Origin of the sequence: Beijerinckia mobilis, from assembly GCF_000745425.1 — a bacterium.
GTDB classification, from domain to species: domain Bacteria; phylum Pseudomonadota; class Alphaproteobacteria; order Rhizobiales; family Beijerinckiaceae; genus Beijerinckia; species Beijerinckia mobilis.
This window is the reverse complement of sequence record NZ_JQJH01000013.1, coordinates 1-57671: the sequence shown is the minus strand read 5'-3', so window position 1 is coordinate 57671 and position 57671 is coordinate 1. Positions and strand designations below refer to the sequence as shown.

48 protein-coding genes and 1 pseudogene (1 of these 49 running past the window's edge) are annotated in these 57671 nt (G+C 57.2%); 20 read left to right on the top strand and 29 right to left on the bottom strand.

What is annotated here, in order from left to right; all coding sequences use genetic code 11:
• Positions 1-818 carry the 3' portion of an N-acetylmuramoyl-L-alanine amidase gene (locus DL88_RS11535; protein WP_084705139.1) on the top strand. The gene continues 94 nt to the left of window position 1, outside the view, so only the last 818 of its 912 coding nucleotides appear in the window; the start codon falls outside the window, past its left edge; the stop codon is at positions 816-818.
• A gap of 51 nt (positions 819-869) precedes the next feature.
• On the opposite strand, the gene DL88_RS11530 is transcribed toward DL88_RS11535, so the two are convergent.
• From DL88_RS11530 to DL88_RS11495, 8 genes are all read right to left on the bottom strand, one after another.
• The gene (locus DL88_RS11530) at positions 870-2564 is read right to left on the bottom strand and encodes an FMN-binding glutamate synthase family protein (protein ID WP_084705138.1); all 1695 of its coding nucleotides are present in this window, start codon (positions 2562-2564) and stop codon (positions 870-872) included.
• A 483-nt stretch (positions 2565-3047) separates the two neighbouring features.
• A complete protein-coding gene (locus DL88_RS11525) occupies positions 3048-3563 on the bottom strand; it encodes an NADH-quinone oxidoreductase subunit B family protein (protein WP_034996168.1) in 516 nt (171 codons plus the stop codon).
• A 74-nt stretch (positions 3564-3637) separates the two neighbouring features.
• Positions 3638-5209, bottom strand: coding sequence for a hydrogenase large subunit (locus DL88_RS11520; RefSeq protein ID WP_034996166.1), 1572 nt, complete (start codon positions 5207-5209; stop codon positions 3638-3640).
• A gap of 9 nt (positions 5210-5218) precedes the next feature.
• Entirely contained in the window at positions 5219-6664 is a 1446-nt protein-coding gene (locus DL88_RS11515) for a hydrogenase 4 subunit F (protein ID WP_034996162.1), read from the bottom strand.
• Positions 6661-7323 (bottom strand): hydrogenase-4 component E, encoded by a 663-nt coding sequence (locus tag DL88_RS11510; protein WP_034996160.1) that lies wholly within the window; start codon positions 7321-7323, stop codon positions 6661-6663. Before DL88_RS11510 ends, DL88_RS11515 begins: the two co-directional genes overlap by 4 nt.
• Positions 7324-8280 carry a respiratory chain complex I subunit 1 family protein gene (locus tag DL88_RS11505; protein WP_034996157.1) on the bottom strand — a complete coding sequence of 319 codons (957 nt, stop codon included), beginning with the start codon at positions 8278-8280 and terminating at the stop codon, positions 7324-7326. It lies immediately after the preceding gene.
• The gene (gene hyfB / locus DL88_RS11500; protein WP_034996155.1) at positions 8271-10385 is read right to left on the bottom strand and encodes a hydrogenase 4 subunit B; all 2115 of its coding nucleotides are present in this window, start codon (positions 10383-10385) and stop codon (positions 8271-8273) included. The genes DL88_RS11505 and hyfB overlap by 10 nt, the downstream gene beginning before the upstream one ends.
• A 5-nt stretch (positions 10386-10390) precedes the next feature.
• Complete coding sequence (locus DL88_RS11495; RefSeq protein ID WP_034996153.1) at positions 10391-10708, bottom strand: helix-turn-helix domain-containing protein; 318 nt, start codon at positions 10706-10708, stop codon at positions 10391-10393.
• Positions 10709-10956: 248 nt separating this feature from the next.
• Between DL88_RS11495 and DL88_RS11490 the strand changes: the two genes are divergently transcribed.
• Entirely contained in the window at positions 10957-11526 is a 570-nt protein-coding gene (locus tag DL88_RS11490) for a TspO/MBR family protein (RefSeq protein ID WP_245270791.1), read from the top strand.
• Positions 11527-11811: 285 nt separating this feature from the next.
• Here the strand turns inward: DL88_RS11490 and DL88_RS11485 are convergent, their stop codons facing one another.
• The 5 genes from DL88_RS11485 to DL88_RS11465 all read right to left on the bottom strand — a co-directional run bounded on the left by DL88_RS11485 (position 11812) and on the right by DL88_RS11465 (position 17479).
• Positions 11812-12150, bottom strand: coding sequence for a c-type cytochrome (locus DL88_RS11485; protein WP_210165305.1), 339 nt, complete (start codon positions 12148-12150; stop codon positions 11812-11814).
• 13 nt (positions 12151-12163) lie between these two features.
• Positions 12164-13384, bottom strand: a complete 1221-nt coding sequence (locus DL88_RS11480; protein WP_034996151.1) for a hypothetical protein — start codon at positions 13382-13384, stop codon at positions 12164-12166.
• A gap of 2 nt (positions 13385-13386) precedes the next feature.
• Positions 13387-14862: a cytochrome c gene (locus tag DL88_RS11475; RefSeq protein WP_245270788.1), complete on the bottom strand. Its 1476-nt coding sequence runs from the start codon at positions 14860-14862 to the stop codon at positions 13387-13389.
• A gap of 127 nt (positions 14863-14989) precedes the next feature.
• Positions 14990-15334 (bottom strand): hypothetical protein, encoded by a 345-nt coding sequence (locus DL88_RS21155; protein WP_503127436.1) that lies wholly within the window; start codon positions 15332-15334, stop codon positions 14990-14992.
• Between the two features lie 921 nt (positions 15335-16255).
• Complete coding sequence (locus DL88_RS11465) at positions 16256-17479, bottom strand: site-specific integrase (RefSeq protein WP_034996290.1); 1224 nt, start codon at positions 17477-17479, stop codon at positions 16256-16258.
• A gap of 105 nt (positions 17480-17584) precedes the next feature.
• Between DL88_RS11465 and DL88_RS19920 the strand changes: the two genes are divergently transcribed.
• Together DL88_RS19920 and DL88_RS11460 are read left to right on the top strand one after the other, a co-directional pair.
• Positions 17585-17773: a type II toxin-antitoxin system HicA family toxin gene (locus DL88_RS19920; RefSeq protein ID WP_084705137.1), complete on the top strand. Its 189-nt coding sequence runs from the start codon at positions 17585-17587 to the stop codon at positions 17771-17773.
• A gap of 4 nt (positions 17774-17777) precedes the next feature.
• A complete protein-coding gene (locus DL88_RS11460) occupies positions 17778-18176 on the top strand; it encodes a type II toxin-antitoxin system HicB family antitoxin (protein ID WP_034996145.1) in 399 nt (132 codons plus the stop codon).
• 147 nt (positions 18177-18323) lie between these two features.
• Here the strand turns inward: DL88_RS11460 and DL88_RS20335 are convergent, their stop codons facing one another.
• Positions 18324-18911: a hypothetical protein gene (locus tag DL88_RS20335; protein WP_156971063.1), complete on the bottom strand. Its 588-nt coding sequence runs from the start codon at positions 18909-18911 to the stop codon at positions 18324-18326.
• 582 nt (positions 18912-19493) lie between these two features.
• On the opposite strand from DL88_RS20335, the gene DL88_RS11450 reads away from it, so the two are divergent.
• From DL88_RS11450 to DL88_RS20330, 4 genes are all read left to right on the top strand, one after another.
• Positions 19494-20177, top strand: a complete 684-nt coding sequence (locus DL88_RS11450; RefSeq protein ID WP_034996140.1) for a hypothetical protein — start codon at positions 19494-19496, stop codon at positions 20175-20177.
• A gap of 88 nt (positions 20178-20265) precedes the next feature.
• Complete coding sequence (locus DL88_RS11445) at positions 20266-20814, top strand: AAA family ATPase (protein ID WP_084705136.1); 549 nt, start codon at positions 20266-20268, stop codon at positions 20812-20814.
• Between the two features lie 294 nt (positions 20815-21108).
• Entirely contained in the window at positions 21109-22455 is a 1347-nt protein-coding gene (locus DL88_RS11440; RefSeq protein ID WP_034996138.1) for an autotransporter outer membrane beta-barrel domain-containing protein, read from the top strand.
• 97 nt (positions 22456-22552) lie between these two features.
• Positions 22553-22693, top strand: coding sequence for a hypothetical protein (locus tag DL88_RS20330; protein ID WP_156971062.1), 141 nt, complete (start codon positions 22553-22555; stop codon positions 22691-22693).
• A 103-nt stretch (positions 22694-22796) separates the two neighbouring features.
• Here the strand turns inward: DL88_RS20330 and DL88_RS11435 are convergent, their stop codons facing one another.
• Complete coding sequence (locus DL88_RS11435) at positions 22797-23744, bottom strand: IS110 family RNA-guided transposase (protein ID WP_034996135.1); 948 nt, start codon at positions 23742-23744, stop codon at positions 22797-22799.
• 176 nt (positions 23745-23920) lie between these two features.
• Between DL88_RS11435 and DL88_RS11430 the strand changes: the two are divergent.
• Positions 23921-24214: pseudogene (locus DL88_RS11430) on the top strand (IS481 family transposase); the annotation flags it as partial.
• A gap of 58 nt (positions 24215-24272) precedes the next feature.
• Here the strand turns inward: DL88_RS11430 and DL88_RS11425 are convergent.
• The 12 genes from DL88_RS11425 to DL88_RS11365 all read right to left on the bottom strand — a co-directional run bounded on the left by DL88_RS11425 (position 24273) and on the right by DL88_RS11365 (position 43206).
• Positions 24273-24980 (bottom strand): IS6 family transposase, encoded by a 708-nt coding sequence (locus DL88_RS11425; protein WP_034996134.1) that lies wholly within the window; start codon positions 24978-24980, stop codon positions 24273-24275.
• 133 nt (positions 24981-25113) lie between these two features.
• Positions 25114-27225 (bottom strand): tetratricopeptide repeat protein, encoded by a 2112-nt coding sequence (locus tag DL88_RS11420; protein ID WP_051955907.1) that lies wholly within the window; start codon positions 27223-27225, stop codon positions 25114-25116.
• Positions 27226-27388: 163 nt separating this feature from the next.
• Positions 27389-29173 carry an NHL repeat-containing protein gene (locus tag DL88_RS11415; protein ID WP_210165304.1) on the bottom strand — a complete coding sequence of 595 codons (1785 nt, stop codon included), beginning with the start codon at positions 29171-29173 and terminating at the stop codon, positions 27389-27391.
• A gap of 134 nt (positions 29174-29307) precedes the next feature.
• Positions 29308-31056, bottom strand: a complete 1749-nt coding sequence (locus DL88_RS11410; protein ID WP_051955905.1) for a serine/threonine-protein kinase — start codon at positions 31054-31056, stop codon at positions 29308-29310.
• A gap of 217 nt (positions 31057-31273) precedes the next feature.
• Positions 31274-32074 carry a PP2C family protein-serine/threonine phosphatase gene (locus tag DL88_RS11405; protein ID WP_051955904.1) on the bottom strand — a complete coding sequence of 267 codons (801 nt, stop codon included), beginning with the start codon at positions 32072-32074 and terminating at the stop codon, positions 31274-31276.
• A gap of 5 nt (positions 32075-32079) precedes the next feature.
• Positions 32080-32718, bottom strand: coding sequence for a type VI secretion system-associated protein TagF (gene tagF, locus DL88_RS11400; protein ID WP_034996132.1), 639 nt, complete (start codon positions 32716-32718; stop codon positions 32080-32082).
• Positions 32719-32724: 6 nt separating this feature from the next.
• Positions 32725-36276, bottom strand: a complete 3552-nt coding sequence (tssM, locus tag DL88_RS11395; protein ID WP_034996129.1) for a type VI secretion system membrane subunit TssM — start codon at positions 36274-36276, stop codon at positions 32725-32727.
• A gap of 40 nt (positions 36277-36316) precedes the next feature.
• A complete protein-coding gene (icmH, locus tag DL88_RS11390; RefSeq protein WP_034996126.1) occupies positions 36317-37810 on the bottom strand; it encodes a type IVB secretion system protein IcmH/DotU in 1494 nt (497 codons plus the stop codon).
• The gene (gene tssK, locus DL88_RS11385) at positions 37807-39147 is read right to left on the bottom strand and encodes a type VI secretion system baseplate subunit TssK (RefSeq protein WP_034996125.1); all 1341 of its coding nucleotides are present in this window, start codon (positions 39145-39147) and stop codon (positions 37807-37809) included. Before tssK ends, icmH begins: the two co-directional genes overlap by 4 nt.
• A 29-nt stretch (positions 39148-39176) precedes the next feature.
• The gene (tagH, locus tag DL88_RS19915; protein WP_084705134.1) at positions 39177-40547 is read right to left on the bottom strand and encodes a type VI secretion system-associated FHA domain protein TagH; all 1371 of its coding nucleotides are present in this window, start codon (positions 40545-40547) and stop codon (positions 39177-39179) included.
• Between the two features lie 246 nt (positions 40548-40793).
• The gene (locus tag DL88_RS19415) at positions 40794-41360 is read right to left on the bottom strand and encodes a DUF6931 family protein (RefSeq protein ID WP_051955903.1); all 567 of its coding nucleotides are present in this window, start codon (positions 41358-41360) and stop codon (positions 40794-40796) included.
• Positions 41361-41370: 10 nt separating this feature from the next.
• The gene (locus tag DL88_RS11365) at positions 41371-43206 is read right to left on the bottom strand and encodes a type VI secretion system Vgr family protein (protein WP_051955902.1); all 1836 of its coding nucleotides are present in this window, start codon (positions 43204-43206) and stop codon (positions 41371-41373) included.
• Between the two features lie 308 nt (positions 43207-43514).
• On the opposite strand from DL88_RS11365, the gene DL88_RS11360 reads away from it, so the two are divergent.
• From DL88_RS11360 to DL88_RS11315, 10 genes are all read left to right on the top strand, one after another.
• Positions 43515-45071, top strand: a complete 1557-nt coding sequence (locus tag DL88_RS11360) for a type VI secretion system protein TssA (protein ID WP_034996122.1) — start codon at positions 43515-43517, stop codon at positions 45069-45071.
• 111 nt (positions 45072-45182) lie between these two features.
• Positions 45183-45710, top strand: coding sequence for a type VI secretion system contractile sheath small subunit (gene tssB, locus DL88_RS11355; RefSeq protein ID WP_084705133.1), 528 nt, complete (start codon positions 45183-45185; stop codon positions 45708-45710).
• 74 nt (positions 45711-45784) lie between these two features.
• On the top strand, positions 45785-47260 hold the full coding sequence (tssC, locus tag DL88_RS11350; protein WP_051955917.1) for a type VI secretion system contractile sheath large subunit: 1476 nt from the start codon (positions 45785-45787) through the stop codon (positions 47258-47260).
• A gap of 70 nt (positions 47261-47330) precedes the next feature.
• Positions 47331-47810: an Hcp family type VI secretion system effector gene (locus DL88_RS11345; protein ID WP_034996116.1), complete on the top strand. Its 480-nt coding sequence runs from the start codon at positions 47331-47333 to the stop codon at positions 47808-47810.
• Positions 47811-47885: 75 nt separating this feature from the next.
• Complete coding sequence (locus DL88_RS11340; protein ID WP_156971059.1) at positions 47886-48458, top strand: type VI secretion system baseplate subunit TssE; 573 nt, start codon at positions 47886-47888, stop codon at positions 48456-48458.
• Between the two features lie 2 nt (positions 48459-48460).
• Positions 48461-50428, top strand: coding sequence for a type VI secretion system baseplate subunit TssF (gene tssF / locus DL88_RS11335; protein ID WP_034996113.1), 1968 nt, complete (start codon positions 48461-48463; stop codon positions 50426-50428).
• Entirely contained in the window at positions 50425-51633 is a 1209-nt protein-coding gene (gene tssG, locus DL88_RS11330) for a type VI secretion system baseplate subunit TssG (protein WP_051955901.1), read from the top strand. Before tssF ends, tssG begins: the two co-directional genes overlap by 4 nt.
• Positions 51630-54263, top strand: a complete 2634-nt coding sequence (gene tssH / locus DL88_RS11325) for a type VI secretion system ATPase TssH (protein WP_034996103.1) — start codon at positions 51630-51632, stop codon at positions 54261-54263. Before tssG ends, tssH begins: the two co-directional genes overlap by 4 nt.
• A gap of 390 nt (positions 54264-54653) precedes the next feature.
• Positions 54654-55439, top strand: a complete 786-nt coding sequence (locus DL88_RS11320) for a lysozyme family protein (RefSeq protein ID WP_156971058.1) — start codon at positions 54654-54656, stop codon at positions 55437-55439.
• 165 nt (positions 55440-55604) lie between these two features.
• The gene (locus tag DL88_RS11315) at positions 55605-56309 is read left to right on the top strand and encodes a hypothetical protein (RefSeq protein WP_156971057.1); all 705 of its coding nucleotides are present in this window, start codon (positions 55605-55607) and stop codon (positions 56307-56309) included.
• A gap of 103 nt (positions 56310-56412) precedes the next feature.
• Here DL88_RS11315 and DL88_RS11310 read toward each other — a convergent pair whose 3' ends face one another.
• Complete coding sequence (locus DL88_RS11310; protein WP_034996095.1) at positions 56413-56778, bottom strand: hypothetical protein; 366 nt, start codon at positions 56776-56778, stop codon at positions 56413-56415.
• A complete protein-coding gene (locus tag DL88_RS11305; protein ID WP_156971056.1) occupies positions 56771-57139 on the bottom strand; it encodes a hypothetical protein in 369 nt (122 codons plus the stop codon). Before DL88_RS11305 ends, DL88_RS11310 begins: the two co-directional genes overlap by 8 nt.
• A gap of 223 nt (positions 57140-57362) precedes the next feature.
• On the opposite strand from DL88_RS11305, the gene DL88_RS11300 reads away from it, so the two are divergent.
• Positions 57363-57671, top strand: a 309-nt coding sequence (locus tag DL88_RS11300) for an IS5/IS1182 family transposase (RefSeq protein WP_034996090.1), incomplete at its 3' end; no start/stop codon positions are given.

Here is a 57671-nt window from a genome sequence, read left to right as displayed (position 1 = left end):
ACCACGGCGATCGCAAAGGCCGGCAGCCCGACGCGATCATCCTGCATCACACCGCCATGGCGAGTGGCGAAGCAGCACTGGAGCGCCTTTGTGATCCGGCTTCAGAGGTTTCCGCCCATTATCTCATCTGGGAGGATGGGCGGATCACCCAATTGGTCCCGGAACACCGCCGCGCATGGCATGCCGGCCGCTCCTATTGGGGTGGCGAGCGCGACATGAACTCCGTTTCGATCGGCATTGAACTCGTGCATCCAGGGCCGGAGGCCGGTGATCCGCCCTACCCCGAGGCGCAGATTGCGGCGACGATCGCGCTGTGTCTCGATATTATGAACCGGCGGTCAATCTCCCCGATCCGCGTGCTCGCCCACAGCGATATCGCGCCGGACCGCAAGGACGATCCAAGCGCGCATTTTCCCTGGGCTCGATTGGCGGATGCTGGTATCGGCCTCTATGTGCCGCCCGTGCCCGTCACCGATGGCCCCCGTTATGAGAGCGGCGAGCACGGCCAGCATATCGAAACGCTGCAATCCCTTTTCGCGATTTTCGGCTTCGGCCTCACCATCACCAATCTCTATGGTGTCAAGACGGAGGCGGTCGTACGGGCTTTTCAGCGCCATTTTCGTCCGGCACTCGTCGATGGCGTTGCAGATGGTTCAACGATCGAAACCTTGAAAGCCTTGCTCGCCGCAAGGTCCGGAGCCAGCATGCGCTCTCAGGCTGAAGTCCCGACGCCGGATTCCACTACCCCATCTCCTGAGGCCGTTGTTGCAGATATCCCCGATCAGACGCAGGTGCAAAGAGGCCGCTGGCTCAATTGATGAGACCAATAGCAGCCTGACGGCAACCGCCTTTGCCGCTCGCTTCGCCGCTTATGGTGTGATCATTAAATCATCAGGGGAATTGCGGAGAAACGGCACGGCATCGGCCGTCTCGTCTTTGACGACGGTATCATCCAGGAACACCGGCAAGGGCGACGGCACGGGTCGGAAACTTCCGGCAACCGCCTGATTCCAAAGCTCGAGATAGACCGGATCCGCCCGATTGGTCATCAACGAATCCGGGGCGAGCCTTGGATAGAGATCGGCAAAGCTGATGATGTCGTTCTTCGAGCCCCGCAGCAAAATATGCCGGGCCGTAATCTCGGAAGGATGTTCAAGGCCGGCAGCCCCCGTGAGTTCGGCCAGCACTTTCAACGTGGCTTCATGGAAGCGGCTGACACGCTCAGCCTTGATATCAACGTCCAGCGCTCTTTGACGAACCGGATCCTGCGTCGCAATCCCGCTCGGACAGCGGCCGGTATGACAGGCCAACCCTTGTATGCACCCGAGCGAGAACATGAAACCACGCGCGATATTGCACCAGTCGGCGCCCAATGCGAGCACGCGGGCCATATCAAACCCGGTGATGATCCGGCCGCTTGCGCCCAGTTTGATCTTGTCCCGCAGTCCGGCGCCGATGAGGCAATTATGCGCGAAGGTAAGGCCATCGCGCAAAGGCATGCCGAGATGATCGATGAACTCCAGCGGCGCCGCACCCGTGCCACCCTCGGCGCCATCGATGACGATGAAATCCACGAGAATGTCGGTGTCGATCATGGCCTTGCAAATCGCCATGAATTCCTGCCGGTGGCCGATACAGAGTTTGAAGCCAACCGGCTTGCCTCCGCTCAACTCTCTGAGCCTTGCTAGAAACTGCAGGAGTTCGATGGGCGTCGAGAAAGCTGAGTGACTTGCGGGAGAAATGCAATCCTTGCCTGCCTCGACACCGCGCGTGGCCGCAATTTCCTCATTGACCTTGGTGCCGGGCAAAATGCCTCCATGGCCGGGCTTTGCTCCTTGCGAGAGCTTGACCTCGATCATTTTGACCTGCGGATTTGATGCGTTCTGAATGAAACGCTCTTCCGAGAACTGGCCATCCGGCGTCCGGCAGCCAAAATAGCCCGAACCGATCTCCCAGATCAGATCGCCGCCATGTTCCCGATGATAGCGGCTGATACTGCCTTCGCCTGTATCATGGGCAAAGCCCCCCATCTTCGCGCCCTTGTTCAAAGCACGTATGGCATTGGCGCTGAGAGAGCCGAAACTCATGGCGGAAATATTGATCAGGGATATGGAGTAAGGCTGCGCGCATTGCGGACCGCCGACCATGACCCGAAAATCGTGATGCTTGACCTTTGCAGGCGAGATCGAATGGCTCAGCCATTCGAACTCGGATTCATAGACATTCTGCAGCGTGCCGAAAGGCCGTGTTTCCAACTGATGTTTGGACCGCTGATAGACGACAGCACGTTTCGAGCGATTGAACGGCAATCCATCCGTATCGCTTTCGAGGAAATATTGGCGGATTTCCGGGCGTATGCCCTCCAGCAGAAAACGAATATGGGCAAGGATGGGATAATTGCGGCGCAGACTGTGATGCCGTTGAATGAGATCGACAAGGCCTATGACAGACAAGGCAAGCGCGAGCGGAAACGCCACGACAACCAGGGTTTTTCCCGTTGGCAGCAAGAGGCCAAGTAACAAGGTGCTGATGAGACAGAAGATTAAAGGCACATAGCGCAGCATGGGCTTCTTCCGGTTGCGGGAAATAAAGCTGGTATCCTTGCCTTTGAGGCAGTCCGATCATCTCGCGGCGGGCACGGCCTCGACCTGTGAGCCTTTTCAAGTGAGGCATTGAAAAGCTCGTATTGTTAAAAGAGGCCGTTCCAAAACTTCTGAACCGGCTAGAAAATAGTTATCGGCGAATGGGAGACAATAATACGACAAAGGCCGACTTTGCCATGTCTTCGACTCCGATGACGGCCAATTGTATTGAAAAGATTTATATAATCATTCCCTGAGAACGGATGCCATAATGCGCATCCACTCTCATATAAAAGTGACAGGAACCGAAAAGCCGGCTCCGTGCAACGATTCACTTACGAAACGCGCTAACAATTCCGTGTGTGCCATAAACCGGGCATACCAGAGCCTATAACCCGCCGTACGTGTTTATTTCCATTCTTTCTTTCGGCATGTCGCACGCTTTCAGCGGCCCGCCCTGCCCCATCAAACCGCAGGTCTCTCCATGAGTGCGAGAAGTCCTTTCAACAAGTCGATGGGTGTCGGCGGGCAGCCGGGAATGACGAGATCGACATTCAACACCGCCGCTACACCGCCTTTCTCACAAGCATAGCTGTCGGCAAAAACGCCGTCACCAAGCGCGCAGGTTCCCGCAGCAACGACCCATTTCGGATTAGGCGTGGCGTCGTAGGTCCGCACAAGCGCCTCACGCATATTGAGCGTGACTGGCCCCGTGACAAGCAGCACATCGGCATGACGTGGCGAGGCGACGAAACGCAGGCCGAACCGTTCGAGATCATAGAAAGCATTGCCGAGCGCGTGAATCTCAAGTTCGCAGCCATTGCAGGAACCGGCATCGACCTCGCGGATCGAAAGACTATGGCCGAGCCGCGCCTGAGCGGTCCGATCGAGATCCCTGGCGAGAGCAGCAAGCTCCGCCTGCGTCGGAGCGGCTTCGGTGAGCGGAGATCGGGTCAGACCCTGAAAAAGCAGCTTGCGCATGAAAGGGCGCCTACAAATGCGGGATGAAACAGGATGATCCGGCCAGGAGGGATGCACGATTTGGTATAAATCGCCTACATATCAGGCCCCGAATAGGAACAGTTGAAAGATTTGTTACAGAGCGGAAAATCGGCGACGATATTGCCCTCGATCGCCACTTCGAGCAAAGGCCATTGGAACCAGGAGGGATCGCGCAAATGACAACGCTCGATGCGGCCGCCGGCATCGATCCTGACAGAAACGAGGATATCGCCCCGGAACCCTTCGACAAGAGCGAGACCTTCACGCGTCTCGCCGATATCGGTGACACTGACTTGCAACCGATCGTCTCTCGCCAGATTGTCTCTCGGCAGATTGTCAAGACTTTGCTCGATGAGCGAGAGGCTTTGTTCCGCCTCACGGATACGCACCCAGATCCGCGCATTGACATCACCCTCGAAGAAAGTCGGCACCTCGAAAGCAAGCGTGTCATAGGGCGGATAGGCAAGATGACGGCGCGTGTCGAAGGAGCGTCCGCTCGCGCGTCCAATATATCCGCCGGCACCGAACCGGCAGGCGAGCGCCGGCGCAACGATGCCGGTGCCGGACGTACGATCCTGCAGGGAAGCGGTTTTATCATAGAGGTCGGCGAGCGCCGGAAAGACGGCACGGATGGATGCGAGCAGCTCGCGGATGCGGGTGGCTCCCGCCGGCGTGAGATCCACCGTCACGCCACCGGGAAGGATACGATCCATCATCAGGCGATGACCGAAAACCTCATGCGCCGCGCGCAGCACGCGTTCCCGTAGGACACCGCATTGAGCGAGCATCATCGCAAAGGCGGCATCGTTGCAGATGGCGCCGATATCGCCGAGATGATTGGCGAGCCGTTCGAGTTCCGCCATCAAAGCGCGGAGATAAACGGCGCGGGGCGGCACAGAAAGATCGAGCGCCGCCTCCACAGCCTGCGCAAAAGCGAGAGAATAAGCGACAGTACTGTCGCCTGACACGCGTCCCGCGAGGCACGCAGCCGTTTCGAGCGAAGCGCCAGCCATCAGGGATTCAATCCCTTTATGCGTATAGCCGAGCCGCTCCTCGAGCCGTACGACGGTTTCGCCCGAGGCATTGAAACGGAAATGGCCGGGCTCGATGATCCCCGCATGGACCGGACCGACCGGAATCTGATGCAGGCCCTCTCCCTCGGCGGGGAGAAAGGGGTAAGCAACAGGCGCGGGCTTAAGCCTCTCCCCGGGAGTGGAGGACAAAGGATGCTCCAGCCGCCAACGGCCATGGTCTAGCCAGGGCCGCTCGTCCGGCAGGCCGCGCGGGATGAGCGCGAAGAGATCACGAATGGCGCGCTCCAGACGGATGGCTGGCGCGTGAACGGCTCCCACTGAGGGAAACGAGCCCAGCGGACAGGCCAGTGTCAGGACGAGCGTTTCGCAACGCGTGCTTGAAAATTTACCTGGATCTTCATCAGGGCCGTCTTCCAGCAAGGCCATATGCACTGCCTGCCCGTCTCCCCAAAGACCGAGCAGCGTCAATTTCCCTTCGGCAAGCACCGCCGCCGCGGCACGCCAGGCCTCTTCCTCGACGAGGATACGCGGGCACGGCCGGTGCGCGGCCATTTGTTTTCCCTGTCGGCTCAGTTCGGCAAAGACTGCCATTGCTTTCCCCTATCCCAGGAAACCGGCGACTTGCTGGAACCGGGCAACCAGCGCGGGCGGCAGGTAGAGTCCGGCCATCAGCACCGGGACGAGATGGGCGGCGAGCGGAACGATGGGGACCACGGCGGGCGCCTCGCCGCCTTGCGCTTCACCGAAGGCAAGGTGATGCAGATGCATGGCCAGCGCGGCAAAGGCGATGAGCAGGCCGATGGAGAATACAAGCGCCAGCCAGGGGCTTTGCGCGAATGTAGAGGTCACGACCAGAAATTCGCTCATAAAGGCGCCGAAGGGCGGCAGGCCGGCAATGGCGATGACGCCGATAACCAGAGACCAGCCAAGCATGGGCTGGCTGACTGTAAGCCCACCGAGCCCGGTGAGTTTCTGCGTGCCCTTGGCCTGGACGATAGGCCCGACGGTGAAGAAAATCGCCGATTTCGTCAGGCTATGCATCGTCATATGCAAGAGGCCGGCGAAATTGGCGACCGGCCCGCCCATGCCGAAGGCGAAGACGATGATCCCCATATGTTCGATGGATGAATAGGCAAACAGCCGTTTGATATCGCCTCGGCGATAGAGCATGAAACCAGCGAAGAGCAGCGAGGCAAGGCCCATCACCACCATCAGCGGGCCAGGCCGGAGCGCCGCCGGATTGGCGCCGACGAGCAGTTTAAAGCGCAGCACCGCATAAAGCGCGACATTGAGAAGAAGGCCGGAGAGAACCGCCGAAATCGGGGTTGGCCCCTCGGCATGCGCATCCGGCAACCAGGCATGGAGCGGCACGAGTCCGACCTTGGTGCCATAGCCAAGCAGAAGAAAGACGAAAGCGATATCGAGCAGCGCCGGATCAAAAGCCGCGGCGCGGCGGATCAGCAGTGTCCAGACCATGCCATCAAGCCCTTCACCGACGACTGGCTGAGCGGCGACATAGATGAGGATTGTCCCGAACAGCGCCAGCGCGATCCCGACGCCGCCGAGGATGAAATATTTCCAGGCCGCTTCGATCGCTTGATGCGTGCGGTAAAGACCCACCATCATGACCGTCGCCAGCGTCGCCATTTCGATCGCGACCCACATGAGGCCAGTATTGTTGGCGATGAGGGCGAGATTCATCGCAAACAGCAATGTCTGATACATGGCATGGTAGAAACGCAAACGCAGCGGCGAAAACCGGCCGTCCGCGATCTCATGGGTGATATAGCCGGCGCTGAACAGGCTCGTCGTGAAACCGACGAAGGAATTGAGAATGATGAAGATGACAGAAAGATCATCGACGAAGAGATAGGGTCCCGGCGCGGGGGTAACGACCAGCAGCGAGAGTGCCACGAGAAAGGTGAGGAAGGACGAAACGGAATTCAGCCGCGCCGACAGCCGGTAGTCCGGCACGCAAGCGAGAATGAATGCACTCACGGCCGGAAGAAGGAGAAGAAGAGCGGTGGCGTCGATGGCCGCATTCACGAGCGCTCTCCCCGGAAAGTGTCGAGCACGCGGCTGTCGACGGTGTCGAACCGCTCGCGGATCTGGAACAGGAAAATACCGATGACGATAAAGGCGATGAGCACCGAAAAGGCGATGCTGATCTCGACCACGAGCGGCATACCTTGCGCGCCCGTACCAGCCAGGATGAGTCCATTTTCCATCGACATGAAACCGACCACCTGACTCACGGCATTGCGCCGCGTCACCATCATCAAAAGGCCGAGCAGGACGACAGAAAGGGACAGCGCGAGATCCTCACGCGCGAGCGGCGCCGCCGCGGGCGTCGCGCGCAGGATCACGACCATCGATAAAGCGACAAGACCGATCCCGGCCAGCATGGTCAGGCCGATACCGCCAATGGTCTCCACCTCGCGGTGAATGCCGAGCCGCGCGACAATGCGATGGAGCGCCCCGGGAATGACAATGGCTTTCAGGACGAGAGCGATCGCCGCAGTGACATAAAGATGCGGTGCTCCCTGCGCGTAGGCCTGCCAGGCAACAGACAGAAAAAGCACGAATGCCTGCAGCGCGAAGACATTGAGCAGAGCGTAAAGACGATCCTGATAAAGGAGCATGAAACTCGTGAGCACCAGGCCACCGGCCAGGAGATGCGCGATATCGAAGGAAAGCCCGTGCATCTAGAGGCTCCGCGAAACGAACAAAAGCAATGTGCCAAGCAGACCAAGCATGAGCGCCGCGCCGAGAAATTGCGGCACGCGAAACACCCGCATTTTGGCAATACTCGTCTCAAAGAGAGCAAGCAGAAATCCGCCCAGGACGAGCTTGAGAAGATAGACAGCAATACCGATGAACCGCTCTGCCACGCCGCTGCCCGCTGGCGACAAGCCCCAGGGGATGAAGACGCAGACGATCAGCGACAAGGTGAGAAGAAGCTTCAGCGATGCGGCGAGCTCGATCAGGGCAAGGTGGCGGCCCGAATATTCGAGCACCATCGCCTCATGCACCATGGTGAGTTCGAGATGCGTCGCCGGATTGTCGATTGGTATGCGTCCATTCTCGGCAAGAGCCACCATGAGCAAAGCGACGAGGGCGAGGCCCAGGGAGACACGCAAGCCGATCTGCGGCGAGAGCATGAAACCTGCAAGATTTGACAATTGCGTCGAGCCGGCAAGCAGCGCCAGGGTAAAGACGATCATAAGCATCGCCGGTTCGGCAAGCGTCGCAACCATCATCTCGCGGCTCGCGCCGATGCCGCCGAAACTGGTGCCTGCATCGAGCCCGGCGAGAGCCAGAAAGAAACGGGCGCTGCCGAGAAGCGCCGTAATGGCGATGAGATCAGCGGACCAGCTGAACAGGAGCCCTGTGGCGAAAGTCGGCACGAGGGAGGCAGCGACCCAGGTCGCGGCGAAGATGAGATAGGGAATGGCGCAGAAGAGCCACGAGGCATTATCCGCGAGCACCACCTCCTTGCGCAGGAGCCGCAGGAGATCGCGATACGGCTGGATGAGAGAAGGCCCGCGGCGGCGCAGGAGATGCGCCTTGACCTTGCGCACGAAGCCGGTGAGAAGCGGCGCAAGGCAGAGGACCAGCAGCATTTCCGTGCCCTGCACGGCGAGATCGGCGATCAGGACCATAGCGCCGGCACCATCAACAGGCCGATGAGGGCGAGAAAGACGAAGCCGAGATAATGGCGAATGGTGAGCGCCTGGGTGCGGTCGAACACGCTTGCCGCGAGGAGGACCATGCGCGTGACGGGCTCATAAATCCCCTCCCAGATGAAATCATGCCGCGTGACGCTTATTTTTGCCGCAGCGAGATCACCCGGGGCCGGCATCTCGACCCGTTCGCGCGCGCCAAAGACAAGCCCGCCGAAAACCCGCCGGATCGGCTGCGCGAAACTCGCCGCGCTATATTGCGTCACAGGACTCGGATCGGGGAAACCGCAATCCCAGACCGGCGCACGGCGTGTGACGTGTGAGCCGAAACGGCGGATAGCCCAAGCCGCGAGCCCCGCCGACAGAGCGCTGAAAAGGAAGACCAGCAGGCCGTTATAGGAACTCCGGCTTTCCGCCACGGGAACGATCGACAGCCATTGCAAGGAGGTCTGCGGCGGCATTCGGGCGCCAATCAGCGCCGCGACAGCCGGCGCCATACCGTCGATAAAGACACCGGGCAGGATACCGGCGAGGAGACAGAGACCGACACCGCCCGTCATGGCGCCCAGCGACCAGCGATCAACCTCCCGCGCTTCAGAGGCAACTGCCGAGCGCGGCCGACCAAGGAAGACGATGCCGAAAACCCGTACGAAACAGGCAGCAGCCAGAGCAGCGGCAAGAGCGAGCAAGGCACCGACGGTCGGCACGAGCAGTTTCATGCCCCATTGCGGCAGCTGGGGACTGAGCAGGATTGACTGGAAGATCAGCCATTCCGAAGCGAAACCGTTCAACGGCGGCAGCGCCGAAATGGCCAAGCAGGCGGCGAGAAACAGGGGGGCCGTGACCGGCAGGCGGTGAATGAGACCGCCCAAAAGATCCAACCGCCGCAGCCCCGTCGCGGTGAGCACGGCGCCCGCGCCGAAAAAGAGCACGCTTTTGAAGAGTGCGTGATTGAAAATATGAAAGAGGCCGGCAGTCAGGGCCAGCGCCGCCGCGACGGGCAGTGCATTGGCCTTGAAGGCCAATGCGAGGCCGAGACCAACGAAAATGACGCCGATATTCTCGATGGTACTATAGGCGAGTATGCCTTTGAGATCGGTTTCTTCCATGGCGTAAAGGATACCGAGTACCGCGGTTGCCGCACCCAGAGCCATCACCGGCATCCCCCACCACCAGTCCGGTGGCCCGAGAAGATCGAAAACGAGGCGGATGAAGGCATAGATCGCCACTTTTGTCATGACGCCGCTCATCAAAGCGGAGACATGGCTCGGCGCGGCCGGATGGGCAAGCGGCAGCCAGACATGCAGCGGCACCAGCCCCGCCTTGGACCCTGTTCCCAGAAGGGCGAGACCAAGAACGGCGCCAGCCAGGGGCGTGGACACTGGATGCGCGCGGATCGCGCTGAAGGAGTAATCGCCCACTGTTCCAGCAAGCAGGCCAAAGGTGAGAAAGAGCATCAGAGTGCCGAGAACCGCCATCACGAGATAGACGAAACCGGCGCGCGCATTTCCAGGCTGGCGATGATGCGCCATGACCAGTGCCCAGGACGCAAGCGACATCAATTCCCAAGCGAAGAGAAAGGTGAAGGCGTCATGCGCCATCACGACAAGATTCATTCCCGCGAGGAAAGCCGGAAAGAACGGCAGCACACGCGCTGGCTCATGCTCATGACGGCCATAGCCGATGCCATAGAGGCTGGCGCCAAAGCCGCCGAGATTGACCACGATCAGAAAGAAAGCCGCTAAAGAATCAATCCGGAAATGGGCACCAACGAAGGGCAGACCGAGCGGCAACACCACCTCGCCGCCCCCTGCCCCGCTGAGAAGACTAGCCAAAGCAGCGGCGAGGATCAGCAACGAAACAAAGGCGCAAAGACCATAGATGAAAGGAGTACCGTTGTGTTGCGGCTGCGCTCCGTTTGCCAGAGAGGACACATCTGGTGAGGACACAATCGGCAAGGGATCACGCAACCGACAGAGCACACACGCCGCCACGGCCATGAAGGCCATGGCGAGGAAACCAACCACGCACCAAAGAGTGATGACGGTCGCCGTTGCCGATAGCGCACCCACCGCGGAAGGCATCGCCCCTACCCCTCCCTGTCGCCCGGAAAGCCCGGCCTGCCGTCTTTGCCGGTGCCGTTTGTCTCCGGGGACGCAACCGTTTCCCGCAGTCTCACGCCACGCCCGCCGATCGGGCTCGCGGCTCCGTCGCCGATAAGCTCGATCCCCACCGACTCAAGGCCATTCACCAGCTTCATCAGGGAATCGACCGTGCCACGGATAACACCCTCACTGGCCTCCATTCTCTGGATCGTCGGCAGCGAGAGACCGGATAACTCGGCCATTTTTCGCTGGTCGATGCCAAGCAGCGCCCGCGCCGCGCGCAATTGGCCGGAGGTGATCATCGAGGTGTCACTGCCTCATATTTTAAAACTGCTTTTTTATTATTATCCAATTCAAAGTGATATTTCAATCATTATAAATGATATTTAAAACATCATTTCTCGCATTGAAAAGGGTTCCCGGCGAAGGACCTCCCGGGGGGGAAGGAAGATCGGCCTCGGCGCCCGAACCTCGGCCGCAACACCGCGTTTCCGCAATCGTGCGGACGTTTCCGCGCGCTCCCGGCGAAACCAAAGGCAGATACAAAGCCTTGGATCGAGATGCGCAAGCCGTCATCCTGCCTCGCGCGGCAGAGACGAACTCCAACGGCGGTGAAGAGATGACAATCCACCCCTTGTTCCAACGAAACGGCGCGTTCTGGCGCACGCTCTGTCTCGCGGCCGGGCCAATTCTCGCGGCCTATCTTTTGGGCTCACTGGCAACTTTCGCCAATCTCACACCCTGGTATCACATGCTCGCCAAGCCGGATTTCAATCCGCCGGACTGGATCTTCGGACCCGTGTGGACAATGCTCTACATCCTCATGGGCATCGCCGCCTGGCGGCTCCTGCGCAAGCCGGATTCAGAAGCACGTGCGAGAGCGCTCGGGTTCTATTTCGCCCAGCTCGCGCTCAATATCCTGTGGTCGTGGATGTTCTTCGCCATGCGTAGCCCCATGGCCGGGCTCATCAATATCATTCCGCAATGGTTTCTGCTTGCGGCGACGGCGCTCTGCTTCTGGCGGATCGACCGCGCCGCTGGCGCCATGCTCGTCCCCATCATTCTCTGGGTCGGCTTCGCCTCGATCCTCAATTTCGAAATCTGGCGGCTCAATCCTTAAAGCGCAGGCCAATAACACAACCATAATTTCCTGCAAAAAACCGCAGGATTGAACCGGATCGGGTACGCCCGTCCACAAGGTGTACGGATCAAAAACTATCTGTGATCCATGATGTTCGGCAGAAACAAACAAACTGCAGTCGCAGGGCCAAAGAGCGATCAATGAAGCGCATCATTCTTTGGTCTCACCGGTTTCATCATCGGCTTCACGCAAAAGGGCGGGATCGAGATCCCGCCCTGAAGATTATGCTTTGTCTGCGGCAGACATTTCACTGCAGGAGAATGATTACGGCTTTCCCGGAGGCAAGGAGCTGAAGAAAGCCGCAATGTTGATGATGTCGCTATCCGACAGGGGCTTCGCCATTGCCGTCATTGTCTCATCCGTCCGCGTATCAGCGGCCCGGTAGGCAGTCAAAGCCTTGACGAGATAATCCCTGTCCTGACCCGCAAGATGCGGAATGGCAGGTGCCGCAGCCGTGAAACCGTCGGCTCCGTGGCAGGACATGCAAACTTCAGCTTTTTGCTTGCCTTTTGCTATATCCACCGTCTGCGCCGAAGCCCCGGTAACGAGGCCAGACAAGGCGAGCATGACGGCGCCGGAAAGTGTCATATGAAAGCTGTTCATGGAGAAGGTCTTTTCAGATGAGAGCATTACGGATGTAGATCGTGGTGCCATAGGCGAGGAACACGGCGATCCACAAAGCGACGATGGCGACGGCGCCAGTGCCGAGCTTGGCGACGAAACCCTTGGCCTCATAACGGCCGGCGACTCTGCCGGACTGGTAAAGAAGCGTCAGATAGAAGCCGCCAACCAAACCGCCAACGCCGATGAATGTCGAAAAGAACAGGAATGTCGAAGGCCAATCGACATTTACCTTGTAATCGGAAACGACATAACCGAACGGCTTGAGATAGGTGACACGCACCACCTCGCGCCAGATCGCCACCATCGTCAGAATGCCCATGCCGCCTGCGACGAGCTTGTAGCCGCTAAGACTGCTCTTCTCGTCACGCAGAATATTCGCCATGAGCAAGAGTGCCATGACCATGAGCCATCCAAACGGCTGCCAGACGAGATGTGTATCCGCCGGATGATCGAACTGCCACCAGATCAACAGGCCTGTTGCAATAAGGAACCCCCAAAAGCCGATTTTTCTTCCGAGATTGCGGGCAAATTGGAGATAATCCTTGGACTTGTCCTCACGAACGGAAAAATAGTCGCTATAGGCGATGAGAAAGACGCCGACAGCGGGAATCGAAAGACTGATGATGAAGAGATAGCGCGGCCATTCGATCGCATGCAGAGCACCGCCGTTCATGTCGATGACACCGCCCGGCGCATACCAGTCCATCCAGCGTTGCGGCAGAATGGCCTGATAGGAGAGCACATGCATGATGAGCCCATCCATGAGAAACAGCACCAATCCCACAATGGCATAAAGGCCGATATAACGCTTCGCGCCTTCATGATTGCCCCAATAGAATGCGAACCACAGGCAATAAGCGACGATGAGCGAGGCGATGAAGCCGATCGCCCAGCGCGCCGACAGCACATTGGAGGCATACCATTGGGGATCATAGATCACCTGGGTGAACAGCAAGGGCGCGACGCCGAGCACGATCAGCAGGGAGACGCTGACTTTGGCAACCTTGGTCATTGCCATGGACAGGCGCTGCCAATCCTCACTGCCGGGGTGGCCATAGAAGGCATAGATCGACAATGCCGCGGTTCCCAACGCGAGGGTCACGAAAGCAATGTGAAAGACCCAGGTCAGGACCATCAGGAGTTGAAACAGGGCCGGTACGGCAGGAATGCCTGCCGGGTCCCGCAAGACGTGGAGGACAGAACTCATTTCCATGGTCAATTGCTCCTGACTGACGGCTGATCATTGGAGGAGACTTTCGACCGGCCCGCTGGCTGCCCTGCCGTCTCGTTGATATTGGCGATATAGCTTGCAATCGCGTCGATCTCGTCCTCCGGCAGATCGATGCGGGGCATGAAGGGGACGGATCCCTGTTTCAGCGGCCCCGCAAGGAATGCCGCGATCATCTGCTTATCCGTCGAATGGAAGAATTTATCCGGCAGCGAGCGCAGCGGTGCGCCGGGCTCCAGGGCATGGCAATTGGCGCAGGCGATTTTCGTCAAAACCGCGCCGACCTCCAGTTTGTTTTCCGCCGTGATGGTGCGCAGCCGTTCCGGAATGAAGGGATGCAGCTTCAGATATCCCTTCTCGGCGATCCGATCGACCTCGCCGGTGATCCCCTTGCCGGGAACATCCCGCGCGATCACCTGATTGCCATAGATATATTGGCCGGCGACATAGGGCTTGCGCATGCTTTCACGCATCCGCTCTTCCGGCCACACACCGATCAAGGCGATGACAAGGAATGCGGGCACGGCGATCCAGGTTTTCACCGCCTGCGGCTTGAACCAGGCGAAGATCAGATAGGCGGCCGATCCCACAGCGACCGCGATCATGCCTGCCGCATATTGCGGAAGCAGGTGATATTTCAGCATGATCCGCGCATTGGAAGGAACCGTCTGCAGATAATAGAAGAACATCGCGGTTGCGAAAACGCCGCCGCCAAGGCCGATAGGCGTAATCAGGCGAACGACCTCTTTCTTCAGTTCCTTGTCTTGCACACCGGCGGCGACCATCAGACCAACCACGGCAGCCATCACGAACATCGAGCCGGTACGAACGCCGAGATGGGCGAAGAAATTCAGGTTGTAGAAGGCATCATTGGTGGAACCCGTCTGATACCAGCTCTCGTTACCTGGCCACATCATGAAGGACAGAATGCCAACGATGATCAGCATCGTCGACCAGGAGGCGAGCGCGAAGGACCATGTCAATTTGAGATGGGATTTCGCGTCGATCTTGCCGATGAGATAGACGAGCGCATATGCGCCGATCACCTCGACCGTAAAATAGACCCACTCCGCGGCCCAGACCCAGACGAAATTATGGATCAGACCACTGACACCGCGCGGGCTGGTGACCGTGATGGCGTACCAGATGCCGGGGCCGGTGATGGAGCCGATAATATAGGAGAAGACGAGGAGAAAGACGCCATAGCGTTTGATGAAGTCAAGAAGCTGCGGCTGATTATCCCGATAGGCTTTGGTCTCGAGAAACGCGAAGAGGAATGCGGCGCCAACCGAGGTGTGTGATGCAAGCACATGTATCACACCAATTATGCCCATGACCCACGCCGTGCCGATATAGGGCACGTAGAAGGTCGGGTACATCCCGATGATGTCCATAATGATTGTTTCCGTGAGGTTTCCGAAGACGACGAGCCAGCGTACCCCCGCCACTGACAGGAGTTTCAAGGCGCGTCTTCAAATAAAGAAAAACATCATCAACCGCCCGCGAGATGCCACTGTGGCGGATCAATCGCTCGGACAGACCAATTGGATCAGTCACACTGATGACGGTTTCGATGAAGGTCCTGGTCTGTCACGCAAACGGTGGACCGCGTGCACCGAGTGTTGTGATCGTCCGTGGAAGCCTTGGCAATTCCCCATGGACGGTCCAGTAAACCTGCTCCGAGAGATCTTGCGGTGGAACGATGACGGATAAAGGAGGTGTCAGCCCCGGAGCGGAAGTGAGACAGCAGGCACGGCAAATATAAAGGTGCTTGCAAAACCCGTCATGCCCTCCACTTTTTCCATAGGTTTTATTCTGTGTCTGACTACAGATAACGGGAAGCGTACCGTCAGGCAGCGCATAGCGCGCAAGCTCAGCCCGCGCAGCCGGTCCATTGCTTCGATGCGCGAATCCGACTGTCGTGCTTGCCAGCACGTACAGGAGGAGAGCGATGAACCGCCCTACTCTATATTTCGCTGAAGGCGTCACAGTTCGACCACATTAGAAAGTATTGAAATCTCATAATGCGTCGATGGCGAACGCCAATCGGGCATTTTGACGCGCATTGGCGTCAGAGCCTACAAACCTTTGGTGATTATGTCGGCTGATGTCAGCCAGGCTTCAGATTCTTTCGTACTCAAGAAATTCTATCGAAAATCACGGAATAATAACGGACAGATTGATACCTCCTCCGTCCCACAGGGCACGAGGCAAAGACAAACACCCCGAAGAAACAGAAGGGTTTCGATGACACAAAAACATCGTGTTCAGGCACCCCTGATTTCGCGACAGCCGGCGAACAACCATCCCTCCCGGCAGGCCACGCGCGAGGAGCAGAAAGCCATCAAGACTCTTTAATTAAGGATGATTGCCCAAGAAAATTGCTCCCATGCTCGCCAGCAAGCTCGATCATCAAGCAAGGAAATAGCCGACGCCCCCAGGCACCCTTATGAGCCGATGGCGACAAACCTTTAAAGACGCCGATCGGCGATAGATCGCCGATAGCGCAATAAAGGCTGAGGCTTGCCGCTAGCTTACGGTTTCGCAGAGAAAGAATGTTTGGATTGTGGAATGTGTCGGAAAACGCGTTTGTTTCCACATTTCCAGCCGAATGGCTCGGTACAGACGCTATCCGTATTTCGAGAAAAATCCGACGGTAAGACGCAACACGATCGGTCAAGCCCTCTTTGAGCTCGTGTTGGCGTTAATCTGTATTGAAATTGCGCGTCTGGGGCGGGCTGGTAGCGGAGGAGGGACTCGAACCCCCGACACAAGGATTATGATTCCTCTTATTTTGTATGCTAATTATTTGATTTATATATATTATACTCACGCAATGTCGCGCCTGTGTCGCATTCAACCTAAAAGTACGCGCTCTGCTTGGGCAAGCTCATCAGCATCATCCACACGCGGAAATAGGTGAGAATAAGTGTCGAGGGTCATCGCGATGGTTGAGTGCCCGAGACGTTCTTGAACCAGCTTCGGCGGCAATTCTAGTCCGCCATCGGCCTTTCGGTTTATGAGCCATGAGGCGTAGAAATGCCGAAGCGCATGCAAGCCTGGATATTTTGCGGCCTCGATCGGCTTGCCTTCTTTGTCCAACCCTGGAACCGTCACGCCAGCCGCGATCCACGCAGGGATGAGCCCACGTTGCGCAATATTGGCATGATGCTCGGGCCGGCCGTTCCCCGTAGGAAAAACAAGATCCGCCGTACCCTTCGGGCAAGCCAATCGCCATTCACGCAATGTGTTTATCACGATTGGCGGCATCGGGATCTTGCGCTCGCCCGCCCCTGATTTTGGTGGCCCAGCTACATTGCGTTTATCCATTCTCTGCCGAACATGTAGTTCGCGTCGCTCGAAATCGAGATCAGCCCACCGCAAGCCACGAAGCTCAGAAGCGCGAAGACCAGTGAAAGTAGCCGTAATAAGCAATGGCCGATATTGGCCTTGCAAAGCTCCGATAAACGCTTTGATTTCATTAGGCGTCGGAATATCAATCCCAACTTTCAGCTTGCCTTTCTGCCTATTGTCTTTTTTCTTTTCAGAGCTGCGGCGACGCCCAGATCGAAGGTCCCGCACGACATTTCGCGACACAAGTCCACGCTCCTGGGCGTCGCCAAGCATGGCACCAAGGCTCGAAACAATCCGCTTGATCATGTCAGCCGATCGCGCCGCGCCCTCCCCTACGCCAGGCGCCGGATCGCCGCGTCGCAGCTTGTCTTCCAATTCGCGGATCATGGGAACGGTCAATTGTGAAAGCTTCAGCCTGCCAATGAAAGGCACAAGATGAAGGCGAACATGCTGTTCATAAGAATCAAGGGTTGATGACTCGAGTCTGCGCCCGCGCCCGGTTTCGAGCCACAAATTTGCCGCTTCGGTCACGGTCACGCTCGCACTATCAGGTGTATGCGTACCTTCCCGAATCTCGACATTAGCCTTCGCATGGAAAGCATCTGCTTCTTTCTTGCGATCAAAAGTTTTGAGATGGCGCTTTCCGGCTTGGTCGACATAATCGGCGACCCAGGCCTCTTTCTTCTCACCCTTTGCCGTGATCCAGCTACGCTTTCGAACTGACATGCCGATGCCCTCATCCGATAGGTCGATCATGTCGCACAAAAATCCTCACGTCAATAGGCGCATCATTCCATTGCCAGCTCTATTCATATGTGTATAAATACACATATGAATAGCCGCGCCGTCATAGCCGCCCTTGAAGCCGATGGATGGAAAAAGGTCGGCCAGAAAGGCAGCCACGTTCAATTCAAGCATCCGACGAAACCGGGCCGGGTGACTGTTCCCCATCCCTCACGCGAATTGCCCAAAGGCACACTGCGGAGCATCGAGAAGCAAGCTGGTCTCAGTATAGGATAGCGCCATGCGCCAATACATCGCTCTCATCCACAAAGAAGCCGATAGCGATTATGGGGTTTCCTTCCCCGACTTCTCCGGCTGCGTCACGGCCGGGACGACGCTCGACGAGGCCCGCGCCATGGCCGAGGAAGCCCTTGCTCTGCATATCGAGGGGTTGGCGGAAGATGGGGAAGCCATTCCGGAGCCATCTTCCCTTGAAACGGTGATGGCCAATCAGGAAAACCGGCAAGGGGTGGCGATTCTTGTTCCCGTTCCTGCCGCAGCACCAAAATCCGTCCGGGTCAATGTGACTTTGCCGGAGGACGTGCTTGTGCAAATCGATCGCTATGCCGAGAGCCATGGCCTGACCCGCTCCGGTTTCCTCGCCCAGGCGGCGAAACATGCCATGTTTGAAAAGACGTGATGCCCAGCTATAGGCATATAATTTAATTATTATTATCAACGGACGTAAGATAATCAATGACGATCGATGTAACAAACTGTTTTATTAAATTCACTATTAATATTTTATTATAAAAAAATATTATTGTGTATTAATTATAAATAATAATTAGCGTAATGGAGACGCTCTAAACATACTCATTTGATGAACCATACTGGAAGACCCATCTTTTGATGATATAGTTATCTTATAATCCCAGTTTATATTAAGCTCCTCACCTAATTTACGTTTTAGATCTGTCATATTAATTATAAGAATTCGATTATAATGCTCATTCTCAATAATCATTCTGCCAATTTCAGATGCTCGAACGACATCAAAAGCTAACTTCTCATGATCAAGTGATTGCTTATCTTCTTTATTTAAGTGCCATTCAAGAAAGTTTCCAAGTAAACAGAATAAATAGTCATCACTTGTCACAGGCCCTTCAAATGGACGAAATAAAGCCCACCCAGAGTACGTAAATATTTTTTTTATTTGCTCTGGAGGCAATCCTACTTCAGAGAACTCAAAACACAATGCCCATCTAATTACATCTTCTATATTGTATTGTATTCTTAATCCTTTCCCTGGAGAGGAAGGAATTAATCCTACTCTTTGGAAATTACGAATTCGCGCCTTGAAAGTCCCTGCGCGCCCGGATGGCACATGGTGCAGACGGGCGATAGCATTCTCAACTTCTTGATATGTAAACAAAAAGAGCCTCCTTAACCGTATAAGATCGGCAAGAATCGAAAATGCTTTCCACCAGCAGCCACTTAAAAATGAGTAATTACCAATATTTGCCATTGACGCAAGCTAGAGCTTACTTCTTAATGAGAAATACAACTCATTCCTCATTAAGGAGGCATTCCCTACAATGCAATTATCAAATTCCCACCAATGTTCTCCCGCTGACGATCTTCTCGAAGGAATGGCCGAGATAGCCGCCTTCTATGGGATCCCGCCAAGCAAGGGCTACCACCTTGCCGCGAATGGGCACCTCCCTGGGGTCTTCAAAATGGGCCGCAAGATATTTCTTTCGAAATCCGCCGCACGCGAGGGGATTTCGAAGAAAGCGAGAGGAGAAATTTGAATGATGAGGCCAGAACGAAGAAACCCGGCCATCGTGCGCCAACACGAAGCCGGGTCCGAATATGTCGTTTGCTGGGGAGCCCACGACATATCGGGAGATAGTCAAACTTCACTCCGCGGGCAAGCGGAACAGATCGGAACGCGATGCCGCCCTTCGGAGCATAGGCCACATCGGCCGTCCTTCTCACCGACGGGAGAATGCCGATGAAACCGATCGGGAAATTTCCATCGCCCTATGGACTACTCATTGACATTTATCCAGGGCAGGATCGGCATGATCCCAATGGATATGTTTTCAACGCCGATGGCATGGCGATTCTTTTTGGGATTCATGATCCCGCGCAACGAAAGCGCTTCGCGGAAATCTGCGCGCGCGAAGGCAGGCTCTCATCCGAGCACTTGAGGGATGTCGGAGGCCATATGATTCCGAAAATCCCTCTTCCGCGACCACGTGAGCCAGCCACACCTGAATTGCCCGGCGGTATCGAAATCGGCATTCCAACTGATGCGTGGATCGATCGTCTCCTTGAGACAGCGACCTGGTTCGATCGCTCGAAATGGCTTGAGAAGACCATCGCCGACAATCTCAACGTCTCCAAAAACTGGAAAATCCCTCCGGAGTTTGTCGCGTTTGGCTTGCAGACTATACTAACAGCCGCTCTTGAGCATCTGCCGGACAAAGAGATCGCTTGCTTGGAAGCAGCGGCATGGTTCGCCGTGAGTGCCCATGACGAATGGCGTGACGCCGGGTTGCATTGGCTTGAACCTTTTCAGGCAACCTGGTTTCGTGATCGGCTTTCAGCACGGCCGCGCTACCGTCGTTTTGCTCGCTTGCGCCGCAAGCTTGATCCCGCCCTGCCTTCCTGGGTCGCGGAGCTGGCTTCATGAAGACAGCGTCGTCTCTATCTCATCAAAGAGGAAGGCCCCATCGACCACAGCCCTATGGTCCTGAAAATTACGCTTGGCGAGGTGCTCCATGACGGAGCACCTTTCCTCCTCCCTTGGTGCCGAAAAACGTATAAATCTGCGCTCGGTGGAATCCCTGTCTGGTCAGGACCCAGGCATGGGAAAGCCACCCATCACGGCCACCTCCTTCATTCCTATCGATCAGAGGCGGATACCGACGCGACAATGGCTTTATGACCGTCATATGATTCGCGCCTATGCCTCGGCCACAATTACTCCCAGCGGTATTGGCAAATCCTCTCCGCCGATCGCCGAGGCGCTTGCCATCGCTACGGGCCGCCCGCTTCTCAGCATCCAACCAACCGAACGCGCCAATATCTGGATCTGGAACGGCGAAGACCACCAGAAGAACTCAAACCCCGCGTCACTGCGCCATACTGCATCATGCAACGATCGACAGGAAATCTTGGGACGCCTCTTCCTTGATTTAGGTTGCGAGCAGGAACTGATCATCGCGGAAACCAGACGAATGGGTACCCCATCAAGCCACACAACCTCCAGCATATTTCATGCACCAAGCTCGTTCGCGATTGTTCAGGGTTATCTTGACACATGTTGAGCGAGAAAGCATAAAAATTATTGTATGATAGTTGCGGATTTAGCACAGATCACGAATTCGTTATGAGCTACAAACGTTATGAGCTATAAGTTCACTAAATAGAGCAGAGAAATGCGGGATTCTGGATCAACTCGTTCGACTGAGATAATTTTCTCGCTTTTGGCTGGTAGCGCAATCTGGCTGGGCTTTTCCTCCACAGCCGAGGCGGGCTCGCTGTGCTCACAGCAAATCATTCAAAGTGCTCCAAGTGGATCTGATTGGCCAAGAGGCTACAAAGCCTATCCCGGTGTTCGATTGGAGAACGGCCAATGCACGAATAATGGTGTAGCAGGGGTTGATGATCCAGCCGCCTTTTCCGGCGCAGCACTCGCTAGCCAAGCCCTGAGTGAGCTGTCGCAATCCACAACCCTCTCGACCACGCGTCAGGCCGGGAATTCAATCACCAATCGGCGTGATGAGGAACGTGAGCGCTGCGCCGCAGGCTTTTCGCGCGTCAATGGCATTTGCGAGCCAAACATGCCGCGTGTCAACGAAGATATTGCACCGCCACCGCCCGCCCCGGCCGCTAAACCGCGTGTCGCTAGTAAGGCAAAGAAAAGCACCCTCGCCAAAGCAGAGGTACCTGCCCCTCGCAAGCTGACCTATGTGCGCAAGGAAGCGCCTTCTCCTACTTTCGTTCCCACACCGATCGAGGCGCCGTTGCGTTATGGTGTGTGGGGTCAGGTTTTCGGCGTCTATGAAAAGCGCGATGCGAATGGTCTTACAAGTATCAACGGGCCCGATTTCAATAGCGGTGCCCCCGTCCCGCTCGATACTTACGTGCAAAGCCGGGTCGGCACGATCGGGTTCCAGGCGGGTCTCGACGTCACGACACATGGCCTCTTCACTCCAACAGATGGCGCGATTATTGGCATCCTTGTTGGGCATGTCTCATCAAATCTGACACTCAATACGCAGCAGTTTTCGACCAATCCGAGTGTCGTCGGCAACGGCTTCAGCCATCTCACCGCGCAGCTGGCAGGGCCGACGCTCGGCGCTTATGCTACCTATTTCTCTGGCGGCTTCTCGGCGGATCTTCTCGTGAAGTTCGATCTCTTGAGACTCAATCAGACCTTCACGGATAACCTTGCCTTTGCCGGTCCTGCCGGCCCCTTCAATTTAACCGCCACCGGCTTTGGTTCGACGAGCCTCTTGAACACCTCGGTTGTGGCCAATCTCAATTACCGTTTCGACCTGAATCCAAATTTCTGGGTTGAGCCGACGGTCGGTGCGCAATTCATCGCACTCGACTATGGCAGCGGTGCCGCCGACCTCGGCCTCCAGAATGGGAACCAAGTAACGGTGCAAGGTGGAGCACGCATCGGCACGGTCTCCACCTATGATAACATCTTGATCAAGACGACCTTGACCGGACTTGCCTATGATGACGTAGCCATCAATGGTGGATTTATCCCCGGTGCCGCATATAACGGCAACAATATCCTGGCCAATGCCGATAGAGGTCAAGTGCGTGGACGGGGAACCCTAGCCTTCAATATAGACTTCGGCCAAGGGCTAAGTTCCTTCGTTCTTGGTGACGTTTATGGCGGCAAAGGCCTATTTGGTACCGGCGGCAGAGCAGGTATCCGCTACGAGTTTTAGTTGACTGGTTGCAAAACCTCCTTGGCGTCTCGCGAATAGCTGGAAAGCACTGCAAAGTTAGCCTGGATGCGTGAATCCTTCTCGGGATGAACAACGAATGGCGCATTTCGAACGGCCACAATACAAGCGGATTTCGACTGGAACCCTTTATATGGATCTCGCGTCGAACAAGGAGCTGGACGTGGCGCTGGTGCAAAAAGCGGAAACGGGGCATATTGGCGGCCAATTAGGTGTTTGATCCCGGCCTTTGATGGTGCAATTCTTTCGGCAGAATGGAAGGATGCACTATGGCACAAGTTCTTCACGGCCGCGCCACAACGACGGAGCGGCTGTGTTCTGCGTCAAGCGTTTTCGTGATGCCATGGGGTACGGTCCCGAAGGATTGCGTTGAGAATGGTGAGAAGCTTCCGCATCACGGCAACGAGCGCGACTTTCTTCGGCCGGCCACGGGCTGTGAGCTGATCGTAGAAAGCCCGAAAAGGGGAACGACGCCGGATCGCGGTCAAAGCCGCCATATACAGCACGGCGCGCACTGATGTTCTACCACCGGCAATGGCCCTGCGACCACGCATCAAACCAGAGTCGCGATTGATCAGAGCGATGCCAACCAAAGCAGCAATCTTATGGCGACTGATAGTCCCGAGCTCGGGCAGTTCGGCGAGAAGGGTCCGCGCGGTCACGTCACCGATACCAGGAACGGATTTCAGAAGTGCCTCGGTCTCCCGCCAAGCCCGGGAATTTTTGATGGCGTCACCGATGTCCTGATCGACCGCGTCGAGTTCTTTCTGGAGAAAGGCAATGTGACCCGCAAGCCCTTGAGCGAGATGCTCGTCGACAGCTTGACGGCTCCGATTGGTTTCCATACCGATCATCTCAATGATCTGGCGTCGCCGACCTACGAGTTCGGCGAGGTGGCTTCTTACAGGTTCCGGAAGAGGCCGCGCTTCTGGCTGCACGCGTTCGGCGAAAAGGGCGATCACTTCAGTATCGAGTGTATCAGTTTTCGCCAGGCGGCCCATGGCCCTGGCGAAATCTCGGATCTGGCGCGGGTTGACGACGCAGAGCGGCAGCCCAATGCCGGCCAAGGTCGCCGCGACAGTGGTCTCGAAGCCACCGGTCGCCTCCAGAACAACAAGGGCGACGGACAGTCCCTCGAGGCGGTTGACGAGGTTGTCCAATCCCTTTGCCTCCCGCGAGACACAGAATGCCTCACCTGACGGTCTGAGATGGACGTCGAGACGATCCTTGGAAACGTCGATTCCAACGAAGACGGCGTGTTGTTCGTCCATAACCCTACCTTGCAAATGCGGGCTCGGGCCCGAGCGGCTGTCCGGGTGTGGGACTGCAATGGTGGAGATCGCACCAAGCTCTGTCTCGGGCTTTCGAGCCCAAGGCAAATACGGGCTGATCTCCACCTTCAGCCTCGCCGGTTTCGCTCCGGCGGGCAACTCAGACATACAAGGCAATCCGTCGAGCGATACAAAATAGTGAAGAGAGCTTGAGAGCGCTGGCCAAGCGCTATGGGATCAACCAGAAGACCGTCGCCAAATGGAAGAAGCGGGTTTCGGTCTCTGATCTTCCGACGGGTCCCAAGGAACCGAAGTCCACGGTTCTGTCGATCGAAGAAGAGGCGATCATTGTCGCCTTCAGGCGCTATACGCTCTTGCCCCTTGATGATTGCCTTTATGCGCTGCAGCCGACGATCCCGCATCTGACGCGATCATCGCTGCACCGCTGCCTGCAGCGCCATGGCATCTCCGGTTCTGGTGCAAATAATTGGCTTGGGTGTGGCAAGCCATTTTGGGATGCTACCAGCCTCATGCAGCAAGTACAGCATTCCAAATTTCGGGCGCGGTTTTGCCCTTGATCCGAAGTTTGCCGATCTTGAATTGACCCTTTCTAATCCGATGCATCAATTCGATGCCGCCGATCGTAATCTTCGCGCTCCAAAACCGTTTTAATCCAAGCATTGGGCCCAAGCGGAGTTTGACTGGCCGGTGATCCTGCTCAATGATGTTGTTCAAGTATTTTGAAGACCGAATTTTGGTCCGTTCACCGCCTTGATGCTCGTTGAGAAACTCGCGGGCCGCCCGATGCGAGGCTTGATAGCCGTCCAGCGTGATCTTTTCTGGCAGCCTACCTTGGCTCTTGAAAGCCTTCCGAAAAAACGCCTTTGCGGCCGCGATATCCCGCTTGGCACGCAGGAGGAAATCAACGGTCTTTCCTTCTTTATCAACCGCACGATAAAGATAGGTCCACTTTCCTTTGATCTTCACATAGGTCTCATCGACACGCCAGGAGGCACCGGCCCGGCATGCGAAGCGGTTCCAGCGCTTTTCGAACTCCGGGACGTAACATTGGATCCAGCGCATGATCGTCGTATGCGCCAGCGAAATCCCGCGTTCAGCCATCATTTCCACCAAATCGCGGAAGCTGAGCTTGAACCGAAGATACCATCGAACGCAGAGGATAATGATCTCCCGGTCAAAATGGCGGCCTTTGAAAAGATCATCAATGCTCAATATACTGGTCGTCTCGCAGGCCTAATTGGCCGCCAATATGCCCCGTTTCCGCTTTTTGCACCAGAGCTCGTTGGCGGGGTTCTGAGTCAACGAAATCCGTGCAGACACAACCTCCAGCATATTCATGCACCAACTCCTATTTCGCGATGAAATAAAAATCGTCGCCTGGCAAAGATCCGTATTTAAACGGTTCCTGCCGGGAATTGGTCGCCGTTATTACTTCATCACGCACACGCCGGAACATCATGTCGATTTCAAGTTTCGGTTTGACGACATTATCAAGGAAAGCCTGAGTGAAAGGGCTGTGCTGACCATCACCATCTTGCGCGACTTGTCCATCGCGAGCGGAATAGACCACCAAAGTGCCCCTATCAGGCTCTACCCGGGCAAGGCCACGCCCAATTGAGCGCGAGGCCATGGTTTTCTGCATTCTGACCAGGAAGGGATTGTCGCGGCAGGCGTCGAGAATGATGAGACGAAGTTTTTTAGCCACTTCGGTTGTAAAGAGGACGCGTTCGAGTGTCACCGCCTCATCCTGGACATCCCGGTCGCTTCTAAGTTTGGCATCGGTCGGGACAAGATAATTCACTCCGCCTATCTCAAGGCCGTGCCCAGCGTAATAGATCACGGCCCAATCGGCAGTTTCCACCTTTTCGGCAAAAACACGTAAGGCGTTGATAAATTTCTCACGCGTCAGATCATGTTCAATTTGGACGGTTTTAAAGCCGACCTGGCGCAAGGCTGAAGCAACGGCATCGGCATCGCGCCGCGGGTTTGGCAAGGCCGTAACTTCGCGATAGTTGGAATTACCGATTACGAGAGCAACCCGATTTTCAACTGGTGCAATGGCAGCTGGTACGAGCTTTGCTACGGGCTCGACAGTTTCCTTCGATGACGCTTCGGCAACCTTTTGTGCATGCACGTCGCCCTCATTCTTTAGCGCTAGCCGCTCTGCCGATTTCACCTTTCTCTCTTCCATTTTGGCGAGATCGGCGAGGCGGGCTCGCGCTGTTTCCTGAGCCGGCTTGACAAGACCGCCATCGACAGTGTTCGGCAGTTTGATGGCTTGTTCAAAATCGGCCTTTGCTTTCGCGATTGCCCCCATCATTTCATAGGCTTGGCCGCGACTGACATATGCCGCGACGAAATCGGGTGTGAGACGCAACGCTTCATCAAGGTCGGTGATCGCACGCTGAGCCTCGCCCCTTGCGCGATAGGTGTCGCCTCGAAAACTCAAGCCGACAACCGAGTGTGGATTAAGTGTCAAAGCTTTGTTGAGATCATTCAAAGAGCCATTGATATCCCCTGCAAGCCGGCGGATCTTTCCCCGAGTGGCATAGGCGAGGTCATATCTTGGTTTCAGCAAAATGGCTTCATCGCAGTCGGCAATGGCTGCAGAGAGCTTGCCTTGATCAGCCAGGACAAGTGCGCGATTGACATAGGCTTCGGGAGTAGCATTGAGCTCAATCGCGTTATCATGGTCGGTTATGGACTTTCCAAGTTCACCGAGCAGCCGGTAAGCTTCGCCACGATGGCTGTAGGCCTCGTTATTCTTGGGATCGACCTCTATTGCGGCGTCGTAATCGCGGATTGCCCCCTCAGAGTCGCCACGCTGAATGCGGGCATCCGCACGTTGAATATAGCCCTTGGGATCATTCGGTGTAAGCTTGATGAATTCATCGAAATCGGCGATGGAACGATCAAAATGTCTTTTAAGATAGCGTGCCTGGCCACGATTGTAGAAGGCGTTGGCAAATTTACCATCGAGCTTGATCGCCTTATCATAATCGGCAATTGCCAAATCATATTGTTCCATACCAAACAAAGCTGTACCGCGTGCATTGAAAAGACTGGGTGTTTTTTTGTCGAGCCGGATCGCCCGATTATAATCGGCAAGAGCACCCTCATAATCGCCTTGAATTTGATGAGCGAGGCCACGGTTCTTAAACGCATCGATTGAATTTGGATTGCGGTCGAGCACACTGGTAAAATCCTTGATCGCGCTTTCGAGATCCCCTTTCTGAATGCGCGCAACGCCGCGATTATTGTAAAAGTCAGAAAGAGAGGCCTTGTCTTTCGCGCTGTCGATGAGGCGTGTGCAGGCAGGGATGCCTGCGTCAGGATTGACCAGCGAATGATTACATAGCTCGAGATCGTCATCCGCTGCCCCTGTCGTCTGAAAGGCGCTAAGGCACAGCGCAATCCAAATGATTCCAGCGGCTATGAGAACATTCTTGCTGACGACCATTTTAATGCTCCGCGACAGGAAACTGTGGCGCGACAGGGAGGCGTAACAAATTTTTCATATGAATACTATCGGGCTTGAAATCATGATTTTCTTACCAGCACTCACTGGCCATTGCACACATTCCGGCCGAGAGGCCATCCCGGATGAGACGATCATCAATGCCTCACCGTCGGTGTAGTTGCTTGGCTATCTTCGGTGCGGCGGAGGTCTCCGCCTCCTGCGTCTGGCCGTTGGGCGCGCCGGAGAGCGCCGCCGCGACAGGCACAGGTGCACTCATGTCGTTCAGGAGGCCACGAAACCGCACCGGCCGATAGCCGCGCGCGAGCAGTGAACCGAGCGGATAGATGTTACGGCAAACCCTGCCATTGCAGCCGCCGGTAGACGATTCGACGATCTCAATGCGCCGGTCGGGTGTAAAGCGCAGAAAAAGCATCACATGAGAACCCGCCTTGTTCAGCGCATCCCCCGGGAGAAGGTCAAAAGGGTTTGAAAGCTCGCGCGTGATCGAGGGAATGGCGAGCGTGGTAAAATGGGTTGCGAGCCCCCAGCTGGCACTGACGAAGGCCGAGCAGTCGACACCAACCACATCTGATCGCGGATCATTACGCGTGCAGACATTGCCGGCGAGCTGGCCGGCGGTGAGCGCTATGGCAATGCGTGAGAGCGAACCATGGCAGCCCCAGCAATAGGGGATGCCGATAACCTCCTGGCCAAGCTTGTCGTGCAAGTAGCCGGGCCGTCGCACCCGCGCGAAGCCGTTGCAGGCCGCGTCTGGATCGCGCCCATAGGCACCGCTACTGACGTGCCACCGTGCGTTGGCGAATTGCATGGCGGTCTGTACGACTTGAGCCCGGTCGAGGGGGCGCACCGCCGCCGAGGCCCCCTTGCGCCGCGCGAATTCGCTCAGGCCGAAGGAGGTGGATGGATCGCTCGGCTCGAGATCGATGACCTGCCCGTCCTTCAACCTCTGAAAGCCGACGCCAAGCAGATCGGCGGAGCCTTTGCGCGTGCGCAGAAAATAGACTTCGCCTTCGGGAGACACCGTGACAAAACGCCGTGACAGACCGATTTGCCTATCGAGCGGCAGTTCGTACACTCCTTCCAGAGCGCCGGTCGCAGCATAGCGCGCAACAAAGACCGAAGGGCCGCCGGTCATATTGACCGGAATATTTTCGCCAAGCACGAAGACGCGGCCCGAGCGGTCGATGTCCAGAACCTCGACGGAGCCGATGCGGCTACGTACCTGCATTTTGAGTTTTCCGAGCGATTCTCCCCCGTTCGTTCGCAAGGTGATCAAAACGCCCGACGTTTTGACCGGGGCGATGTCCGCGATGATCCGGCCGCGCCCGTGCGAGGCGATGATCTGCCGTGAGCGCCCGAGGGCCTTGCCGCTATTGAGACTGCTGAGACTGCGCGTTGCTTCCTCATCCGTCTCGGCCTCATTTGTGGCCCCGGGTGCAGCCTCAGTTGTCGCTGAGCCCATTTGGGCAAAAGTCGAGAGGATCGCCTCGTCCACGGCGCTTAGGCTCCGGGTGATGGCGAGGCTGCGGGTTGGTGCGTCGTCGGAGCCAACCGGCTGCAAGGCACGCGGCTCACCGTCCCAGACGTAGATCGTGTCCTTGACAACGACGAGATCGGTGGGGCGAATATCATCCGGCAAGGTGAGCGACCGCGTGAGCCCTGTGGATTTGCGTGGGTCGAAGCGGAGTACGCGGCTATTGACCTGGTCGAGCAGGTAGATTTCGCCCTCCTCGCCGGAATAAAGCGCTTGCGGGCCTTCGATTTCCGTATCAGGACTTGCCTCGATGACGCCGACGGAGGCCGTATCGGCGCCAATGCGAAAACTCCGCACGAGTTGGTCCTGGGCGAAGCCCGGGTGGACCGCAAACGACACGGCAACCATCAGGCCGATCCGCATGAGGAAGCGACATGTCCCAGATCGCGCCATTCGTTCCCCCTGCCCCGCCCCAAGCCTCAGCCCGGAGTAGATGCGATGTTTCGCATCTACTTGAGGATTATTATCCGATTTGAATGTTGCGCAAGGGTGTCAGCAGACAGCGCGGCGGCAACGGCATAGAAGTTTCAGTTCCCCGGGACCAGAGAGACATAGTGGACAGCAACGGCAGGCGGCGGAGATATCGTTGAAAGTTCCTGAGTGAGGCTTACAAACAGATCTTGTGCCTTCGCTGATGCCCCGATGGTGATCGGCTGGCGCGTTTCAATCGCGACGAGAAGGACCGGGCCCGGCCGCGATGATCTGAGCTCCATAGCGAAATCGCGGCGTCCCGGCTCACCGCCGAGGTGGTCCGAGAAATCACTGACCTGCCCGCTATCGTCGACGATGAGGAAATAGACATGGTCGGCGCGCGCGTCGATCGTGCCCTCAAGCCGGTCACCGGCATAGATGAGCCGCGCGCGTTCGACATCGAAACGCGGCGGATCGACGGTTGCAAGGAAGCGCTTGGCGAAAGCGAGCACCGGACATTGCGCCGAAACGACCTTGCGGAGGCTGATCGTTGCCTGTGCGCCGATCACGTCCTTGAACGATCTGTCGAGCGCGTCGAAAGGCTCGCGCTCACGCCCGAACCCATCAATCTCGACAGAGTCTGCCGAAATCGTCCCGGCAACCGCGAGGAAACAATCCCCGCCATCAAAATCACGTACATATTGGCGAATGCGCACGACGGGATCGAGACGCGGCCCATCACCGGCTGGCTCCGCTTTTTTGCCAGGAGGAACTGCGGTTGTTTCGGTCCGCGTCGTCGAGCCCGGTTGACCTTTGAACCAAAGCCATCCGCCGATTGCCGCGCCCAGCAGAAGCAGAGCGGCTGATGCGGCGATCATCTCCTTCACCGCGAAGGACGGCCTTTCCTGCTTAATCGGAGTGCGTGGCGGCGCAACCTCATGCGGCACAGGGATGGCAGGCAAGGCCGTGGCATTTGAAAAACGGGGCGCGAAAATGGTGGCATCGAGTGGCGCGGCAGACCCCGGCTTCCAGGTGGCAATTTCAGCCATGCTCTTCGGCCGCGCGGTTGGATCCGGCTGCAGCATGGATTCAATCAGCGGCCGCACAACCGGATCGACGGCTGAAAGATCGGGCACCTGTCGGCGTTTTTCGACGATCTCGGCCTGGCTGCCGTCCATCGGGAGCGGTGTCCCGATGAGGCATTCGGCAAGGACGAGACCAAGGCTGTAGATATCCGAAGGAGCACGCACATCGCCGCCGTAATGGCCAACCTGTTCTGGTGATACATATTTGAATTTGCCCGCAAAACCGCTGCCAATGACAGTCACGTCGCCGACGCGGAGCGACCGCGCAATGCCGAAATCGATAATCCGCGATCGTTCGATGCCGGAATCCGGCACGATAACATTATCCGGAGAGACATCACGGTGGAAGACGGTCTGGTCATGCGCCGCCTGGAGTCCAAGAGCGAGCCGCCGCCTGAGGGCAAGGGTTTCCGCAACTGTCAGGGCCCGCTTCTGGAGAATCTCAGAGAGCGGTGTTCCCTCGATGAATTCCATCGTGAGATAATGCCGCCGCAACTGCGGTTCGAAGGTAAAGCCGAAATAGCGCACGATCGCTTCATGGTGGATGCGGCGCAAGGCGAGGGCTTCGTTGCGGAACATTGCGAGCATCGTTTCGTCGCCGGCCAATTGCTCGCGGATGAGTTTGATGGCGACGGAGTCGCCCGTCTGAATTTCGTGGCCGCGATAGACGTCACCCATGCCGCCGCTCTTGAGAAAGACGTCGATCTCGTAATTGTCGTTGAGCCTCGTGCCTGGCGGCAAGGGGCCCTGGAAGGCGAGGATCGCGGAGGGGTTCGACATAGCTTAGGGGCTCAGGAGGAACAGGACTTAGGGCTCCGAGGGGCGGACGCAGGATAAAATAGAACGCGCAGTGGCGCTTCTTCAACGCACGTGCGTCACTCCCAGGTGATCACCGCAGGACAGCACTCCCTCTCCTTGGGAAGCAGTGTACAGGCCTGTCGGCATACAAGGCCGTATGTTAACCCTCTTCACATAAAAATACGCAGCGAGACAAAGTTCAAGTTGCTTGCCCGGCTTCAGGACCGGTCGCGCCATCGAAGAATCCGCTGGGCAGCCGTCGCGTCGTCGCCTCTTGCGAACCGCAACGGGCGACGAGAACGGTGACATTGTCGGCGCCGCCGCGCTGCAAAGCCAGATCGACCAGGTCGCGGCAGGCATCGGATGGCCCCTTGCTCGAAGCAAGACATGCGATTTCGTCGTCCGCGAGATGAGCCGTCAGCCCGTCGGAACAGAGGATGAAGATGTCACCCGGCTCAATCTGGCCGTTGACGAAATCAAGGGCAAGCGAATGACCAGCCCCAACCGCGCGTGTGATGACATTGCGGCGTGGCCAAAGATGTGCGTCCTGCATGGTGAGCACGCCCTCGGCGACAAGCTCCGCGACCTCGGTATGATCATGTGTGATCTGAACAATGGCGCCCTCGCGCAAGAGATAGGCGCGGCTGTCGCCGGCCCAAAGGCAGGCATAATGATGGTCAAAAGCGAGCAAGACGACGACGGTCGATCCCATCGTGCCGACGCCGCGCCGACGCGCCTCACCGACAATGTCATGATGCGCGGCAGAGAGGCGTTCTTCACAAAGGCGTAATAACTCCGCCGCGCTCTCCTGCGGCCCAATCCGTTCCAGCGCGCCGACGACAGCGGCACTCGCGACTTCTCCTGCGGCATGCCCACCCATACCATCGGCGACGGCGAACAGGCCGGTGTCCGCCTTCAGCAGAAAATTGTCCTCATTCTCGCTGCGGATCCTGCCCTTGTCACTCAGCGCGAAAGCCTGAAGCGTAAGCTGCGTTGCCATCGCCGTCACCCCGTAAAGACCTGGGACGTCTCGAAGCGCCCGGTGATCATTGTGGCAAAGAGACCCGCCTCCGGCATGCCCACCGTCACAAATGCTTTGGATTCGTAGCCACCCCCACCCACGGTCGACCAGTAGCTTGCAGCAGGGTTGCTCGGAGCGACGGGCGCGCCGATCCCCGGCAAGGGCGTGCCGCGACCGTCTATCCGTGTCGCTGCAAGCGGCGGTGGTGGCAAGTCCGCGAGCGATTGCAGGATCGTCTCGAATAATGCACCGTCGTCAAGCGTCTCAAGGAGATAGGTTTCGACGGCCGCGAACCAGCTATCCAGAGCACCCGATTCAGGCGAGGCAATGACTTCCCCGTTCTCGGCGACCATGGCGAGAACCAATGGAAAACAGCGGCCGATCCCATCCATTGACGGCATGAGCGCGCCAACCGCTGGCGCGTCGCAAAGATTGGCGCCGAGCCAGAAGCGCCAGATCGGCGCGGTGAGGAAAGTTTCCGGCCATCGATCGCCGAGCTCCGCACGACTCGCCGCAAGCGAGCGCTGCAGCCACGGCTCGAAAACCGTAAGAAAGCCGCGTGTCACTCCATGGGCGATGAAATCCCGCTTTGACAGAACCTTGCCGAACAAGCCGCGCCGCATAGACCCTCACAACTGGCTTGGACAACGAATTTCGGAAAGCGCCGGCAGAGTGAGCGGTTTGAGCGTCGATCCGGCCTGAAAGCTAAAGGCGACTGTCCTTTTGCCGAGAGAAAACGAAGCATTCAGTTGATCACCGGAATAGGACCTGCTGGCGGCATCGAGCAGCCGGAACAAGGACCAGGCACCGAATCGCTCCAAAACGATTGGTGCCTGCGCCGCAGGTTGTTGGAAGCCAACCGAAATGGCCGGATTCTGATCCGGTTCAACGGAAAGGCTTACCGCCGAGCGGCCGCCACCGGCGCCTGGCCACTGAATGCTCCGCGGCACGACCGATGTTCCGGCGGAGGTCGAGACTTCCTGTCCGTTGGTCTCAAGTTTAGCGACCATGCCAGGGCCCGAGAGTGGCGGCGGATAAACGGTGAGCGCGATATTCGGCAGATTGCCTCCCGTCGGGAAAAAGGCATCTCGGATCTGGGCCGCGCGCTGAAATTCACGCAATGTCGCCGCCGACAATTTCGCGGTAAGTGGGAAAGCTGAACGATAGGTCCAGACGATTTTCGACGAATCGACATATTTGGCGAGCGCCTGCTTGAAGAAGGAGTCGAATATTCCATTTGGGCCAAATAGGCGGCCGAAATCGGCAAGAGCAATCTCGCTCGTGGCACCCTTAACGAAAGGATAGCGCCCGGGAACCACCTGCTGACAGGCGCTCGCAACCTGTTCGGCGAAGGCCGCCGAGAGATGTTCCAATTCTGAATCGATGACTGCCCGATCGAGCGCATCGGCACTATTCGTCAGCATGGCGCGAAACGGCTCTGGCAGGCGGTCAGCCGTGCCGCGGAATTTCTTGAGCTGTTGTGCGAGTGCGGCATTCGCCTGTGGCGAATTTTCCGGCAGGGTAGCGCTGGTGATGAGATTATCCTTGATGTCGTTCAACTCGGCCAGCATTTCGTCGATCGGCCTGCGCGTGCCCGAGCCGTCAAGCCAGATCTGTAAAGGCAGAAAGGCTTTCTCGATCTCTTCTCCCGGCGGGCGATCCCCTCGCCCGGGAAAGATCTCACTTATGATCAGCCGCGGACCGGAACCGCCTTTGCCATCACCATCCTCTTTCTTGGGCTTGCGCTCGCGGGTGAGCGCCGTTTCCGCAACGATGGACTCGAACAAGAGCTTCAGCGGCGAATTCGATGCCGTTGCTGCACCAAGAGCCTTGTAGCGCGGCTTGTCGGCATTGAGCCGTTTCATTTTCAGTTGCGCCAAAGCTTCACGCCAGGCAGCCTCAAAATCCCGCCCGTAGAGCGCGAGGAGATCGTTGCCGAGCGTGCGATACAGATCGTTTGTCGCATCGTCCTCAGCAAGCTTGCCAAGCACCCAGCGTTCTTGACGGACCTTCTCAGCGATCCCGGGAAGGCGTTGCAGAAGACCAGTCCTGAACCCCTCGTAGGTAAAAAAGCCGGGGACGCGGATTATGTCTAAATCCCTGCCATGCGCCTCCTCGAACAATTGGTCGAAGAGAAGACCACCGGCGCCGACGGCAATCCAGTCAGGAATTTGCAGCGCACGCGCCTGCGATTTCAGGAGCGCGTAGGCGCGCTCCGACAATCTGAGCCGCGCAAGCGTCTTCTGACTGTCCTCGATGAGCGTTTGGTTGGGATGAACGAAGGCTTCGCCATCGTCGAGATCGAGCAGCGCATCGAGATGCTGCTCAAGCGCCTTCGCCGTATCGGTCATGGGGCCGCGAAACAGCTTCTGCCAGTCGTTCCGCTCCCAGGCGACGATCAGATCACGATCGATGGGCCGTGCGACATGGCCAATCATCATGTAAACCTTGAGCGCATCATAGAGAAACGCCGGATCATCCCGATGCGCCTCGAGCTCTTCCTCAAGGCGGTACAGGAGCCTCGGCCGGAGGAGCCGTTCGAGGCCGATATGATAGGCCGCAGCCGAAGCTGAAGCGAGGCGGGCCCGCTGACCGAAGCCCAGACCTTCGAAGAAGGACGGTGAATCGCTCTGATGCGTATAACTAGTCGGTGCGTCCCGCAATTTTTGTAATAGGCCCAGGACTTTCTCGTAGTCGCGATCTTCGACCACAGACTGATGTGTCAGTGCATAATTGGGATCGGCTGCATATTCACGCGCCGCGGTAGCCGCCGCGGCGGCGAGTTCAACATTTGCCGAATAGCTTTTCCACATCATAAAGCCTGCGCCGACGGTGATCATGCCAATGAGCGCAAAGGCCGAAATTTTCAGGATCAGTGCGCGGCGCACGGCTGCAGGATCGGTCGAGACCCAGGCCGCCTCGCCGATGATGATCTTTTCGACGAGATCATAAAGAAAGAAACTCTTGCCCAGACCGCGGAAACCCAAAGCCCCCACATCGCGCGCGCCGAAATTCTTGACGAGCGCGTTGATGAGCTGATCAATGGGTGTTCCCTCCTGCGTGCCGGAGGTGAAATAGAAACCGCGCAGATTGGCGTTGGAATGGTAACGCGTCGGCTCGAAGATCGCGTTCAGGAAATCGTGGACCGGTCGTTTCAACGCGGCCATCTGCGCGGGAAAGCCGTAGAGCAGAACCCGGTTTGCCGGATTTGGCTCCTCCTGCAACCGGTCGAGCATGTTCAGATTGAGCCGCTCGATCACCGCATCGAACTCACGCGGTGCCTCACTGACGAGATTGAGCTTCTTGTCGGTTGTCTGAAAAGTCGCCCCGAAGACGCTCCGCAGCCGGTCGCCGCCAAGATCGGCAAAAAATTCGGTAAATCCGGCGATGAGGTCCATCTTGGTGAAGACCGCATAGACGGGGAAGTCGACTTTCAGCCGCTCGTGGAGCTCGAGGAGGCGCGCGCGTATCGCCCGCGCATGGGCGGCACGCTCTTGAGCTGGTAGAAGCAAGACATCCTCGATGCTGATCGCGACGAGGACGCCATTGATCGGCTGGCGCGGCCGGTTCTTCTTCAGAAGGTCGAGAAACGCGAACCAGCTCCGGTTATCGAGTGCCGCGTCCGAATCCTGCATCGTATAGCGCCCCGCCGTATCGATGAAGACCGCATCTTCGGCAAACCACCAATCACAATAACGCGTACCGCCAGCACCTGCGATTGCCTCGGGCGTCGCGCCACCAGACAGAGGAAAGCGCAGGCCAGAATTGACGAGCGCCGTTGTCTTGCCCGAGCCTGGCGGTCCGATGATGATATACCAGGGTAGATCATAGAGGTAGGTCGATCCGCCTTTAGCGGATTTCTTCAGCGTCGCAAGCGCATCCTGCATGCGCCCGGCGAGCACCTGCGAATCATCTTCTCCCTCGGCATCATTGGCAATGCCATCGGTGAGTGCCGCCGCTTTCTTGCGCCGGCGCCAGAATGAAAGTCCACCGGCCGCGCCTGCGGTGGCAATGAGGAGGACGATGACGATATCGCGGATGATGGCATTGTCGAGCGGCTTCCACCCACCGATGTCGATGAAAGGCCCTGCCACATAGACTATGCCCGAGATCGAGGCAAAGCCAAGCCCGTAAAGAACAATGCGCAGGATATCGCCCTTGATCCCGGGCTTGTCGATCATGTCGGAACGTCTCCCGTGAATGGTGCGGCTGTGGCTGCGTTCAATCTATCCGGCTGACCAACACCTCGACGCGCCGGTTGAGCCGACGGCCGGCGTCGGAGGCATTGTCCGCGACAGGTTCGGAAGCACCCCAGCCGAATTCTGTCACGCGAGAGGGATCCTTGAGCATCGGGCGCAACAGCGCAGCGACGGCATGGGCGCGCGCCTCCGAAAGTGTCTGATTGTCGCGAAACGGGTTGAACGGTGAAAGAGGTTGATTGTCGGTATGGCCGACGACTTTGATCGGCCCCGCTTCACGATCGATGGCATTGGCGATCTTCTGTGCGATGGGCGTAAATTGCGGCAGTACCGCCGCCTTGCCGGATTGAAACAGCACCGCGTCACCGACTTTGATCTGCACCCATTTGGCATTGCACGTGACGCTCACGCCATCGCCAACCTCCTCACCGATGCGCTTGCATTGCGCTGACGGTTTCTTCGGCGGTTCGACGCGTGGGAGATTTAACCGTTCCTGCAGAGCGATTTTCGTTGCCGGATGCAACATCTCTATGTTGTCAGCGACCGCTTCGCCCGCGGCGACTGTATAGGAGCGTAGCAGGAGAAAGCCCGCAAAGAGGCCGAGTGCCGCTAGGCTCGCGATGATCCAGACGGGCACCGACAGTCGCTTGCGGCCAAGGGGCAGATTTTGCCCCTGCCAGCGCGGCGAGAGATCGAGCACGGGTCGCGGGCGGACACGGCGCAGAAGCTCGTAGAGGCTGCGCTGGATTGTCTGGAGCTGCGTCGGGCCGCCGCTCGTGGCGCGATATTGACCTTGGAAACCAAGCGCGAGGCAAACGTGCTGCAATTCAAGCACATCGAAATTGGCCGCCGGCTCGCGCTGGAGCCATTCGAGCTGCTTGAAGAAATTGACACCACCGAGCAGCTCGCCGAAGAAGCGCGCCTGCATACTATAGCGTGTCCACAAATGCCGATCATCAGTCGGAATGTTCTGCACGATATCATCGGCTGTCGCGCAGATGAGATATTTGGCGACATTGGCCTGCTCGGCAGGAACACCCGCCTTGCGGATGTCTTTGTCGAAGAAATCGACCGCGGCGGCGACCTGCTCGAGCAGGCTCTCGAGCTCGGCGGTGAGCGCCGCGACGCGCAGCCGCCCGAGGAGATGCAGCAGCGGACCAGCCGCACGCAAGATGGGGTTTGGATGCTGGGCGACGAGCGTTTCGAAATCGAGATCCTCGGCGCGCCGCAGCGGCTGCGCCGCCTCCGGTGATCGTCCACCCTCCTGGGCACGGCCGGTAATCCAGTCATCGGGCCGTGCCGCATCAGTGCCGCTCGCGGTCTCAAATGGGGAGGGTGACATCTGGCCATAGGGATGATCGACCGGGCGCGGGATCTCACGCTGTTCGGGGCGATAGGCGGGCGCATTTTGTGGCTGGTAGGCAGGACTCCGGACCTCGCGCCTCAAACCGGGATTCGGGCGGAACACGGTCCGGTCACCGCTGCTTGAGCTGAAAGGATCACCTTTGTCGCTCATCGCCTGTCCTCCCGAATGGCCCAGAGGTCGAGCTCGAGGTCCGGCCAGTCGCCCGAGAAATGGATTCCGATTGCGCCAGCAACACTGAATTCGGCCCATAGTGGGCTCTTCTTGTCAATATAGAAATAGACGTGATCACCGAGCGCGCGGATCTGCGGGGGCGGCGTCGGCCGATGCACGAGTGGCACACCTGGCAGATTGAAATGCACGATCTCGTTCATGCGTGTGTCCGGACCGAGCTTCAGCAGATTGGGAAATTGAAGCTGGATTTCGGCAAGCGGTCGCAGCGACGCGACCTCAAGATAAAACGACGCATTCTGAAACAGCGACCGATCTTTGATCGGCGATTTGAACGCATTGGCGGCAAGCTGGATGAGCTCGAGCCTGATGGCGCGATATTCGAAACCCTTACTCAGATAATCCTGAAGATCGCGCAGCACCGGCTCGAAACTGTCTTTCAGATGCTCATGATCATAAGCCCGGTACCTTGGGGCACGGCGGGTGTCGGTGCAGAAAGTTGCAAGTTCTCCAGCAAGGGAAACAAGAAAGACATAGAGTCGTTCGGGATGGAGATGATTTGCGGTCTGCTCGAAATGTTCAAGGACCGGAATGGCGCGATTGAGTACTTGCAGGACAAGATAGTCCCGGTTCTGCAGGCCACCGCCCGCAGTCGGATCGGCGGCGTAGCGCGCGAGCTCTTCAAGCTTGTTATCGACCCAGCCGATGACGCGGTTGATCCAGCCAACGGTGACGCTATGGGCGCCGCAGACGAGAACGCTCGGAGCAAATTCCTGATCGAGCAGGATCGCGCCGTTTTCAAGTTTCTGGATCCGGGCAAGAGCAAGATTGTTATAGCCGCGTTTGGGCATGGTCTCGACATTCAGCTCCATGCGCGGATGGGCGATCTCGATCTCTTCTTCACTGCGCATTTCCGAGGTCGAATCGATGAAAGTTTCCGAGACGGGGAAGAATCTGCTGGCGGAAACAGCGGCACGCCGCGTCACTTCACATGTATTGGGCGAGGATTCGGGAAAGGAGAGCCAAACGATGCGATTGGCGATCTTGTCGTCGATCGGCAGAGGCTCGGGCAATTCTTCCTTGCCTTCGAGCTCGAAGGGTGTGCCATCCGGCATCACGCCCCAGGCGGCCTCGAGCCCGAATTTGCCGCGCTGCGCCAGAGCATGGTCAATCTCGAGCCGGCTGAATCCCCAGGCGAAGGGTGTGATCCGACGCGTGCGGCTCGCCGTCACCCATTCGAGATAGCGGTCGTTCTGCTGGAGATGGTGGGGACGCAGGAACAATCCCTCGCTCCAGACGACCTTGCTGCGCCAAGACATGATCCGTTTCATCCCCTCGTGCGTTGCGATTATTTGCGGTTATCGGTTCGATCGTAATATTCCGCGAAATAATTCATGAAGGCGCCGGTGAGCTTGTCACCATCACGCGGGCTCATCCCGTCCCAGCGCGCGACATAGGCATCCCACAATCGCCCTTTGCGGGAGTTGAAGAGTGCTACAATGTGTGAGTCCCTGGAGAGTTCCCCGTCGATTGCCGACGGATCGAGCCGCTTCGCAAGCATACGCACGGCCTCCTGCATGGCCGCATAAGTGCGGATCTCATGTGTCTTGACATCAGTAAAAGCCTCGGAGACCGCCGTCTGCAGATCAAGATAGCCGGGACGTGGTGCACCCAGCAGTAGCCGCAAGGCCTCTTCGGTCGTGGGCGCGAATTTCAGCGGGTTGTTGCCCTGCGCTTCGATGATCGTATGGCTGGCGGAACGCGTGAGCCGCTTCGCCTCGGCGCGTGCCCGCAGCAATTGCCGCATCTCATCGACGACAAGGCGTATCAGCGCACCAATCAGTGCTCCGAGTTCGCCCGTTGCCATTGCGGCAAACGTATCCTGCGGTATGTCAAGGGCGCGAGAAAATGCGGCGAGAAAGGCGTCGTCATCGCGTGCCTCAGCCGGTGCGGCGTCCTGAGCGGGCCTAGGTGGCTCAGGTGGAGAAGGGGCCTCATGATCTCGCGAGGGAACCGCGGAAACACGCCCGGGTGCCGTGCCCCAAACTGCGACCGCCTCATCCTGATTACCGAGCGGCTGCGGTCCCGGCTGTGGTGGTCTTGCCTGTGGTGTTCCTGATGGCAGTTCCGCGAGTGGTCCGCCGGATAGTCCCAGAGGCCGTCCCCAGATCGATGCCGCATCCCTCGCCGGCACCGCTAGTGCATGCAAAGGGGGCGCAATCGGCGTGGGCTGGTCCGCCACACGATTGATCCAATCGACATGAGGAGCGGTTTCGACCTGTCGTGACCTTAGCAGTTTTGGATCGATTGGCGGAGCAACCGGTCCGCTCGACGCCCAAATATCCGGGTTGGCAGGCGCCCGCCTGCCAACGCTTCCTTCCTGGTCAGGAACGGGCTGATCGCCTTCGATGGCGACAGCGACAATGTAATCGCCTATGAAGAGACGGTCGCCATCGCGTAGCCTATAAGGGGACTGAACTCGTTTCTCCGCACTGTTCACGTATGTGCCGTTCGTCGAAACATCGACGAGGAAATAGGCGCCATCCCGCGGTGTGATTTCGCAATGTCTGCGGGAAATCTCGCCTTTGTCGTCAGGAAGACACCAGTCGAGATGCCGATCCCGACCAATATCGATACGGCGCTGTCCCTCGACGACATAACTCAGCGGACCGCCGTCCGGCCGCCTGCCGAGGTTATCGATTGTCAGCGTTAGGCGCATCGTGCGACACCTCTTTCCCCGGAAACCGCTTCCTTCATCGGGCCTCTGGTATTGGAAATTGCCAAGTCCAGATACCTCACTTATTCACCTCATCACCCCTCCCCAGAAACCCAACGACCCCTGGTTCTTGGAGAGTGACAATTCTTCCGGCATGACTCGGTCCCTCTGCATGCGCAAGTCCCTGTGCACCGCTGCCGCGCTATGCGCGGACAAATCCCGATGCGTCATGCGCAGCGGGAGCCGGTGTCATGCCCCATTGAAATCGCCGGAGGCAAAACGAAGCGCCATGCGAATCCATTCGTCCTGCACAGCTTCACGGCGATCGCCGAGACCTGTCGCGGCAATGAGCACGGCTCCCCTGACAGCCTGTCCGGTCCCTTGCGCAGGCGGTTCGATATGATAGCCAATGGTCGAAGAAATGTTGCCACCGGACCATGCTACGGCCTGCACGATCCATGTCGCCGCCACGGTTTTCGATTCATGTGCCGCAAGCTCCAGGGCATGAAGGCGCAGCCGCTCATTTGGTTCATAAACCCAGGCTTCAGCTGCTTCCAGGCATCGCACTTCATAGGGCTGGCGAAGCGCCGTCTGCCGCACGCAACAGCATGCCCACCATATGGCTTCACGCCGCGCGAGGAGATAGGCGCAATAGGAAAGGGCGGCGCGTGCCTCGCCCTTTCCTGCGAGCCGCTCGACAAAAGCTTGTGAGGCCTCGTCATTTGCCTCAATGCCCACATCGACGGCCGCCGTCGGAAACACGGCATAGAGGTCCCGCACGGTCACGAAGCGAATTCTGCTTGGCGATCCCGGCATTCCTGCTCCGTCAGTTCAAATCAATTTTCGTGGCAGACAAAGCGATCATCATCGAGCTGATCTCGATTTTGCTTGGGCTGAGTTTGATTGAACTCGCGCCGGTCTGCAGCGTGATCGTGTCCCCAAGTGATTCGATCAGGATTTTCTGTTCGACGGATTTCGTATGCTTGCCACCACGCACGACGACAGAGCGTGAGCCAGCCTCGAGCTTAAGTATGTCATCTCCGTTCTTCAATGTCGTCGCGCGCGAAGCACCGCCAGCCGAGTATTCTTTCCCAATCTCGACAGTTTCGGCATTCAGAATGACCACTTCATGATCTTTCTGTCCATGCATCTTGATTTTCTCGGAGCCTTTTTTGTCCTCGAACATCAATTCATTGTAGCCACCGTGACCCTTCGAGGAATCGGATTTTATGCCTGATTGGGTCTTGTTGTCGGGTAGCACGTAGGGAAACTTGTTCTGGCCGTTGTAGACGGCACCGACGACAAGCGGCTTGTCGGGATCGCCCTCGAGAAAAGCAACGACGACCTCCATTCCGATGCGTGGAATGAACTGGCCGCCCCAGCCAAGCCCTGCCCATGTCTGCGCGACACGCATCCAGCACGAGCGTTTGTCGTCACGATCCCAATGGAAACGGACCTTTATCAGTCCGTAACCATCATTATCCGTGTCGATCTCCTCCTGATCGGCGTTCTTGCCGCGCGCGACGACCTTGGCGGTCTGCAAGCCGTGGATAATCGGGCGTGGGGTGACCATCGGCGCGCGGTATGGGCGATCGGCGGGGTGCAGTTCATAGGCCCCGTGATAGGGGCGTCCCGTCTCGATCGCCGCTGTAGAACGATAATGCTCTTCCGAGAAATGATGTGTGCAACGCACCACAAGATATTGTTTGTTCTCGGATTGGGCGGGATGGTCCTTGACCGTGACGAGACCTCCGGGAACCAGGTTGACGGTCTCGCCGGAAGCATAGCGGCGATGATCGACGGCTTGCTCCGCACCAAGCCGCGCGTCTACATAAAGCTTGCCATCCTCGGGCGTGTCATATTTGCCCGGATAGTCATAGAATTCGAATGTCGTCGCCTTGTCGTAGCCTTCCACGCCTTTTGCCTGGCGCGTGAGATCCTTGTTTGGCTGACGGAAATCATAGTCGCGCAATTCGAACGTGCCCGACCGAAACCGCCGCTCGGATGACCAGGTGAAGAACGCCTGCTCGCGAATGTACCCGCCAGCGACAGCGCTGGTATAGCGCGCCTCGGCGAGCCCGGGCACTGGCTGATGTGAGGAGGCCGAGTCGGCAAGCACCAACGTATGCCGCCCCGCTTCATGTTTGAAGGAATAATAGATGCCGTGCTGCTCAAGAAGCCGCGATATGAAAGCAAAATCGGTCTCACGATACTGAACACAATAATCGAGTTCCGGATAATTGCGGGTTATCGCCTTCTGATAGTCAACATTGCGTTGACCAAGGATCTCGGTGACAATATCAATGGCTTTCTTGTTATGGAAAATGCGGCAATTGGTTGTACGCGTCAGGAACCAGAAAGCCGGCCGCAACACAAGCCGATAGGCGTAAAGGTCACCATAATTGCCAACTGCCTGCGCCTCGACCGCGACCCCCGAGAAATAGCGTTCAGAGTGTTCATAGAACTTCATCGACACGGAGCATGAGCGGCCGAGGATCTGATCGAAATCGATTGTCCGCCGTTCACTCAAGGCATCGATACGGAATTCGAAGAGCTCGCTCAGCCCCTCAACTGCGTCGAATCCCGAGAGAACCAGTTCATCTCTGCCGAGAGGTGTCGACAGGACTGCGCTGCGGCCCACCTGTTTCAAATCGTTTGCCATCGCAGCCTCAGCGCGGGATCGATCCACCAACAAATCACTGAACAACGAAATCAATAAACAAGAACAAAAAGCCCACTTCTAGCAATAGAAGTAACCCCTACTTTTACCAGATTATCTAGAATAGGCTCTTGACTATACGACTTGGTAAAAATAATGTCGAGGCCTATTTTTCATTTGGACAGTATATTGCGCCGCAACACCGCGCCTTTCTGAGCTGTTTCACCCTGGCACGTTTCCGGCTCAGAAAAGCCCGGTCAGCGTTCCCGCTGGTGTGCGGTCTGGCACCTATTTTTCCGGATGGGCCTTCCATGGTGATCGTCGACCCCAACCTGTTGACATCTCCGATCCCAGGTGACGACCCATGCGGACCGGACCTCGACGCAGCGGGCGACGCCGGCTTCTTGAACTTCTTCGCTTTCGCCCCGTTTCAGCTGCCGGACAGCTTTTTCGACAATGGGACAGCGTTCGACCCCAATGATCAGGAATTTCGGGAAGCGACCACGCCTATTCCGGCTATGCTCGCCGACCTCATGAAGCGCACGCGTGATCTGCGCCTCATCATCTTTCTCGCGCGTTTTGCAATCCTGAAGCGCAGTCTCGCGGAATTCTGCGAAGCCATCGCCGCTATCCGTTATTTGCTGGAACAGCATTGGGACGGCGTGCATCCCCGTGTCGAAGATGGCTCCTATGCGACACGCATCAATGCGCTCGAGGAACTCAACGATCCGCTCGTGCGCTTCTCCCTGCAATTCGTGACGCTGCTTGCCGATCGTCACCGCGGCGCCATCGCCTTTCGCTCCATGGCCCTCGCTGTGTCGGCGAACAGCACCGAAGGCGACCACAAGCCTGCCGGCGGACGCATCGCCGCGCTCGACGAAGCGCAGATCAAGCTTGCCTTTCAGGAGGCCGGAGAAGAAGCAATCGCATCCGTTCGCAAGGCATTCCAGGAAATCGCGGAGGATCTCCTGGCCATAGGCATGGTCTGTACCGACAAGACTTCTGGACGCGACGTTCCGAACTTCGACAGGATCGGCGACAGGATCGGTGTCGCGCGGGACGTCAAAGGTGTGCTGGCTTTGTTCGCGGGCGCTTTTCCCGGCACGGAGGGCGCGGTCTCGGCGGAAGAGGCACCTGATGCGCCGCAAGCGGCACAGGGTGCAATCGGGAGCGCCGCACAGGCGCGCTTCGCACTCCAATGTGTCAAAGACTATTTCAGTAGTTTCGAGCCATCGAGCCCAGCGCTGCCGCTCGTCGCTCAGGCGCTCGAGCTGCAAGGCAAGACCTTCGTCGAGATCCTTTCGATCCTCGCACCGGATAATCATCTCTACGCGCGTTATGCCATCGGCGAGCAGCAATTCTTCAAGCTTGCCATCGCGCCACTCGGTCCTTTGACGGAAACCAAGCCCGAATACTTCCAGGAACGCCCCGTTCGCGCGCCAAGAGAGGCGCGCCGCCTTGGCGTCAGACCTTTTCAGGATCTTGTCGAGGCGCCGCCCAAGACGACTTGCCCGGACGACGGCTTGCCACCTGAATCTCCTGCCCAATCGGACGAAAATTCACTGCCCGCGAACGAAGCCTTCGCAGATGAGACTGGAGAGGGGAGCCCGGCGATCATGGAGGGCGATGGTTTCGACGCGCCAGAGGTCGCGTTTGAGCGGCACGATGAAAACCCGAATGATACCGTCGTCGAGACCCGCATGCAGGCGCTCTCACTCATGAAGGATGTTGGCTCCTATTTCCGCGCGGCCGAACCGTCGAGCCCGATCCCCTGGTTGATCGATCGCGCACGGGCACTCGCCGAGAAAGACTTTCTCAGCGTGCTCGATGCAGTTTTCGAACGCGACGCCTTTCTGCTATCGTCATGAGGTAGTCACGAGACGTGAATTCGATGGGTTGGTCGCATACATTACTTGACAGATGAAACAGGCTCGGCTTCTATATCGTCATTGCAAATGCCTTTTCCAGAGGGGGTGGGAATGGCAAAATCAAATAGTGGGCAAAAATTCATTGCAAGGAACCGTCCGCCACGGGTGCAGATCGAATATGTCGATCCAACTTCGGACGAGAGGGTCGAGCTTCCGTTCGTCATGGGCGTCCTTGCCGATCTTTCCGGGAATTCGCCCGGGCACGGCAAGGAAGGATTTGACAAAGGCACGGTAGCGGATCGCAAGTTTCTCGATATTGACATGGACAATTTCGATGAGCGCATGGGGTCGGAGACCGGTATCCGTCCCGGCGTGAGCTTCCATGTACAGAGCAAGCTGTCTGACAATCCCAGCGAAAAACTCAGCGTGAAACTTGATTTCAAAAGCATGGCGGATTTCTCGCCGGCAGCGGTCGCGAAGCAAGTTCCGGTTCTCGCAGAGCTTTTGGAAGCACGCCAACGGCTTGCCAACCTGCGCGCCTACATCGATGGCAAGGACGCTGCCAATCAGAAACTGAGGGAATTACTGAAAGACCCACAGAAGATGCAAACATTGAGGGAATTTCTCGCCGCGATATAGGCGACGACCAGCAAATCGAGGCGCACGTGGCGGCAGAACTCTCCCAGGAACAACAGTCCCAACCCGCCACCGAGATCGCCGCGGCCGATGATCTCGGAGACTTTCTCCAATCGCTGAAGCAAAGCTTCAAGCCTCCCAAGGACGACCAGGCCGCAAGAGAACAGAATGCACGCGTCCAGGACGCCATTTCGACGCTTGTCTCACAGGCTCTGTCTCATTCCGATGCCGTCGTCGAGGACCAAGTCCTCGACACGATCGAAGGTCTCATCAAGTCGATCGACGACAAGCTCTCCGCCCAGCTCAATGAGATCATCCACGCGGAAGAATTCCAAAAGATCGAGGGTGCTTGGCGTGGCCTCCATCATCTCGTCTACAGTTCCGAGACCGACGCGACCTTGAAAATTCGTGTCCTCAACTTATCGAAAACGGAACTCTATCAACACCTCAAAGACTATCCCAAGGCGAAATGGGATCAGAGCCCCCTGTTTAAGAAAATCTACGAAGAGGAATACGGGACGCTCGGTGGACAGCCTTACGGTTGTCTCGTCGGTGATTATTATTTCAGCCACCATCCAACGGATGTGCAGCTCTTGCGCGACATCAGTAAGATCGCCGCGGCCGGGCACGCGCCTTTCATCGCGGCCGCTGATCCTGGCCTTCTGCGTATGGACAGCTGGACAGAGGTTGCCAATCCCCGCGACCTGTCGAAACAGTTCGACACCCCGGAATATGCGGCTTGGAAGAGTCTGCGAGATTCAGAAGATGCAAAATATCTCGGTCTCACTCTGCCGCGCGTGCTGGCACGTCAGCCTTATGGCGTCAATTCCGAACCTGTCGAAGAGTTTGGCTTCGAGGAAGACACCGACGGCCACAAGGGCGAGAAATACACATGGATGAACTCGGCCTATGCAATGGCTGCGAACATCACGCGCGCCTTCAAAGAGCACGGCTGGTGCTCGCGTATACGTGGCGTCGAATCCGGAGGCGAGGTCGAGGATCTGCCGATGCATACTTTTCCTACCGATGATGGCGGTGTCGACCAAAAATGCCCCACGGAGATCGCAATCAGCGACCGACGCGAGGCCGAGCTCGCCAAAGCGGGACTCATGCCACTCATCCATCGAAAAAATACTGATCGCGCAGTTTTCATTGGTGCCCAGTCCCTCGCGCGGCCCAAGGAATATAACAACGATCCCGATGCGACGGCATCGAGCAATCTCGCGGCGCGCCTCCCCTACATGTTCGCGGTATGCCGGTTCGCGCATTATCTGAAGGTCATGGTACGCGATAAGATTGGCTCCACTAAGGAGCGGGAGCAATTGCAACGCTGGCTCGAAAACTGGATCGTCCAATATGTCGATGGCGATCCGGCCAATTCTTCCGATGAGGTCAAGAGAAAGAAACCCTTGGCCGGAGCCCTGATCACCATCGTGCCGAACGAGGAAAATCCAGGCTATTACTCAGCCACATTCGAGTTGCGTCCACATTACCAGCTCGAAGGGATGAATATCGGGATGCGGCTCGTTTCCCGCCTTCCCGTCAGAGACTGAACGCGCGCGCCGCAGCGAGATCACAAGGATGCGGCACAAGATGTTGGGGATTAAAGAGGGGTGAACCGATATGCCTGCTGATATGTTTCTTAAGCTCGATGGCATCCAAGGCGAATCGACAGATTCGAAGCATAAGAACGAAATTGAGATCGACAATTATTCTTTTGGTGTTTCGCAGCAGGGCACTTCAACCTATGGCGGCGGTCTCGGAGCCGGCAAAGCACAATTTCAGGATTTTCATTTCTCGAAGCGAGCCGACAAGGCGACGCCTAATCTGTTTGTTGCGGTCGCAACTGGTAAACATATCAGTGAAGCTCTGCTGACCGTCCGTAAGGCGGGAGGTCAGCAGGAGGAATATCTCAAGGTTACTATGAAGGACGTCCTTATCTCGAATTTTTCGACCTCTGGCAGCGAGGGAGCCGTACCGCTTGAATCGATCTCCTTCAATTTCACCGAGGTGAAAATCGAATATAGCCCACAACAGAAATCTGGTTCCCTCGAAGGAAGTATCGTCGGCGGGTATAACGTAAAGAAAAACGAGAAAATCTAGCAGTGATCGGCTAACCGAAAGCGTCGATGGTGACGCGGTTTGAGTGCGCGGTTCAGACAAGAAGGCGTCCTGACGGTGGGATCAACCACAGACAATCGCCGCGATATGCGGCTCAGCCCCCCGTTGATGTATGTGTTCCGGTCAGCCTATCACGACCGCAAGGAAGAAGCGCGCGCGGAAGCCAAACGTAAGGCGATCATCCGCGATGGAGGGGACCTGCCACTGGACAGAAAAACCCGTCCAGAAAGGACTCCCATCAACGAACGGGAGCTCAAGCTGGAAGTCGAGCGGGACATTGGTTCACTCATGAATCACATCTCTCTCGACTCGACAGTCAATCTTGAACAGTTTCCTCATGTGCGCAATTCGATTCTCAATTTTGGCTTTTCCGATATTGCACATCGTTCGCTCGATGAGCTCGAATCGAGTGATCTCGACGGGGAAATTGTCGCGGTGCTCGAACTGTTCGAACCGCGCCTCGTTCGTGGAAGCGTACGGGTCACGCGCGATACAACGGTTGAGCCCGGATCGCTCGAACTGCGTTATGTCGTCGACGGTCATCTTGTGTGTCAGCCATTGAATGTTCCGATTGAGTTCGTCGCACGCATCGATCTCGCGTCCGGCAAACTCAATATTGCCAGGCGATAGCAATGAACCGGGAATTCCTCGATCTATACAATCGAGAGCTTGGTCTCTTCTATGAGCATGCTGCGGAATTCGCCGAAGAATATCCAGATATTGCAAAACGTCTCGGCGGCTTGCAGCGCGATCGCGCGGATCCCATGATTGCGGGCCTTCTCGAAGGAGCAGCATTTCTTGCGGCACGCGTTCAGCTCAAGATCAAGCATGAGTTTCCCGAATTCACCAATAATCTGATCGAGCAGCTTATCCCGCATTATCTTGCGCCGACACCTTCCGCAGCCTTGGTCAAGGTTCTCCCAAAATATGGCGACACTGTCCTGTTTGAGGGACAGCATTTTCCGCGCGGATCCAACATCGACGCGACCTACGCCGATGTCAATCGCCAGGTCACCTGTCGCTACAAGCTCACAACCCCGATCACGCTTTGGCCCTTCTACCTCAAATCGGCCGAATATTACACAAGTGCGAGCGCACTGCAGCCATTGAAAGTCAATGTGCGGCCGGAAACGGTAGCCGGCCTCAAGATCACGCTCACGATCGCCAGCACCTCTGATCCGACGAATGAGTCTGCCGAAAAGGCCGCGTCGCCTCAGCCGGGCTCACTGTTCAACGAGACAAAAGCCCCCAACCTGCCGATCTATCTCGTTGGCGCGGAGGCCCATGCCAACACGCTTTATGAGCAGATATTCGGCCATTGCACCGGCCTTTGGTTTCGCTATGTTGATGAAAACAGCGATGCCACCATCGTCGAGGCGCCTAAGGAGCTTATCCGTCAGCTCGGCTTCGAAGAGACAGAGTCGCTGCTCCCAAACGACGATCGCATCTTTCACGGTTTCGATCTGATCCGCGAATATTTCATGTTCGCCCGAAAATTCTTGGGGTTCGATCTCGTTCTTGATCACGCGAAGGCGTTAGGCCGGATACCTGCACGCACGATCGATGTCATCTTGGGCTTCAATGAAGTCAATGCGACACTCACCGCAGCCGTGCAGCGCGACATGTTCACTCTTTATGCTGCCCCCGTTGTCAATTTGTTCGAGATGACGACTGACCGTATCACGGTCAATCAAAACCAGCATGAATATCACATCATTCCCGACAAGAGCCGCTATCTCGAATTCGAGCCCCATCGCCTCATCGACGTTCATGCACATTTTCCGGGAGTGGCCGAAAAACAGCCGATCTATCCGCTCTATGCGCCAAATCGCCAGACACAGGAGAAAAATGCACTCCATTACACAATCCGGCGCACCTCCCGGAAGCGGACGATCGAGGAAAAACGTTATGGCGTCGCATCGACCTATATCGGAACCGATATGTTCATCACGCTCGGCGATTCCGGATCGTTCTCCGAACCCGGTTCAGGAGTCGCCGAACTCAGCGTCCGTGCGCTTTGCTCCAACCGGCATCTGCCCGAGCATCTGCCGTTCGGGCAAGGAAGTTCGGATTTTCGCTTGACGGACGATGTTGAACTTGACGTCGTCTGCGTGGCCGGACCCTCGAAGCCACGCGAGCCGGTCGTTGCCTATTCACGGCGGAGCGCCGAAACCGCGCATACGGGTAGTGTCGCCTGGCGGCTCATCAACATGTTGAGCCTGAACCATCTCGGTCTCACGACCAATGGCGCGGGAAAGAACGCACAAGCGCTTCGCGAGATTCTGGCGACATTTTGCGATCCAAACGACGCATCGAGCGACCGCCGCGTGCGTGGCATCGTCTCGGTCGACAGCCGTCCGGTCACGCGGCGTGTTCGCTGCGGCAGCGGCATTGGTCCCGCTCGCGGGACCGAAATCACTGTAATGCTCGACGAGAAATCCTTCGAAGGGACAGGCGCTTTCCTGCTCGGCGCGATCCTCGATCGCTTCTACAGCGAATATGCGGCCTTCAATCATTTCACCCAGCTCGTGGTCCGCACCACGGAACGCGGTGAAATCATGCGCTGGCCCGTGAGGCTCGGCACCCGGAGGGCCCTTTGAGCTATTATGACGCGCTCTCGCGCGAACCATGGCGCTTCGATTTTTTGGACATGATGCGCTACATCGAGCGCAGTCTTGGCGCGCCGCTGCAACACGAAAGCGTCTTTTCCGCATCCCGCCCGCGGATCGGCGACAGTTCCACACGTCGCGAAGAAATCGTGAGGATCGAGAGCTCCGATTTCTCAGCCGAAGTTCCAATTTCTTTCGGCCAGGAACCCTGGATGGCATTCCCGGGCTCCACCATCCGGGAGATCGTGCACCGGTCGAATAATCCCCGTAAGATCAACGCAAGCGAGGCGAACACTTCCGACAACACCCCGCCTGACAAAATTCATGTAGTCACGGCCTTTCTCGGGTTGCTCGGGCCGCAAGGCGCCCTTCCCTTTCATCTGACCGAGGAGGCACGTGGGTTTGCACTCGACGACGATGATTCGTTTATCCACTTCCTCGATCTCTTCAACAATCGCTTCATTCAATTGTTCTTCCGCGCTTGGGCAGATGCGCGGCCGATCGTTCAAGCCGATCGCCCAGAATATGATCGCTTCGGCACCTATATCCTTACCTGCCTCGGTTTAGGCTCCCCTGCATTTGCACCGCTGCTTTTGCCCCGGGCAGGCGTTGACCAGACACACTCCATCCCTGCAGGGATCGGACTCTACGCGGGGCTGCTCGGCGCCCAGGCGAAATCGGCTTCTCGCCTTCGCCAGGCGGTCCGCGGTCTGCTTGGTGTTGAATCCGAGATCATGGAATTCGTCGGTTCATGGCTGGTGTTCGACAAAGAAGAGCGCTCCACGCTTGGCCAACGCTTCAGCCGCCTCGGCATGGATCTCCTCGTCGGTGCCGCATCGTTCAGCGTTCAGGACAAAATTCGCATACGCCTCTATGTGGCGGATATGGCGCAATATCTGCGTTTCCTGCCCCCGGGATCTGACTGCGACCGGCTCGTCGATCTGCTTTTTCTTTATGTTGGCGACGAACTCGATTGGGATGTGGAACTCGCGCTGCCGGCCCGTTGCGCGGAGCCGATTCGACTCGGAGCGCGAAAGGCTGGGCGCGCTGGCGCGATGCTCGGCTGGACCAGTTGGCTCATCGGCGCAGCCGAGGAGGAACAGCAGGGCTATCGCTGTGACGCCCGCTTCCATCCGGCAGAACGAAAGCGCCGCGAGCGAGAGAACAAACGCGATGTGGAGCTCAAGCAATCATGACTGACATCGGGCTCGAGACGGTCACAGGCAAGCTGAATACCGTCGGTTTCGAGACGATTGCGAAAGCCCATCGTCAGGCCAAGGGTTTTGGCCACCGCTATGTCGAACTCGCCCATTGGATCGATCAGATCCTTGCAAAAAGCGGCACTGACGTCGATCTCACCGCAGACCATTTCAACCTCGATCGCACGCGGCTCGCCTCCGACATCGCCCACGCACTCGATGGCTTGAAGAAGAACCAGACCGAGACACCGCAATATTCCGGCGCTGTCATCGAGGTGCTCGATCGCGGCTGGCATTATGCCACGCTTTTCTTCGCCGAGGTGCAAATCCGCACAGGCCATGTGCTTACCAGTCTCCTAAAAACCGATCGGTTGCGCAGCGCGCTTTTGTCTATCTCGAAAGAATTCACCAAGATCAGCGTCGACACGCTGATGGAGGAACATCGTAAGATCTGGGCGTCGTCCGTCGAGGAAAACCTGCGTCCGATCGACGGATCAGGGCTTGCGCAGAAGACGTCGGGCGAGCCGGAGACGACACGCGGTCAGACGGCGCTCGATCGCTTCTCGCAGGATCTCACCGCGCGGGCCCGCGCTGGTGCCATCGACCCAGTTCTCGGCCGCGATGAGGAAATCCGCAAAATCATCGACGTGCTGATGCGGCGGCGCCAGAACAATCCGATTCTGACCGGGGAGGCCGGTGTCGGCAAGACCGCTGTGGTGGAAGGTTTCGCGCAGGCGATCATTTCCGGCGAAGTACCGCCACCCTTGCGCAATGTCACCTTGCGTGCACTCGATGTCGGCCTCATGCAGGCAGGCGCGTCGATGAAAGGAGAGTTCGAGCAGCGTCTGCGTTCCGTCATTGACGAGGTGCAGAACTCGCCGAAACCGATCATCCTGTTCATCGACGAAGCCCATACGCTGATCGGCGCTGGTGGTGCGGCCGGCACTGGCGATGCCGCAAATCTCCTCAAGCCCGCGCTCGCGCGTGGAACCCTGCGCACAATTGCCGCAACGACCTGGAGCGAATATAGGCAATATTTCGAGAAAGACCCGGCTCTGACACGCCGTTTCCAGCCAATCCAGATCGATGAGCCGGATACAGCTCGCGCGATCGCCATGTTGCGTGGCGTCCTGGAGCCCATGGAAAAGCATCATGGCGTGCGTATTGCGGACGCGGCCATTGTCGCCGCGGTGAAACTGTCGCAGCGCTATATTCCTGCAAGGCAATTACCGGACAAGGCCGTAAGTCTCCTCGACACGGCCAGCGCGCGTGTCGCCATCAGCCAGTCCACCACGCCTGCAGCGATCGCTGATCAGCACGTTGAAATTGCCGCGCTGGAGCGGGAAAAAGCATCGCTTCTGACGGACCGCGATCTCGGCGCCGACAGCGCCGCACGCCTCGCCGAGATCGACACTGCGATCGCTCAGGCAAGGGAGAGGCTCAGCACTCTCGAAGCAAGCTGGGAAAAAGAAAAGGCGATCGTCGAAGAGATTTGCTTGCTGCGTAATCCTGCCACGATATCACAAGAGGATGAAGCGGGCCGCGAGCATCGTGCAAAGCTTGACGCCTGTCTATCGGAACTCGCCGCGCTTGATCCAGAAAGCCGCACGGTCTTTGCCCATGTGGACGAGCAATCGGTTGCTGCCGTCGTCTCGGATTGGACGGGCATTCCCATTGGCCGCATGGTCAAGGATGAGATCGAGACGATACTGCGCTTGCCGGAAATCCTCAATCGCCGCGTGATCGGCCAGAGCCATGGCCTCGCGATGATCGCCAAGCGGATCGAAACAAACCGGGCACGGCTCGACAACCCCAGTAAACCGATCGGCGTGTTCATGCTCTGCGGTCCATCGGGCGTCGGCAAGACGGAGACGGCGCTGGCCCTCGCGGAAGCGCTCTACGGTGGCGAGCAGAACCTCATCACCATCAATATGTCGGAATTTCAGGAAGCACATACGGTTTCCACTTTGAAGGGCGCCCCGCCCGGCTATGTCGGCTATGGCGAGGGTGGACGCCTCACCGAGGCGGTGCGCCGCAAGCCTTACAGCGTCGTCCTGCTCGACGAGATCGAAAAGGCCCATCCCGATGTGCATGAAATCTTCTTTCAAGTCTTCGACAAGGGGCAGATGGAAGATGGTTCCGGACGCCGCATCGATTTCAAGAACACGCTCATCATCCTGACCTCGAATGTCGGTACCGATCTCATCATGGAGCTTGGCGCCGACCCCTCTTTCCAGGAAAATCCGGAGGCCCTCGCCACCGCTTTGCGTCCGGAATTGCAGCGCTTCTTCCCGCCGGCGCTGCTCGGGCGCATTGTCGTCATCCCCTATTTCCCGCTGTCACCCGAGATGCTCGCTGGTATCGTTCGTCTGCAACTGAACCGCATCGGCAAGCGCATCGAGGAAAACCACAAAGCCGCTTTCATCTATGACGATGCCGTCGTCGATCACATTGTGGCTCAATGCGCTGATCCGGATTCTGGCGGTCGCATCATCGACAATATCATCACCAACACGCTGCTGCCCGCACTCTCGCGCGAATTTCTGACACGCTCGCTCGCGAAAAAGGATTTACGCGAGGCGCGTGTGAAGGTAGAGGATGGTGTGTTTGGGTATGAGTGGGGGTGAAATTCAGGCAGTTCCTATGGAGATATCGGCAGATGACAGTCGACTGCAACAACAGACTTCGAGGTGTCGCCACGATATCGTACACATTATTGTCATTTATTGGGGGATCGTTAGCCTATGCGTCGGATGCGATCGGCCTCTATCATGGCAGAGGTTGTCCAAAGGGTGATTTGGAATGCGTTCCAACAAAAAAGACGGATACGCTTAAGATCGAACGAACGTCGGACCGGACATTAAAATTGACCCTCCGCTTGAGCTTCGACCAAGGACATGTGTGTGCCCTAGAGGCGAATGGAGCATCTCACGACGGCGCGCCTGAGTTCAGCGCGGAAGGACTGCGGGCAGACAAACCTTGTACGCTCAGATTACACCCAAAGAACGATATTTGGATTGTCGAAGACGTCGAGCAGCGCTGCCGCGCAGTTTATTGTGGGGTGCGAGGCACCCTCGACGGCGCGAGGTTTTCACGAACAAGATAAGAGCGGACCCATGTATCCAAGCGTTGCCGCCAAATGGCGATCCTTCAACGAGCCTCTCGAAGGTCTAGTTCACTTTATGTATCAGGATGTCACGGGCTTGATAACGATCGGGATGGGCAATCTCATCGATCCGATAGGGTATGCCGTGATCCTGCCATTCAAGAAAAGAACAAAGCCAGGGGTGGCAAATCCAGGCACTTTTGCTTCTCGCGCTGAAATCGAAGCCGAGTGGAGGCTCATCAAAAGCAAACCCGAACTCGCTCAGAAGAGGTGGCAGGCCTGCGATCGCCTTTGCACTTTGGAACTCGATGACAGTTCCATCGATAGTCTTATTCGCAGGAAGCTTTCGGAGCATGAGGCCCTCCTCAAAAGGCAGCAATCGTTCTCGAAATTCGACTCTTGGCCGGCCGACGCCCAAATGGGCTTGTTGAGCATGGCTTGGGCTATGGGGCCGGGCTTCACTAAGGGATGGCCAAAATTTTCGCGGGCATGCGCGGCGCTCGACTTCGACGATGCTGCAAGCAACTGCCGCATGAGCGAAATAGGCAACTCCGGCGTGATCCCTCGAAATAATGCCAATCAGAAACTATTTAAGAATGCTGCGGCGGTGCTCGCTGGCGCGGCCGATGGCTTTTACAGCCCGGCGCTTCTTTACTATCCTGCGATCATTACGAAACCAATCGCTATCGAAGGGTAGTTTGACCTGGCCATCTTGTCCTTACATTAGATACAAGGAGAGATAGAGATAATGAGCCGAGGACAAACTGGTCCAGTTTGGGGTGGGACGCCTCAGCCGAAATTCGCGCCAGGCAAGCTCGAATCTCGCAACATAGGCGATCACGCGCGTGGACGCGTCACTGCCATGAATGACATACTTACCCAGGTTGTTTTTCTGAAATCCATTTCCGCCGGTAGGAACGTTACTGGCACGACCGGCGCAAAATCGCAAGATTTCAGAGGAACTGACGGGCAGGTAGCGGCGCATCGGGCCCTCTTCGCACCCGAGATGGACGTCAGAAACATCGCGAATCTTCCTTTGAGCCTGAAACGGGCCGGCCTGCGTAAAGCACTCATCGCGCCCCAGGCGCGTACGGACATGCTATTTCCTCCGGAAAATTATGGGGATCGCCTGCTGGAGATCGTGGGTGCGCGCCCCGTGCTGGATATTCTGCGAACAAGTGTAGAGTGGCAGAAGCCGGACCAGAAGGCCGAGAAAAGCATGATCGTCGACGCAACATTCCGGTTGCGGAACGCCATACTTCGCGCCCATGACGACGCTATGCAAAAAAGCGAGGACATCTTGCGGAGACGCGGATGGGAGACATTCGATCCAGTTAGATTTCGCAAATTCGCAGGACCCGCAAGCGAAATCGCATCAGAAAGTTTGGAGTTCGTCTTGCATAAAGCAGGTCCCAGCCAGTTTCTCGATTTACCGATCATTTATCTTGCAACGAGCAAGCAAATTATCGAGAAAACACAGCCTGCCATGGATGTCGCGACGGTGGAGCAGTCACTCGACTCGTTACAAGAACTGGCGAGCGGAGAACGCGCCGCCTGCTGGAGATAGAGACGACCCTCTTCTTCAGGGAGCTGCACGGCACCGATAGTAATGAATGCACTGCCTGCGGCAAAAAGAGAAGGTGCGCGAGCTTTTTTGTGGAAGTCTACCATTAGAAGAAAAAACCGCTGCTTAGACCAGCGTGAACGAAGACGAGACTGGGGTCGCCGCCCTGGACCTTTGCGTCGAGATCGCGCGAACGGATCTGTATCGATGCGTTTCTACCCTGGTTGCCGTCGATCGTACGTAATAGTCCGCTCGAAGGCGGCGTATCGTCATAGGCAAGGCAGACGTGCTTCCAGTTACCAACGGTACCCTCGCGGTAGAGGACGATGTCGGCTCGCTCCAAAGCGCAGCCGTTGTATCCAATTTCTCGATATTCCTGCTTGCTGAGCTTTCCCGTACATGGATCCTTAACTAACCCCATTGGATCATACACTGCATAGCGCAGGAGCTGCACGGGAGTATCGTCACGCATCGCGTAGCTGATTGCCTTTATGCGGAGACCACAACACTCCACCGTTAGAGCCAAACGGATTGGGTACGGATTTAATCGCGCAGGCTTGTTGCCAGCACCAATATGCGAAAGCGCCGCACCAATTGAATTTGGCGTCAATATTGTAAACGCCGAACCCATCCGACTGCGTGGCGATTGCGCTGTGCATCTGGTCTTCCGCAATTCGGATTACCGCATCGCGCAGCGAGAGCCTTTGCAACTCAACGCGAAGTTGCGGCGAAACCTCCCCAGCGGACGCCCCAACCTGACGGTTTTGCTGATTAGAGACGACGCGGATTGTAAGCGGAGCGATCCAGTCCCGCCCATTGAGCTTCGCATGCATTACAGCTGTGCCAAACGCCTTTGCTCTAACGTCGATACGCCTCAGCAATTGGCCCTTCTCCCATGCGCTGAGCGACGTATTTTTGTGAAGTGTTTTATCATCTCGTTCGCCGACCGTATAGTCGAGGCAGTCATCGCCGTCGAAGCCGACCTCGAGCCCATCTCCAGCGACCAGCGCGAAACTAGGGCCTGTTAGTTCTTGAATTATTCCCTATATCTGATTGATGAGCACGGACAAGAGCTTACAAGTCTTCACGGATGAAGCCTGGGCGATCTGGGAGCCTCTGATCCAGGCGGTACAGCCGCATGGTAAAACGCCTTTGCAGAACCTGCGTCGGACCATTACGGCGATCTTCTGGCGGCACACCAACGGTGCCAAATGGCGCAGCATTCCGCCGGAGCTTGGTCCGTGGTGGAAGGCGGCGCAGACATTCATCCGCTGGTCGAAGCTCGGGGTCTGGGAACGGCTGCTTGCCCTGGTCCAGAAGCAGAAGAGCCCGGCACTGGGTATGACTTTCCTTGACGGGACCAAC

Bases quoted from the DNA above. Each gene is read 5' to 3' on its own strand.
- DL88_RS11345 (WP_034996116.1), top strand. From the start codon at position 47,331: ATGCCTGCTGATATGTTTCTTAAGCTCGATGGCATCCAAGGCGAATCG.
- DL88_RS11305 (WP_156971056.1), bottom strand. From the start codon at position 57,139: ATGCATGCGAAGCTCAATGGGCGGGACTGGATCGCTCCGCTTACAATC.
- DL88_RS11420 (WP_051955907.1), bottom strand. From the start codon at position 27,225: ATGGTCGTCAGCAAGAATGTTCTCATAGCCGCTGGAATCATTTGGATT.
- tssF (WP_034996113.1), top strand. From the start codon at position 48,461: ATGAACCGGGAATTCCTCGATCTATACAATCGAGAGCTTGGTCTCTTC.
- DL88_RS11525 (WP_034996168.1), bottom strand. From the start codon at position 3,563: ATGCGCAAGCTGCTTTTTCAGGGTCTGACCCGATCTCCGCTCACCGAA.
- icmH (WP_034996126.1), bottom strand. From the start codon at position 37,810: ATGAGCGACAAAGGTGATCCTTTCAGCTCAAGCAGCGGTGACCGGACC.
- DL88_RS11485 (WP_210165305.1), bottom strand. From the start codon at position 12,150: ATGAACAGCTTTCATATGACACTTTCCGGCGCCGTCATGCTCGCCTTG.
- hyfB (WP_034996155.1), bottom strand. From the start codon at position 10,385: ATGCCTTCCGCGGTGGGTGCGCTATCGGCAACGGCGACCGTCATCACT.
- tssH (WP_034996103.1), top strand. From the start codon at position 51,630: ATGACTGACATCGGGCTCGAGACGGTCACAGGCAAGCTGAATACCGTC.
- DL88_RS11315 (WP_156971057.1), top strand. From the start codon at position 55,605: ATGAATGACATACTTACCCAGGTTGTTTTTCTGAAATCCATTTCCGCC.
- DL88_RS11480 (WP_034996151.1), bottom strand. From the start codon at position 13,384: ATGGAAATGAGTTCTGTCCTCCACGTCTTGCGGGACCCGGCAGGCATT.
- DL88_RS11505 (WP_034996157.1), bottom strand. From the start codon at position 8,280: ATGGTCCTGATCGCCGATCTCGCCGTGCAGGGCACGGAAATGCTGCTG.
- DL88_RS11465 (WP_034996290.1), bottom strand. From the start codon at position 17,479: ATGTCAGTTCGAAAGCGTAGCTGGATCACGGCAAAGGGTGAGAAGAAA.
- DL88_RS11460 (WP_034996145.1), top strand. From the start codon at position 17,778: ATGCGCCAATACATCGCTCTCATCCACAAAGAAGCCGATAGCGATTAT.
- DL88_RS11365 (WP_051955902.1), bottom strand. From the start codon at position 43,206: ATGGCAAACGATTTGAAACAGGTGGGCCGCAGCGCAGTCCTGTCGACA.
- tssB (WP_084705133.1), top strand. From the start codon at position 45,183: ATGGCAAAATCAAATAGTGGGCAAAAATTCATTGCAAGGAACCGTCCG.
- DL88_RS11435 (WP_034996135.1), bottom strand. From the start codon at position 23,744: ATGGACGAACAACACGCCGTCTTCGTTGGAATCGACGTTTCCAAGGAT.
- DL88_RS20330 (WP_156971062.1), top strand. From the start codon at position 22,553: ATGGCGCATTTCGAACGGCCACAATACAAGCGGATTTCGACTGGAACC.
- DL88_RS11450 (WP_034996140.1), top strand. From the start codon at position 19,494: ATGAAACCGATCGGGAAATTTCCATCGCCCTATGGACTACTCATTGAC.
- DL88_RS19415 (WP_051955903.1), bottom strand. From the start codon at position 41,360: ATGCCGGGATCGCCAAGCAGAATTCGCTTCGTGACCGTGCGGGACCTC.
- DL88_RS11510 (WP_034996160.1), bottom strand. From the start codon at position 7,323: ATGCACGGGCTTTCCTTCGATATCGCGCATCTCCTGGCCGGTGGCCTG.
- DL88_RS11415 (WP_210165304.1), bottom strand. From the start codon at position 29,173: ATGGCGCGATCTGGGACATGTCGCTTCCTCATGCGGATCGGCCTGATG.
- DL88_RS11520 (WP_034996166.1), bottom strand. From the start codon at position 5,209: ATGGCAGTCTTTGCCGAACTGAGCCGACAGGGAAAACAAATGGCCGCG.
- tssM (WP_034996129.1), bottom strand. From the start codon at position 36,276: ATGATCGACAAGCCCGGGATCAAGGGCGATATCCTGCGCATTGTTCTT.
- DL88_RS11530 (WP_084705138.1), bottom strand. From the start codon at position 2,564: ATGCTGCGCTATGTGCCTTTAATCTTCTGTCTCATCAGCACCTTGTTA.
- tagH (WP_084705134.1), bottom strand. From the start codon at position 40,547: ATGCGCCTAACGCTGACAATCGATAACCTCGGCAGGCGGCCGGACGGC.
- DL88_RS11445 (WP_084705136.1), top strand. From the start codon at position 20,266: ATGACGGAGCACCTTTCCTCCTCCCTTGGTGCCGAAAAACGTATAAAT.
- DL88_RS19920 (WP_084705137.1), top strand. From the start codon at position 17,585: ATGAATAGCCGCGCCGTCATAGCCGCCCTTGAAGCCGATGGATGGAAA.
- DL88_RS11405 (WP_051955904.1), bottom strand. From the start codon at position 32,074: ATGGCAACGCAGCTTACGCTTCAGGCTTTCGCGCTGAGTGACAAGGGC.
- DL88_RS11495 (WP_034996153.1), bottom strand. From the start codon at position 10,708: ATGATCACCTCCGGCCAATTGCGCGCGGCGCGGGCGCTGCTTGGCATC.
- tssK (WP_034996125.1), bottom strand. From the start codon at position 39,147: ATGTCTTGGCGCAGCAAGGTCGTCTGGAGCGAGGGATTGTTCCTGCGT.
- DL88_RS11410 (WP_051955905.1), bottom strand. From the start codon at position 31,056: ATGTCGAACCCCTCCGCGATCCTCGCCTTCCAGGGCCCCTTGCCGCCA.
- DL88_RS11310 (WP_034996095.1), bottom strand. From the start codon at position 56,778: ATGCGTGACGATACTCCCGTGCAGCTCCTGCGCTATGCAGTGTATGAT.
- tagF (WP_034996132.1), bottom strand. From the start codon at position 32,718: ATGCGGCGCGGCTTGTTCGGCAAGGTTCTGTCAAAGCGGGATTTCATC.
- DL88_RS11360 (WP_034996122.1), top strand. From the start codon at position 43,515: ATGGTGATCGTCGACCCCAACCTGTTGACATCTCCGATCCCAGGTGAC.